Annotated in this window: 67 protein-coding genes and 1 pseudogene (1 of these 68 only partly in view); 52 read left to right on the plus strand and 16 right to left on the minus strand. The window is 42.5% G+C overall.

What is annotated here, in order from left to right:
* Positions 1–497 carry the 3' end of a hypothetical protein gene (locus MST18_RS01935; protein WP_180133460.1) on the plus strand. The gene continues 2014 nt to the left of window position 1, outside the view, so 497 of the gene's 2511 nt are visible here — the last part of the coding sequence; the start codon falls outside the window, past its left edge; the stop codon is at positions 495–497.
* An 86-nt stretch (positions 498–583) separates the two neighbouring features.
* Here MST18_RS01935 and aroE read toward each other — a convergent pair whose 3' ends face one another.
* The 3 genes from aroE to hemF all read right to left on the minus strand — a co-directional run bounded on the left by aroE (position 584) and on the right by hemF (position 2869).
* Complete coding sequence (aroE, locus tag MST18_RS01940; RefSeq protein ID WP_180133461.1) at positions 584–1372, minus strand: shikimate dehydrogenase; 789 nt, start codon at positions 1370–1372, stop codon at positions 584–586.
* A 102-nt stretch (positions 1373–1474) separates the two neighbouring features.
* The gene (locus tag MST18_RS01945; protein WP_078189308.1) at positions 1475–1696 is read right to left on the minus strand and encodes a hypothetical protein; all 222 of its coding nucleotides are present in this window, start codon (positions 1694–1696) and stop codon (positions 1475–1477) included.
* A 231-nt stretch (positions 1697–1927) separates the two neighbouring features.
* Positions 1928–2869: an oxygen-dependent coproporphyrinogen oxidase gene (gene hemF, locus MST18_RS01950; RefSeq protein WP_180035647.1), complete on the minus strand. Its 942-nt coding sequence runs from the start codon at positions 2867–2869 to the stop codon at positions 1928–1930.
* A 277-nt stretch (positions 2870–3146) separates the two neighbouring features.
* Here hemF and hemN point away from each other — a divergent pair, with 277 nt between their 5' ends.
* Positions 3147–4520, plus strand: coding sequence for an oxygen-independent coproporphyrinogen III oxidase (gene hemN / locus MST18_RS01955; protein ID WP_180133462.1), 1374 nt, complete (start codon positions 3147–3149; stop codon positions 4518–4520).
* 95 nt (positions 4521–4615) lie between these two features.
* Here the strand turns inward: hemN and ribA are convergent, their stop codons facing one another.
* The gene (gene ribA, locus MST18_RS01960) at positions 4616–5218 is read right to left on the minus strand and encodes a GTP cyclohydrolase II (RefSeq protein WP_168379100.1); all 603 of its coding nucleotides are present in this window, start codon (positions 5216–5218) and stop codon (positions 4616–4618) included.
* Positions 5219–5529: 311 nt separating this feature from the next.
* Here ribA and dxs point away from each other — a divergent pair, with 311 nt between their 5' ends.
* The 8 genes from dxs to MST18_RS02000 all read left to right on the plus strand — a co-directional run bounded on the left by dxs (position 5530) and on the right by MST18_RS02000 (position 14290).
* Positions 5530–7440: a 1-deoxy-D-xylulose-5-phosphate synthase gene (dxs, locus tag MST18_RS01965; protein ID WP_180024334.1), complete on the plus strand. Its 1911-nt coding sequence runs from the start codon at positions 5530–5532 to the stop codon at positions 7438–7440.
* A 112-nt stretch (positions 7441–7552) separates the two neighbouring features.
* Positions 7553–8383: an inositol monophosphatase family protein gene (locus MST18_RS01970; protein ID WP_180133463.1), complete on the plus strand. Its 831-nt coding sequence runs from the start codon at positions 7553–7555 to the stop codon at positions 8381–8383.
* 457 nt (positions 8384–8840) lie between these two features.
* Complete coding sequence (locus MST18_RS01975; protein ID WP_078189302.1) at positions 8841–10652, plus strand: DEAD/DEAH box helicase; 1812 nt, start codon at positions 8841–8843, stop codon at positions 10650–10652.
* A gap of 407 nt (positions 10653–11059) precedes the next feature.
* Positions 11060–11878 (plus strand): ABC transporter ATP-binding protein, encoded by an 819-nt coding sequence (locus tag MST18_RS01980; RefSeq protein ID WP_218955368.1) that lies wholly within the window; start codon positions 11060–11062, stop codon positions 11876–11878.
* The gene (mlaE, locus tag MST18_RS01985; RefSeq protein ID WP_078189301.1) at positions 11875–12654 is read left to right on the plus strand and encodes a lipid asymmetry maintenance ABC transporter permease subunit MlaE; all 780 of its coding nucleotides are present in this window, start codon (positions 11875–11877) and stop codon (positions 12652–12654) included. The genes MST18_RS01980 and mlaE overlap by 4 nt, the downstream gene beginning before the upstream one ends.
* Positions 12654–13334 (plus strand): outer membrane lipid asymmetry maintenance protein MlaD, encoded by a 681-nt coding sequence (locus MST18_RS01990; protein WP_180133465.1) that lies wholly within the window; start codon positions 12654–12656, stop codon positions 13332–13334. Before mlaE ends, MST18_RS01990 begins: the two co-directional genes overlap by 1 nt.
* 17 nt (positions 13335–13351) lie before the next feature.
* Positions 13352–13987 carry a phospholipid-binding protein MlaC gene (locus tag MST18_RS01995; RefSeq protein ID WP_078189299.1) on the plus strand — a complete coding sequence of 212 codons (636 nt, stop codon included), beginning with the start codon at positions 13352–13354 and terminating at the stop codon, positions 13985–13987.
* Between the two features lie 39 nt (positions 13988–14026).
* Positions 14027–14290, plus strand: a complete 264-nt coding sequence (locus tag MST18_RS02000) for a lipid asymmetry maintenance protein MlaB (RefSeq protein ID WP_218948628.1) — start codon at positions 14027–14029, stop codon at positions 14288–14290.
* Positions 14291–14365: 75 nt separating this feature from the next.
* Here the strand turns inward: MST18_RS02000 and MST18_RS02005 are convergent, their stop codons facing one another.
* A complete protein-coding gene (locus MST18_RS02005; protein WP_078189297.1) occupies positions 14366–15379 on the minus strand; it encodes a CorA family divalent cation transporter in 1014 nt (337 codons plus the stop codon).
* 155 nt (positions 15380–15534) lie between these two features.
* Between MST18_RS02005 and MST18_RS02010 the strand changes: the two genes are divergently transcribed.
* Together MST18_RS02010 and MST18_RS02015 are read left to right on the plus strand one after the other, a co-directional pair.
* On the plus strand, positions 15535–16143 hold the full coding sequence (locus MST18_RS02010; protein ID WP_180126855.1) for a TIGR00730 family Rossman fold protein: 609 nt from the start codon (positions 15535–15537) through the stop codon (positions 16141–16143).
* Entirely contained in the window at positions 16140–16547 is a 408-nt protein-coding gene (locus MST18_RS02015) for an NUDIX domain-containing protein (RefSeq protein ID WP_180106901.1), read from the plus strand. Before MST18_RS02010 ends, MST18_RS02015 begins: the two co-directional genes overlap by 4 nt.
* A gap of 43 nt (positions 16548–16590) precedes the next feature.
* On the opposite strand, the gene MST18_RS02020 is transcribed toward MST18_RS02015, so the two are convergent.
* Both MST18_RS02020 and recG read right to left on the minus strand, forming a co-directional pair.
* Positions 16591–17223 (minus strand): ComF family protein, encoded by a 633-nt coding sequence (locus tag MST18_RS02020; protein WP_180133466.1) that lies wholly within the window; start codon positions 17221–17223, stop codon positions 16591–16593.
* 139 nt (positions 17224–17362) lie between these two features.
* Positions 17363–19408, minus strand: coding sequence for an ATP-dependent DNA helicase RecG (gene recG / locus MST18_RS02025; protein WP_180133467.1), 2046 nt, complete (start codon positions 19406–19408; stop codon positions 17363–17365).
* Positions 19409–19467: 59 nt separating this feature from the next.
* Here recG and MST18_RS02030 point away from each other — a divergent pair, with 59 nt between their 5' ends.
* The 3 genes from MST18_RS02030 to MST18_RS16610 all read left to right on the plus strand — a co-directional run bounded on the left by MST18_RS02030 (position 19468) and on the right by MST18_RS16610 (position 20995).
* Positions 19468–20247: an NAD-dependent epimerase/dehydratase family protein gene (locus tag MST18_RS02030; RefSeq protein WP_180133468.1), complete on the plus strand. Its 780-nt coding sequence runs from the start codon at positions 19468–19470 to the stop codon at positions 20245–20247.
* A 151-nt stretch (positions 20248–20398) separates the two neighbouring features.
* Positions 20399–20638 carry a hypothetical protein gene (locus MST18_RS16605; RefSeq protein ID WP_373686671.1) on the plus strand — a complete coding sequence of 80 codons (240 nt, stop codon included), beginning with the start codon at positions 20399–20401 and terminating at the stop codon, positions 20636–20638.
* A gap of 102 nt (positions 20639–20740) precedes the next feature.
* Positions 20741–20995, plus strand: coding sequence for a hypothetical protein (locus MST18_RS16610; protein WP_373686672.1), 255 nt, complete (start codon positions 20741–20743; stop codon positions 20993–20995).
* Positions 20996–21081: 86 nt separating this feature from the next.
* On the opposite strand, the gene plsB is transcribed toward MST18_RS16610, so the two are convergent.
* On the minus strand, positions 21082–23655 hold the full coding sequence (plsB, locus tag MST18_RS02040; RefSeq protein WP_180092998.1) for a glycerol-3-phosphate 1-O-acyltransferase PlsB: 2574 nt from the start codon (positions 23653–23655) through the stop codon (positions 21082–21084).
* A gap of 287 nt (positions 23656–23942) precedes the next feature.
* On the opposite strand from plsB, the gene MST18_RS02045 reads away from it, so the two are divergent.
* Both MST18_RS02045 and MST18_RS02050 read left to right on the plus strand, forming a co-directional pair.
* A complete protein-coding gene (locus MST18_RS02045; protein WP_180035657.1) occupies positions 23943–24815 on the plus strand; it encodes an acyl-CoA thioesterase II in 873 nt (290 codons plus the stop codon).
* Between the two features lie 250 nt (positions 24816–25065).
* Positions 25066–26325, plus strand: coding sequence for a dicarboxylate/amino acid:cation symporter (locus tag MST18_RS02050; protein WP_171525930.1), 1260 nt, complete (start codon positions 25066–25068; stop codon positions 26323–26325).
* On the opposite strand, the gene MST18_RS02055 is transcribed toward MST18_RS02050, so the two are convergent.
* The 7 genes from MST18_RS02055 to MST18_RS02085 form a co-directional block, all read right to left on the minus strand.
* Positions 26322–26747, minus strand: a complete 426-nt coding sequence (locus MST18_RS02055) for a VOC family protein (protein WP_180133469.1) — start codon at positions 26745–26747, stop codon at positions 26322–26324. The genes MST18_RS02050 and MST18_RS02055 overlap by 4 nt on opposite strands.
* Before the next feature lie 221 nt (positions 26748–26968).
* Positions 26969–27913, minus strand: coding sequence for a metal-dependent hydrolase (locus MST18_RS02060; RefSeq protein WP_180021608.1), 945 nt, complete (start codon positions 27911–27913; stop codon positions 26969–26971).
* A gap of 157 nt (positions 27914–28070) precedes the next feature.
* On the minus strand, positions 28071–28931 hold the full coding sequence (gene yihA / locus MST18_RS02065; protein WP_180092992.1) for a ribosome biogenesis GTP-binding protein YihA/YsxC: 861 nt from the start codon (positions 28929–28931) through the stop codon (positions 28071–28073).
* Positions 28932–29016: 85 nt separating this feature from the next.
* The gene (locus MST18_RS02070) at positions 29017–29460 is read right to left on the minus strand and encodes an Rrf2 family transcriptional regulator (RefSeq protein WP_180092990.1); all 444 of its coding nucleotides are present in this window, start codon (positions 29458–29460) and stop codon (positions 29017–29019) included.
* Between the two features lie 86 nt (positions 29461–29546).
* Positions 29547–30755, minus strand: coding sequence for an NO-inducible flavohemoprotein (gene hmpA, locus MST18_RS02075; protein ID WP_078192460.1), 1209 nt, complete (start codon positions 30753–30755; stop codon positions 29547–29549).
* Positions 30756–30905: 150 nt separating this feature from the next.
* The gene (locus MST18_RS02080) at positions 30906–32489 is read right to left on the minus strand and encodes a helicase HerA-like domain-containing protein (RefSeq protein ID WP_180133470.1); all 1584 of its coding nucleotides are present in this window, start codon (positions 32487–32489) and stop codon (positions 30906–30908) included.
* A gap of 14 nt (positions 32490–32503) precedes the next feature.
* Entirely contained in the window at positions 32504–33706 is a 1203-nt protein-coding gene (locus MST18_RS02085) for a PLP-dependent transferase (protein WP_180133471.1), read from the minus strand.
* Between the two features lie 156 nt (positions 33707–33862).
* Here MST18_RS02085 and MST18_RS02090 point away from each other — a divergent pair, with 156 nt between their 5' ends.
* From MST18_RS02090 to MST18_RS02240, 31 genes and pseudogenes are all read left to right on the plus strand, one after another.
* Positions 33863–34600 carry a type 1 glutamine amidotransferase gene (locus tag MST18_RS02090; RefSeq protein WP_180133472.1) on the plus strand — a complete coding sequence of 246 codons (738 nt, stop codon included), beginning with the start codon at positions 33863–33865 and terminating at the stop codon, positions 34598–34600.
* A 268-nt stretch (positions 34601–34868) separates the two neighbouring features.
* Positions 34869–35180, plus strand: coding sequence for a 30S ribosomal protein S10 (gene rpsJ / locus MST18_RS02095; protein WP_000070912.1), 312 nt, complete (start codon positions 34869–34871; stop codon positions 35178–35180).
* A 59-nt stretch (positions 35181–35239) separates the two neighbouring features.
* Positions 35240–35878 (plus strand): 50S ribosomal protein L3, encoded by a 639-nt coding sequence (gene rplC / locus MST18_RS02100; RefSeq protein ID WP_078189280.1) that lies wholly within the window; start codon positions 35240–35242, stop codon positions 35876–35878.
* An 11-nt stretch (positions 35879–35889) separates the two neighbouring features.
* Positions 35890–36492 carry a 50S ribosomal protein L4 gene (gene rplD, locus MST18_RS02105; protein WP_078189279.1) on the plus strand — a complete coding sequence of 201 codons (603 nt, stop codon included), beginning with the start codon at positions 35890–35892 and terminating at the stop codon, positions 36490–36492.
* Positions 36489–36809: a 50S ribosomal protein L23 gene (gene rplW, locus MST18_RS02110; RefSeq protein ID WP_005012992.1), complete on the plus strand. Its 321-nt coding sequence runs from the start codon at positions 36489–36491 to the stop codon at positions 36807–36809. The genes rplD and rplW overlap by 4 nt, the downstream gene beginning before the upstream one ends.
* A gap of 11 nt (positions 36810–36820) precedes the next feature.
* Positions 36821–37645, plus strand: coding sequence for a 50S ribosomal protein L2 (gene rplB, locus MST18_RS02115; RefSeq protein ID WP_078189278.1), 825 nt, complete (start codon positions 36821–36823; stop codon positions 37643–37645).
* A 19-nt stretch (positions 37646–37664) separates the two neighbouring features.
* Entirely contained in the window at positions 37665–37940 is a 276-nt protein-coding gene (rpsS, locus tag MST18_RS02120; RefSeq protein WP_004281508.1) for a 30S ribosomal protein S19, read from the plus strand.
* A gap of 11 nt (positions 37941–37951) precedes the next feature.
* Positions 37952–38281 (plus strand): 50S ribosomal protein L22, encoded by a 330-nt coding sequence (gene rplV, locus MST18_RS02125; RefSeq protein WP_035265103.1) that lies wholly within the window; start codon positions 37952–37954, stop codon positions 38279–38281.
* Position 38282: 1 nt separating this feature from the next.
* Positions 38283–39099, plus strand: a pseudogene (rpsC, locus tag MST18_RS02130) (30S ribosomal protein S3).
* On the plus strand, positions 39039–39452 hold the full coding sequence (gene rplP, locus MST18_RS02135; protein ID WP_068909575.1) for a 50S ribosomal protein L16: 414 nt from the start codon (positions 39039–39041) through the stop codon (positions 39450–39452). Before rpsC ends, rplP begins: the two are co-directional and overlap by 61 nt.
* Positions 39452–39649, plus strand: a complete 198-nt coding sequence (rpmC, locus tag MST18_RS02140; RefSeq protein WP_005012982.1) for a 50S ribosomal protein L29 — start codon at positions 39452–39454, stop codon at positions 39647–39649. The genes rplP and rpmC overlap by 1 nt, the downstream gene beginning before the upstream one ends.
* On the plus strand, positions 39646–39903 hold the full coding sequence (gene rpsQ / locus MST18_RS02145; RefSeq protein WP_078192456.1) for a 30S ribosomal protein S17: 258 nt from the start codon (positions 39646–39648) through the stop codon (positions 39901–39903). Before rpmC ends, rpsQ begins: the two co-directional genes overlap by 4 nt.
* 89 nt (positions 39904–39992) lie before the next feature.
* A complete protein-coding gene (rplN, locus tag MST18_RS02150; protein WP_005012978.1) occupies positions 39993–40361 on the plus strand; it encodes a 50S ribosomal protein L14 in 369 nt (122 codons plus the stop codon).
* A gap of 9 nt (positions 40362–40370) precedes the next feature.
* Complete coding sequence (gene rplX / locus MST18_RS02155) at positions 40371–40688, plus strand: 50S ribosomal protein L24 (protein ID WP_078189274.1); 318 nt, start codon at positions 40371–40373, stop codon at positions 40686–40688.
* 15 nt (positions 40689–40703) lie between these two features.
* A complete protein-coding gene (gene rplE / locus MST18_RS02160) occupies positions 40704–41240 on the plus strand; it encodes a 50S ribosomal protein L5 (protein ID WP_067762907.1) in 537 nt (178 codons plus the stop codon).
* A gap of 9 nt (positions 41241–41249) precedes the next feature.
* Complete coding sequence (rpsN, locus tag MST18_RS02165) at positions 41250–41555, plus strand: 30S ribosomal protein S14 (RefSeq protein WP_067762906.1); 306 nt, start codon at positions 41250–41252, stop codon at positions 41553–41555.
* A gap of 12 nt (positions 41556–41567) precedes the next feature.
* Complete coding sequence (rpsH, locus tag MST18_RS02170) at positions 41568–41963, plus strand: 30S ribosomal protein S8 (protein ID WP_078189273.1); 396 nt, start codon at positions 41568–41570, stop codon at positions 41961–41963.
* 13 nt (positions 41964–41976) lie between these two features.
* Complete coding sequence (gene rplF / locus MST18_RS02175; RefSeq protein ID WP_078189272.1) at positions 41977–42510, plus strand: 50S ribosomal protein L6; 534 nt, start codon at positions 41977–41979, stop codon at positions 42508–42510.
* Between the two features lie 14 nt (positions 42511–42524).
* Positions 42525–42875, plus strand: a complete 351-nt coding sequence (gene rplR, locus MST18_RS02180; RefSeq protein ID WP_067762903.1) for a 50S ribosomal protein L18 — start codon at positions 42525–42527, stop codon at positions 42873–42875.
* Positions 42876–42877: 2 nt separating this feature from the next.
* On the plus strand, positions 42878–43375 hold the full coding sequence (rpsE, locus tag MST18_RS02185; protein ID WP_067762902.1) for a 30S ribosomal protein S5: 498 nt from the start codon (positions 42878–42880) through the stop codon (positions 43373–43375).
* A gap of 6 nt (positions 43376–43381) precedes the next feature.
* Positions 43382–43558 carry a 50S ribosomal protein L30 gene (gene rpmD / locus MST18_RS02190; RefSeq protein WP_005012961.1) on the plus strand — a complete coding sequence of 59 codons (177 nt, stop codon included), beginning with the start codon at positions 43382–43384 and terminating at the stop codon, positions 43556–43558.
* Between the two features lie 3 nt (positions 43559–43561).
* Positions 43562–44002, plus strand: a complete 441-nt coding sequence (gene rplO, locus MST18_RS02195; RefSeq protein WP_078189271.1) for a 50S ribosomal protein L15 — start codon at positions 43562–43564, stop codon at positions 44000–44002.
* 45 nt (positions 44003–44047) lie between these two features.
* Positions 44048–45367: a preprotein translocase subunit SecY gene (gene secY / locus MST18_RS02200; RefSeq protein WP_171263746.1), complete on the plus strand. Its 1320-nt coding sequence runs from the start codon at positions 44048–44050 to the stop codon at positions 45365–45367.
* Positions 45368–45387: 20 nt separating this feature from the next.
* Positions 45388–45504 (plus strand): 50S ribosomal protein L36, encoded by a 117-nt coding sequence (gene rpmJ, locus MST18_RS02205; protein WP_000867907.1) that lies wholly within the window; start codon positions 45388–45390, stop codon positions 45502–45504.
* 107 nt (positions 45505–45611) lie between these two features.
* On the plus strand, positions 45612–45968 hold the full coding sequence (gene rpsM / locus MST18_RS02210) for a 30S ribosomal protein S13 (protein ID WP_078189269.1): 357 nt from the start codon (positions 45612–45614) through the stop codon (positions 45966–45968).
* A gap of 19 nt (positions 45969–45987) precedes the next feature.
* Complete coding sequence (rpsK, locus tag MST18_RS02215; RefSeq protein WP_001040166.1) at positions 45988–46374, plus strand: 30S ribosomal protein S11; 387 nt, start codon at positions 45988–45990, stop codon at positions 46372–46374.
* A 12-nt stretch (positions 46375–46386) separates the two neighbouring features.
* A complete protein-coding gene (gene rpsD, locus MST18_RS02220) occupies positions 46387–47013 on the plus strand; it encodes a 30S ribosomal protein S4 (RefSeq protein WP_078192454.1) in 627 nt (208 codons plus the stop codon).
* Positions 47014–47030: 17 nt separating this feature from the next.
* Positions 47031–48038 carry a DNA-directed RNA polymerase subunit alpha gene (locus tag MST18_RS02225; protein WP_004650465.1) on the plus strand — a complete coding sequence of 336 codons (1008 nt, stop codon included), beginning with the start codon at positions 47031–47033 and terminating at the stop codon, positions 48036–48038.
* An 18-nt stretch (positions 48039–48056) separates the two neighbouring features.
* On the plus strand, positions 48057–48422 hold the full coding sequence (rplQ, locus tag MST18_RS02230) for a 50S ribosomal protein L17 (protein WP_005012953.1): 366 nt from the start codon (positions 48057–48059) through the stop codon (positions 48420–48422).
* 216 nt (positions 48423–48638) lie between these two features.
* The gene (locus MST18_RS02235) at positions 48639–50129 is read left to right on the plus strand and encodes an NAD(P)/FAD-dependent oxidoreductase (RefSeq protein ID WP_180133473.1); all 1491 of its coding nucleotides are present in this window, start codon (positions 48639–48641) and stop codon (positions 50127–50129) included.
* 134 nt (positions 50130–50263) lie between these two features.
* Positions 50264–51061: an alpha/beta fold hydrolase gene (locus MST18_RS02240; RefSeq protein WP_257250193.1), complete on the plus strand. Its 798-nt coding sequence runs from the start codon at positions 50264–50266 to the stop codon at positions 51059–51061.
* Between the two features lie 44 nt (positions 51062–51105).
* On the opposite strand, the gene MST18_RS02245 is transcribed toward MST18_RS02240, so the two are convergent.
* Positions 51106–52278 carry an acyl-CoA dehydrogenase family protein gene (locus tag MST18_RS02245; protein ID WP_180133474.1) on the minus strand — a complete coding sequence of 391 codons (1173 nt, stop codon included), beginning with the start codon at positions 52276–52278 and terminating at the stop codon, positions 51106–51108.
* 181 nt (positions 52279–52459) lie between these two features.
* Between MST18_RS02245 and MST18_RS02250 the strand changes: the two genes are divergently transcribed.
* From MST18_RS02250 to rrtA, 4 genes are all read left to right on the plus strand, one after another.
* A complete protein-coding gene (locus MST18_RS02250; RefSeq protein ID WP_078189264.1) occupies positions 52460–52717 on the plus strand; it encodes a succinate dehydrogenase assembly factor 2 in 258 nt (85 codons plus the stop codon).
* On the plus strand, positions 52710–53096 hold the full coding sequence (locus tag MST18_RS02255) for a hypothetical protein (protein ID WP_111885419.1): 387 nt from the start codon (positions 52710–52712) through the stop codon (positions 53094–53096). The genes MST18_RS02250 and MST18_RS02255 overlap by 8 nt, the downstream gene beginning before the upstream one ends.
* A gap of 519 nt (positions 53097–53615) precedes the next feature.
* Positions 53616–54680 (plus strand): hypothetical protein, encoded by a 1065-nt coding sequence (locus MST18_RS02260; RefSeq protein ID WP_180133475.1) that lies wholly within the window; start codon positions 53616–53618, stop codon positions 54678–54680.
* A 41-nt stretch (positions 54681–54721) separates the two neighbouring features.
* Positions 54722–55294, plus strand: coding sequence for a rhombosortase (gene rrtA, locus MST18_RS02265; protein WP_180133476.1), 573 nt, complete (start codon positions 54722–54724; stop codon positions 55292–55294).
* Positions 55295–55429: the final 135 nt, after the last annotated feature.

The raw sequence follows: 55429 nt of genomic DNA on the forward strand, positions 1-55429 counted from the left end.
CTCAGTATGTGCGTTATTACTCAGCCAATGATTTGAATGAAATTGCTGAAGTTTATGCATATCGATTTGTTGATGGCTTAAAAGAGCCAACAGGCAATGCGCTGAAACGTTTAAATCAATTACGTGATAAGCATGCTTTGCATCGCTATCAAGACTTTGATGACTTAGGTTCTTCAGTCAATCATTATGTGCAGTCGGGGATTGGTGAGTACAAAGCTCAGGTTGAATGGAAGCAGTTGCAAAAAACCTATAAGACTGATCAGGCGATTTTTGCACATTTATATCAACAAAACTTTTTAGCTAGCTATGAACTGGAAGGAACTGAAAAAGCGCATTTGGTGAAAGCATCAAAAATCTATGCGCAAGCCTTTGCTGATGATATCAAAGGAAAATTATCAGAAGCGTCATTGCAAGGCCTAGCAGCAGAACACGAAGAGTTGTTCAGCCAATCGGCTTATTATGAGACTTATAAGGCGATACAAAAACATAAGAAGTAAGTTGGATCAAAAAAAGAACCTCAATTGAGGTTCTTTTTTTAGGTGTTTAGCCTGCTCAGAAAGTGAATTGAGCAAATCATTTTGAATTATAGAAAGTCTTTTAGATCAGGTTTAATGCCATTCCAAATGGAAAAAGATTCGATTGCTTGACCAACCAACATGCCAAAACCTTCTGAGGTTGGAACATGGCGTGCTTTGGCTTGATCCAAAAATGTCGATGGTTTGCCATAGGCCATTTCATAGGCGTGGGTGAATTGTAAAGCTTCAGGCAAAATTAGCGGATCACCCGTTAAGCTGGCCGATGTGGCATTAATCACCAGATCAAATTGACCAGCTAAGTCGGTGAGGGCAATGGCTGCAAGTTCGGCATTCGGTACGGCAGTTTTTAAGTCAGCGACCAATTGTTCAGCACGTGCAAGGGTACGATTTGCAATCACAATTTTTTTCGCACCTGCCTGAACCAATGGATAAATGACACCACGAGTTGCGCCACCTGCACCAATGATTAAAATATCCGTATTTTTGAGCGACCAGTCTAAGGCATGAATGGCATTCACCAAGCCTTGACCATCAGTATTATCACCGTGTAATTGACCATCTTGCATCCATAATGTATTGACCGCACCTGCAATTTTGGCACGTTCAGTAAGGACGGCACATTGTGCATAGGCTTGTTCTTTAAATGGAACAGTGACATTCATACCGATGCCACCTTCGGCAAAGAAGGATTCGATACTGTGCTGAAAACCATCGAGTGGCGCAAGTCGTTTGCTGTACTGAATGTCGAGGCCTGTTTTTTCAGCGAAGGCATGATGAAGTTCAGGTGAGCGTGATTGTTCAATCGGGTTGCCAATCACTGCAAATTGTTTGCTCATTGCACAGCGTCCATGTAGATGTGAAAGAGCAGACAATATACGCCAAAACCGAAGATGGCTAAAGTTCGGGCAGTCTTAAAATCGTGAAATAAAGGAGGAAAATTAAGGATTACAAATATCTAAGACGCTTTGAATCAAGATGCTGGCAGCACTGATGACTAAACCAATCAAGGCAACCACCATGAAGCCAATAGCCAAATTGTCATTCAAAGACGTTTCGGAAAAAATATTAGTACTGATAGCGCTGATCAGCACAACAGCAAAGCTCCAAAACACCAAGGCAGTAAGACTGACTGCTTTTTTATTGAGTGTTTGATGTGTCATGTGCGTTGTACTCCGTACAAGAAAGTTACAGCCATGAGTTTATTGACACATTGTGCAATGACATAGCGTAAAGCTGTTTAAAAGATGTGTCATTGTTGAGCAATATGATTACAAAGTAAATGCTTAAAAAATTTATTTATGCATCAAGATATTACCTAGAAATATAAATACTTTAATTAAAAGGCAATGAAAAGCCCCTGATGGACAGAGGCAAATACATGTCTATCTATTTTATTTCAATATATTAAGCCAATCATGCGGTTTTAAATAAAAGTCGGTGAGCTTTTTCTCTGGAGAATTTTCTTCCCATTCAGGACGATATGACCAGCCCGCCAAAGGTGGCATACTTACTAAAATGGATTCAATACGCCCACCAGTTTGTAAACCAAATAAGGTGCCACGGTCATACACTAGGTTATATTCAACGTAACGACCACGACGGTAAAGTTGGAAGTCTCGTTGTGCTTCGGTATAGGCTTTGTCTTGGTTTCTTTGGAAGATTGGTAAAATCGCCTCTAAATAACCATTACCCACGGCCTGCATATATTTGAAACAGGTTTCAAAGTCCCATTGGTTGAGATCATCAAAGAATAAACCGCCCACACCACGTTGTTCATCACGGTGTTTGAGATAAAAATAGTCATCACACCATTTTTTATGTTCATCATAGAGTGTATCGCTAAATGGGGCACAAAGATCATGGGCAGTTTGATGCCAAGACAAGACATCTTCATCATTTGGATAAAATGGAGTGAGGTCAAAACCACCGCCAAACCACCAAATCGGATCTTGTCCTTCTTTTTCCGCGACAAATAAACGCACATTGGCATGTGAGGTTGGGACGTTGGGGTTTTTCGGGTGAATTACCAACGACACGCCCATGGCTTGCGCTTTTGCACCTGCAATAGCGGGATGGCGTTCAGTCGCAGAGGCGGGTAATTTTGAAATATTGATGTGCGAGAACATCACACCGCCTTTTTCAATCACCGTTCCATTTTGAAGAACACGTGAGCGACCACCACCACCTTCAGGGCGTTCCCAGTCATCGATCGCAAATTCGGCACTTCCGCCACCAGCACGTTCTTGCTGTTCCAATGCGGCACAAATCCGTGCCTGTAAATCGCGAAGGAATTCATCTACACGTTGAATATCGGCTGAAGTTGGATTCTGCATGGTGACCTTTATTAAAATAATTTAAAGATAAGTGTCATCAAAGCATAAATTACGTGAAAACTTAAGGCATTTTTCCCGATACTCAGCATCGGATCTTTGCTTTAAATCTAGATATCTAGTGATTAAACCAAAAGATCATGCAAAGTTAGCAGCAATTGCTCCGGCTGAAATTGGGCCTATTCCGACAAATTTGCTAGGTTGAATTCACATCTGAAGCTCAGCACAATAATCATAAGGTAGATTTAAATTGAATCTCATTGATTGAAATGGTGCATCGATGTCTCAGCAGGCGAGTTCTTTAATTCAAAAATACAATGTACCAGGTCCACGCTATACCAGTTATCCAACCGTACCTTATTGGGAGGAAGCTGAGTTTTCATTGCAACAGTGGAAACAGGGATTGAAGCGTTCATTTGATGAGACTAATCACAGCGAAGGCATCAGTCTGTACATCCATCTACCATTTTGTGAAAGCTTATGTACGTTTTGTGGTTGCCATAAAAAAGTCACGAAAAAACATGAGATGGAGCTGCCTTATATTCAGGCGGTGCTGAAAGAATGGGATTTATATTGTCAGCTCTTGGTCGACCGGCCAATAATTAAAGAAATTCATTTGGGCGGGGGAACGCCTACTTTCTTTTCTCCTGAGCATCTCACCCAGTTGATTCAAGGGATTTTGGCTCACGCAACAGTTGCAGATCAGCATGAATTTAGTTTTGAAGGCCACCCCAACAATACCACACGCGAACATTTACAATCCTTGTTTGATTTGGGCTTTCGACGCGTAAGTTATGGAGTGCAGGATTATAATGAGAAGGTGCAAAAAGCCATCCACCGTATTCAGCCCTTTGCACATGTTGAACAAGTGACACAGTGGGCACGTGATATTGGCTATACCTCTATTTCGCATGACTTGGTTTTTGGTTTGCCATTTCAGGATTTAAACGACGTGTTGCATACCATTGAACAGACCAATCGTTTGATGCCAGATCGTCTAGCCTTTTATAGCTATGCACATGTGCCGTGGATTAAAGGTAATGGTCAGCGTGGTTTTAAAGATGCCGATGTCCCGAAAGATGATTTAAAGCGTCAATGCTATGAAGAAGGTAAAAAACAGCTACTGGCGCAAGGCTATCATGAAATTGGGATGGATCATTTTGCATTAACCCAAGATCCGATGTATCAGGCTTTTCAGCAGGGCAGTTTGCACCGTAATTTTATGGGCTATACCGCATCGAAAACCCAACTGATGATTGGTCTCGGCTTATCTTCGATCAGTGATAGTTGGTACAGCTTTGCACAAAATGAAAAGAAAATTGAAGACTATTATTCACGTTTAGAGCAAAACCAAATTCCTGTTTATCGAGGTCATGTGCTGACTGAAGAAGACTTGATTATCCGTAAACATATTCTGAATTTGATGTGTACATTCCATACTTCGTGGGCAAATACAGACATGCAATTTCCAGAAATTGATGAAGTGGTTGCACAATTAACAGAAATGCAGGCGGATGGATTATTAGAGTTGGGTGATCAGAGCATCCAAATTACCGAAAAAGGCAAACCTTTTGTACGTAATATCTGCATGGCTTTTGACTTAAGGTTAAAACGCCGTGTGCCGGAAAATCGTATTTTTTCGATGACGATTTGAATTTCCCCTAACCCCTCTTTAAATAAAGAGGGGAAAGCCTCCCTTTTGTAAAGGGAGGTTTGGAGGGATTTATAGATGGAGAATTTAAAGGACTTTTAAAAATCGTCCTTTTGATACATATGCGACATACGATCATGTTTGGTTTTTAAATATTGTTCGTTGAATGGATTTAAACCCACAGTCAGCGGAACACGATCAACGACATTCACGCCTTGCTCTTGGAGCGCTTCAATTTTTAATGGGTTATTGGTAATGAGACGCACAGCCGTAATGTTGAGATGATTCAACATGATAGGGCACATATCATAACGACGTGCATCGGCAGGAAGATCCAATAATAAATTGGCATCCACTGTGTCATGGCCTTGGTCTTGTAGGGCATAAGCACGGATTTTATTGGTTAAACCAATACCACGACCTTCTTGGCGCAAATATAAAATCACCCCTTGACCTGCTTCATTAATTAATTTTTGGGTCGCTTGAAGCTGTGGGCCGCAGTCACATTTGAGTGAAGCGAAGGCATCACCGGTGAGGCATTCGGAGTGGATACGAACTAAAACAGGTTCAGTGGGAGCTTGTTCTAGTCCTTTAGAGAGTGCGACGTGTTCTTCACCGGTTTCAGGATCCTGAAAAACCGTAATATTGAATTCACCAAAAGCGGTCGGTAATCTTGACGTTGCGACAAATTCTATAGGCACTGCTTAACCCGTTTATTCGATTATAAATTGGCTAAAGTATAGCGTAATGCTTGGACATTGGTAGAATTGCAACGACGAATTTATGCAGAACATTTTCTTTTTTGTATAAAGCGAACGATAATAGTTGATAAATAGGAAGATTATTCAGGATAATCTGACTCATTCAAAATCTCCCCAACGAGATCATTGCTAAAAATTACATCGCTACAAGTTTGGCTGATTGTAAGGTGATACAATTCGACGATATGATCGAGTTACCCATTTAGACCGAGCTTAGGAATTTGCCAGGCTTTAGAAGGCTTTGCCACATTATGCTGTATAAAGAAATACCATTTCAACGCCCTGTAACACCGTTGCTGGATACGATTAACCATCCTCAACAACTTCGTTTACTCGAGCGCAGCCAATTAGAGCAAGTGGCGGATGAGTTACGTCAATTTATTTTGTATGCGGCCGGACAAAGTGGTGGGCATTTTGGTGCCAATCTTGGGGTGATCGAATTAACCGTGGCATTGCATTACTGTTTTGATACGCCACGTGATCGTCTGATTTGGGATGTGGGTCATCAAGCCTATCCGCATAAAGCCTTAACTGGTCGTCGTGAACAATTAGTGACGATTCGTGCCAAAGATGGTTTGGCTGCGTTTCCTGCCCGTGAAGAATCTGAATTTGACACCTTCGGTGTAGGCCATTCATCAACCGCGATTTCTGCTGGTCTTGGGATGTCATTGGCACGTCGCTTCAAGCAAGATCCCTGTCATGTGGTTGCAATCGTGGGTGATGGCGCGATGACAGCGGGCATGGCTTTTGAAGCCATGAACGATGCGGTGGCACACAATGCTGACCTCATGGTGGTATTGAACGACAACGATATGTCGATCTCATGCAGTACAGGTGGTTTTGCTAAGCATTTGGCTGCGATTTGGGAAAGTGGTCAATCGGTGAATATTTCTGAAAATGGCGAAGCTTATATTCAACCTCATCCTGAATGGGCGTATAACTCACGCCTACATTGTGCTGCGACCGATGCTGCAGACAACCTATTTAAAGCCATTGGCTTTGACTACTTTGGTCCTTTTGATGGGCACGATGTTGAACAATTAACACACGTGTTTGAAGCCTTAAAAAAACGCAAAGGCCCACGTTTAATGCATGTCTATACCAAAAAAGGTAAAGGCTTTGCACCTGCCGAAGCAGATCAAATTAAATACCATGCCATCAGTAAACTGAATGCACCTGCTGCTGTGGCAACTGCACCGAAATATTCAGATGTTTTTGGTCAGTGGTTATGTGATGAAGCTGTACAGGATGATCGTTTATTAGCGATTACTCCTGCGATGTGTGAAGGCTCAGGCATGGTGCAATTTGCAAAGCAGTTCCCTGAGCGTTTTTTTGATGTTGCCATTGCAGAACAACATGCGGTGACTTTGGCTGCGGGTATGGCCTGTGAAGGGGTAAAACCGGTTGTTGCAATCTATTCAACCTTTTTACAACGTGGTTATGACCAACTGATTCATGACGTCGCTTTGCAAAATCTTGATGTGACATTTGGTATCGACCGTGCAGGTTTGGTTGGTGAAGATGGCCCAACGCATGCCGGTGCATATGATTATGCCTTTATGCGTACCGTGCCGAACATGGTGATCATGGCGCCGAAAGACGAAAATGAATGTCGTCAAATGTTGCATACGGCTTATTTGTATAAAGGCCCAGCGGCAGTACGTTACCCACGAGGTAATGGACTAGGTGTTGAGATTCAGCAAGAGATGACCGAGCTTGAAATTGGCCGTGGTGAAGTTCTTGCAAACTTCAATGATCAGCAAGATGCAACAATTTCGATTTTAGCATTTGGTAGCCGTGTTCAGGCAGCGGTTGAGGCGGCTGAAGTATTGGCTGAAAAACTGGATGTTGCAGTTCGTGTGCTAAATATGCGTTTTGTAAAACCATTAGATACACAGTTGATCGATCAAATCGCGGCAAGCACGCAACTATTTGTGACAGTTGAAGAGCATGCAGTGATGGCGGGTGCGGGTAGTGCGGTAAATGAATATTTAGCGCAGGCTAGTATTGTTAAACCGATGCTGAATTTAGGTTTGTCAGATGAATTTATGCATCAGGCGACACATGCTCAAATGCTACAACAAGCTGGACTAGATGCTGAAGGCATTATCACTTCTGTGACACAAAGCTGGATAAAACATAAGTCAACTGTAGTTTGCTGAATTTCTAATTTTTAGAAACATTTTTTCCCTAAAAGCCCTTATATTTGATAAGATATAAGGGCTTTTATGCATTATTCTTTATCAGTATCTTCAAATTTGTAGTGGGTGTTCAATGGAACCTATGGTGGTTATGGCTGCGCGTGCGGCTCAATTAGTTGGTCAAGAGCTTTTAAAAGCGCATCAAAATCGTCATAAACTCGATCTACAAGTCGAAGAAAAAGGAATTGATGGTCCAGTAACGCGTGTAGACCGTTATTTGGAACAATTGACCATCGATACCCTACGTAAAAGCTATAAAAATCACAGTTTCCTAGGCGAAGAGTTTGGTCTTCAAGAAGGTAAAGGTCATGACGCTGATTGGTGTTGGATCATCGACCCACTTGATGGCACATTAAACTTCGTTAATGGTGTTCCACATTTCTGTATCTCTATCGCAGTTCAACATAAAGGTGTAACTCAACACGGCGTTATTTATGACCCTGTGAAAGATGAGTTGTTCTCTGCAAGCCGTGGTCGCGGTGCGATGATGAACCAACGCCGTATTCGTGTAAATGTAAAAGACAGCTTAGAAAACACTTTCCTTTCAGTGGGTCATGCGTATCGTAAAATTCGTAATGGCGAAGTGGTTTCTTATGCGAAAAACCATTTCAACTCATTGTTAAATGTGACTGAAGCCGGTGCTCAATACCGTCGTTCAGGTTCTGCTGCTCTTGATCTAGCATATGTTGCTGCAGGTCGTTTCGATGGTTATTTCGAACTTGGTTTGAAACCATGGGACATCGCTGCGGGCGAACTTATTGTGAAAGAAGCGGGTGGTACTGTGGTTGATGCTCGTGGTGGTAACGATTCAATGGACAATGGTCAAGTACTTGCATGTTCTATGAAAATGCTTAAACCACTTATGCAAGCTGTTGTTCCAGCTTGGGGTGAAGCTGTTAAATAATAGAACACTTAGTTCGAGTTTATTGACAGAATAATGAAATAAAGCCCTCTTTATGAGGGCTTTATTTTTGTCTAGTCGGTCAAAAATAATGGCTTAAATACCTATAATTTAAAGCTTCTTACAAAAAACATTCTGAAGTTGACTAAAACAGGTGACATTTAAAAACTTTCTGCTATAATCCCCGCACGCACTAAATTTCGTTCATTACCTGAACATTCTCTTCTATCATTGTGTATGCGCGTTCCGGTCCAAAGAGAGGACGATATTTCGCGCCCCACCCAATCGCTAAGCGATTCCTTCAGGTTGCGGCTGTAATCATGTGTGCGTTATACACATCGTCGTTCTCGGATCGCCGCTGATTCTATATTTTCAGCGTCTTTTGCTGTGCCGCTTTTTGCCGATGTCCATCTGAATTTATATTTTTAATGGAGCACCCATTTTTGGGGTGAAATACTCTATGAGCAAAACTTTTGCTGATTTTCCTTTACATGAGTCGTTACAACTAGCATTACAAGGTCTAGGCTTTACTACTCCGACTCCAGTGCAAGAACAATCAATTCCAGCTGCATTAGAAGGTAAAGACCTTCTTGTATCAAGCCAAACTGGTTCTGGTAAAACTGCTGCATTCTTACTCCCAACTGTGAATGCTTTGGCTGGTCAAGACACTTTGATGTCTTTCAAAGAGCGCATGAAAGCGGTAACTGCACCGTCTATTCTTGTACTTTGCCCTACACGTGAATTGGCTCAACAGGTTAGCCAAGACGCAATTGCTTTAGTACGTCATATGAAAGGTGTTCGTATTGCTGCAATTATGGGTGGTATGCCTTTCGGTAAACAAATTCAACAGCTTAAAGGTGCACAAGTTGTCGTAGCGACTCCAGGTCGTTTACTTGACTTGGTTAACCGTCGTCAAATTAAACTAGACAACGTTGATGCGTTAATCGTTGACGAAGCTGACCGTATGCTTGACTTAGGTTTCTCTGAAGACCTAGAAGCGATCAGCGACTTGGCTGCTAACCGTAAACAAACATTAATGTTCTCTGCAACATTTGCGCCGCGTATCATTACACTTGCAGAACGCATGATGAATGATCCACAGCGTATTGCGATTGAAACTGGTCACTCTACAAATACTGACATTACTCAGACTCTTCATTGGACTGACGGTTTCGAACACAAGAAAAAACTTTTGACTCACTGGTTATCTGATGAGTCTGTAGATCAAGCAGTTGTATTCGCATCTACCCAAGAAGATACAGATATGTTGGCTGAAGAACTTGCAGAAGCAGGTCACTCAGTTGTCGCTCTTCATGGTGCAATGCCGCAAACTGTACGTAACCGTCGTTTACGTAGCATTCGTGAAGGTCGTGCAAAAATCTTAGTTGCGACTGACGTTGCTGCACGTGGTCTAGACGTACCAACTATTTCTCACGTAATTAACTTCGGTCTTCCAATGAAGAACGAAGACTATGTACACCGTATCGGTCGTACAGGTCGTGCGGGCCGTACTGGTAACGCGATTACTTTAGCGACTTACCGTGAACGCGGTAAAATCCGTGCTTTAGAAGACTTCTTAGACGCACGTTTAAATGTATCTGAAATTGAAGGTCTTGAGCCATCTCCACCTCCTGCACGCGGTAGCCGTGATGGCGGTCGTGGTCGTCGTGATGGCGGTCGCGGTGGTCGTGGTGGTTTCGGTGGCGGTCGTCGTTTTGAAGGTGAATCAAACTTCAAACGTCGTGAAGGCAACCGTGATGGCGAACGTCGTTCATTCGGTGGCGAAGATCGTCCACGTCGCGAATATAACAACGATCGTCCACGTCGTGAAGGTGGTTTTGAAGATCGTCCACGTCGCGAATTTAACAACGATCGTCCACGTCGTGAAGGCGGTTTCGAAGATCGTCCACGTCGTGAATTTAACAACGATCGTCCACGTCGTGAAGGCGGTTTTGAAGATCGTCCACGTCGCGAATTTAACAGCGATCGTCCACGTCGTGAAGGTGGTTTTGACCGTCGTTCTAACGATGACAACCGTGGTAACCGTGTAGATTACAAACCAGCTCGTGAAGGTTATGGCGATCGTCCAAAACGTTCATTTGGTGAAGATCGTCCACGTCGTGAATTCAACGGTGACCGTCCTCAACGTTCATTTGGTGAAGATCGTCCAAAACGTTTCGGCGATGACCGTCCAAAACGTTTCGGTGATGATAAACCACGTGGCGAACGCACTTTCGGTGAAGACCGTCCACGTCGTAAATTCAATGACTAATTGAATTTCGAAAGAAATATCGAAAAAACCGGTGGAAACACCGGTTTTTTTTATGGATTTAAATTAGCTTTTTAATCAGAAAAATGTATACTTGATCAAACTTTATGTGTTTAATGATAATTAATATGAACGGAAACGCGTTGGCAAATATGCGTACAGTGATGATCGAGGTACTTATGCCTTATATCGGTTTGACACTCTTATTGTGTAATATCGTTTACTATATATACAATTATTTTAACTAAATTCTTCTATTGGGTTGAAAGCAGCCTCTATAAAATCGCATTAATAATAAAAAACAATTTACCTGATGGAATGCAGGGATATGCGCCCATGCAATGGTAACATTTTAAACTTCAATCCTTTATAGTATGCATGCTGAAAAAAATGCAGGAAAATCCTCAGCTATGAATAATCAAACGTCTTCTCAGACTCAGGCACTGATCGAAGTGAAAAACCTGAGTTTTAAGCGAGGAGAGCGCGTCATTTATGACAATGTCAGTTTAAAAATTCGTCGTGGTCAGATCACTGCAATTATGGGTCCATCTGGTACAGGTAAAACGACTTTACTCCGTTTAATTGGTGGTCAATTGACTCCCGATAATGGAGAAGTGTTGCTTGATGGGCAGGACATTGCACAGATGTCACGTCAGGAGCTCTTCACTGCGCGTGCGCGTATGGGGATGTTGTTTCAGAGCGGCGCATTATTTACCGATATGTCGGTATACGAAAACGTAGCCTTTCCGATTCGTGCGCATACCAAGTTGCCAGAGCATTTGATCGCTGAAATTGTTGCGTTGAAATTAGAGTCTGTTGGTTTACGTGGCGCAGAACAAATGATGCCCTCTGAACTATCGGGTGGTATGAATCGTCGTGTGGCTTTGGCCCGTGCTATTGCACTGGATCCTGAGTTAATCATGTATGACGAACCTTTTGCTGGACAAGACCCGATTGTGATGGGGGTTTTAACTCGCTTGATTCGTTCGCTACGTGAAGCTTTAGATTTAACTACGATTATTGTCTCGCATGATGTGGCTGAAACATTATCAATTGCAGATTACATCTATGTGGTGGCTGAAGGGAAAGTGCAGGGCGAGGGAACACCTGAGCAGTTAAAAGCACATGCCTCGCCTTTTGTGAAGCAGTTCTTGACGGGTTCGGTAGAAGGTCCGGTCGATTATCAATTCAGTCATCAGCCCTATTTAAATCATGAGGTTCGTTCATGAATGCTATTGCCGCATTAGGTAGACGCGTCATTGAACGTGTTCGAGGAATCGGCGTAGCAACCATTATGTTGCTGCAGATTCTTTTTTCCATGCCGACTTTACTTGGCGTGAAATTGTTTATTTATCAGATGTACCGTGTTGGTGTGCTTTCATTACTGATTATTGTGGTATCTGGCTTATTTATTGGCTCGGTACTGGGTTTGCAAATGTATAGCATTCTGTCGACCTTTGGTAGTGAAGCAATGCTCGGTACCGCCGTTGCACTGACTTTACTGCGTGAACTTGCACCTGTGGTGGCGGCTTTACTCTTTGCAGGTCGTGCAGGCTCTGCTTTGACGGCTGAAATTGGTTTGATGAAAGCCACTGAGCAGTTGTCGAGTATGGAAATGATCGGGGTCGATCCCTTAAAACGGGTGATCTCGCCTCGACTTTGGGCCGGTATTTTTAGCTTGCCAATGTTGTCGGTGATTTTCGCTGCGGTCGGCATCATGGGCGGTAAATTGGTGGGTGTTGATTTTCTGGGTGCAGATGAAGGCTCTTATTGGAGTGGCATCGAGAACAGTGTGCAATTCTTTAAAGACGTCTTTAATGGCACCATCATCAAAAGTTTTGTTTTTGCATTAATTTGTACTTGGATTGCGGTCTATCAGGGTTATGCCTGTGTCCCAACTTCAGAAGGTATTGCAACGTCGACCACGCGTACTGTCGTGTATTCTTCGTTGTGTGTTTTAGGTTCAGATTTCGTGTTGACTGCGGTCATGTTCGGAGGTATTTAATGAAATCACGTACGAGTGAACTGGCCGTCGGTTTTTTTGTCATTCTGTTTGCTATCGCTATTTTCTTCTTGGCGATGCGTGTGAGTGGTTTGATCGGCAATAACATCGAAGACAGTTATGAATTGACCGCGACATTTGAAAATGTAAACGGGATTAAACCCCGTGCCAAAGTCACCTTAAGTGGTGTCAAAGTTGGTCAAGTGGAATCATTGAAACTCGATCCTGTGACGCGCTTAGTGACAGCACATCTGATTATGGATGGCTCATTAACCTCTTATAACGCAGAACAGTTAAAAGAAGTGCAAAAGAATGCACTCGAAGAACTGCGTTACACATCAGACTATGAAGCAGCAACACCTGCGAAACAAAAAGAAATGGAACAGCAACTGATTGCTAACATGAAATCCATCACCAATATCGATGAAGATGCTTACATTATGGTGGCAACCAATGGTTTATTGGGCGAGAAATATTTGAAAATTGTACCGGGTGGTGGTGTCAACTTCTTAAAACGTGGTGACCAAATTGGTAATACCCAAGGTACGATGGAAATCGAAGATTTGGTGTCTAAATTTGTGACCGGTGGTGCAGGGAACAAATCTGACAACACAGCAGATGCTGAACAAAAAACAGAAGCTGCTGACACAACAACGGCAGAAGAACCTGCATTTGTTGAATAATTTTTAGGAGAAATTAAGTGAACACATTGTTAAAACATACGCTTACAGCAAGTATCTTATCAACTATGATGGCAGGTACAGCTTTTGCTGCTCCAAGCGAAGCACCACCTGCATTTGTAAAAAAAGTGGCTGATGGCCTCATTACACGTTTAAAAGCAGACCACGCAAAACTACAAAATAACCCTGCGGCTGTGAAAACGATTGTTCGTCAAAACTTAGACCCGTATATCGATTCACAAGCGTTCACACGTATTGTGATGGGTACGTATGCAACGAATCAATACAGCTCAGCGGCTCAACGTGCGCAGTTTGAACGTAACTTCCGTGCAACACTGATCGAAAACTATGGTTCAGCTTTTGCTAAGTTTAGTAACCAAACATATAGCATGCGTCCTTATAAAGCATCGAACAGTAAGAACCCTGTTGTAACGATTGATTTCCATAACAACGGTGAAAAAATTCCAGTCTCTTTCCAGTTGGCGGATAAAGGTTCACAATGGAAAATCCGTAATATCAACGTTTCGGGTATCGATCTAGGCTTACAATTCCGTAATCAGTTTGCGGCGACTGTAAAACGTAATGGCGGTAACATTGATAAAGCAATTGCGAACTTCAAACCTGATGCTGATGCAGCATTAGACAAGAAAAAATAAGATAGGTGATGTGTGATTAAACTTCATCAACAAGAATTGATGGTTTCAGGCAAAATCGATTACAACAATGCCGAATTGTATTATCAAGACGGCTTGAAATTGATTCAACAGCAGCAGCAAGCTTTTCCCTTAGTGGTCAATCTTGCTGAGCTTGAGCATGGCAGTACTTTGGCTTTAGCTGTTTTGGTCCGTTGGTTACGTCAAACGCCAAAAGCGCAAGGTTTACAGTTTAAAGCAGTCCCTGAAAAAATGATGAAGATTATTCAAGCCTGTCATCTTGAGCATGACTTGCAATTGATCTAAAAAAAAGCACCGTAAGGTGCTTTTTTTATTTTAGCGGGACAAGAAACTCTCGCAAGTCTAAGCAATAGGAACGGATTAAATCCATTTCTTCCAGCGGAAGTACATCAATGGGCCAATAAAGAATGCCACGATGATTAAGCTGACCACGATAAAACTGGTTGTACCATGCGCGAATGGCAGTACATCGGTGTTCATCCCATAGACGCTAGCTACTAACATCGGTGGCGCAAGCATACTTGGTAAAATCGAGAATCGACGAATCGTATCATTCTGTTCGGTATTAATGAACCCAGAAGTGGTATCCAGTAAGAATCGAACCTTTTGGAACAAGAAGGCATCATGCTCAACAAGAGAGCGTACGTCTTCGCTGAGTTCTCGGATGTCGGCATCATAAATATGACTGCCCAAGGCGCGAGGACGTGACAGGAAGGTGAGAACACGACGTAAATCGATCAGACACAGCTGTGCTTTCCCGAGCATATCTTCTAAATGTGCAAGTCGGGTAATCATGTCATCTAAGTCTAAAATCATCTCACGATGACGGTTATTCAGCACTTCTGTGGAATATTTTTCTAAGTCCTTGTGGATATCTTCCAAGATATCCGCAAGCTCATCGAGTTTGGCTTCTAAAAGACCCAATAAAATCCAAGTTGGATCTTTATAGTCAATTTCATAGTCATTACGACGCGCACGGGCACGAAAGGCACGGAAAGCCACCAGCTTTTCACCCCGTAAAGTGAATAAGCGCTCTTTATGCAAAATAAAGGCAACTGTCTGCACGGTAGCTAAGGTGCTGGCATTTTCTTCGGGTTCGCCATCGACCTGAAAATTTTTATTTTTCGTTAAAAAATAGGTGCTGATGTGCAAAATACCATCGTCATCACGGTAGAATCGTGCACTCGACGAAATATCTTCTAATGATTTTAATGTAGGTAAATTCTGATCATAGGCATCCATAATCCATTGCTGCTCTTCCTGAGACGGGGCAATGAGATCGAGCCAGACTAAATCCTGATGTAAATCGAAGTCACCATTGATGGTGACATCTTCCAGGCTACCGCGCTCTGTGGCGTAAAAGGCTTCAAGCATGTTGTCTTTTCCCCTTACGCAGTAAGTTAAAAATGAATGGGTGTATTTTAGACAAGGATTTGCTGAAAAACACTGTTCTAATGCTTAATTTATGAAAAAATCTGTTTAAAGTTGATTTTTCCAGCATAGCGTTCCTGATCTGATGGTGATTATAAATGAAATCTATCGCAATTTTCTGTGGTTCCGCCCTTGGTAACAATCCTGCCTATTTACAGGTGGCTGAAAATGTCGGTCGTCATTTGGCGGCACAAGGCATCACACTGGTCTATGGTGGTGGTCGTTCAGGTTTGATGGGAGTTGTGGCAGATAGTGCTTTGCGTGCAGGCGGGCAAGTCATTGGGGTGATTCCAAAAGTCCTGGTCGATAAAGAATTGGCACATCCAGATTTAACCGAATTGCATGTGGTAGAAAATATGCAACAACGGAAAACTAAAATGTCTGAACTCTCGGATGGTTTTGTGGCGATTCCAGGTGGAGCAGGGACTTTAGAGGAAATTTTTGAGCAGTGGACGTGGGCTCAATTGGGCATTCATTTAAAGCCATGTGCCTTTCTCAATGTAGATGGTTTTTATGACGATTTATTGAATTTTCTAAAAACAACTGCAGAAAAAGGCTTTACCCATCCGCGTTTTATCGAAGGCTTAATTGCAGAAGATAATATTGAAACGATTGTTGAGCAGTTTCAACATTTCACTGCGCCAGAGCCGAAATGGGGCATGGTTGAACGTACAGCCTTTATCGCCGATTTGGAACAAGATAGATGAAAATTATCACTGTTGCTGCAGCCATTATTTTAAATGAACAGCATGAACTTTTAGTGGTTCGTAAAAAACACACGGCATTCTTTATGCAAGTAGGTGGAAAATTAGAACCCAATGAAGCTCCTGAAATCACCATGCTACGTGAAATTCAGGAAGAAATTGGCTGCGCTGCGCAGATTGAACAATTCATTGGCCGTTTTGAAACGGCCGCTGCGAACGAAGCAGATCATCTACTGGTGAGTTATGTCTATCTGGTCCAGTTGCAAGGTGAACCGAAAATTGATGCGGAAATTGCAGCGATGCAATGGGTCAGCTTGGATGATACACAAACAAAACTCGCCCCTTTAACACGTGAGGTGGTGATTCCTTGGGTGAAGCAGCAGACTCGATCTCTTGCTGAAAGCTAAACCGCTTCGCTTGTTCATTTTCTTTAGAGGTTGATGTTTGAAACTAAGGCTGTGCCGCAGCAATGCATGCGGCATATACCTGCGTGCAATGTAGCTGATGTAACAGCTTACTTAATGCATGGATTGAACTCCCCGTGGTCACCACATCATCAATGATGAGGACTTTACGGAAACGGCGTTTTTCAGTTGGGTCGATAATAAATTGCTGTTCGATATTTTCTAGGCGTTCTAGCCGACTTAAACCTTTTTGAGCGTGCTGTGCTTGACGAATCACGGGTTGCCAAACAGGGATGCGCAATTGCTTTGCCATCATGTGTGCAACGAGCAGCATTTGGTTGTATCCACGGTCCTTGAGGCGTTCAACTGAAATAGGCATGGGAACAATGGCCTGAACTCGAGCTAAGCGCATGCTTAAAAGGCTCTGTGCCAGTAAATTTTGATAGTGCAATTGTTGCTCATACTTATAGCTTTGGATGATGCGATCTATTGGAAAATCATAGTGAAAGGCACAAGAGATGCTGTGTTCATGGCGATTAACCATTTGTTTAAACCAAGGCAGTTGTGCCCAGCAGTCGGTACAAAGCGAATGATGTTGTTGTCGATCGATACCACAGAGCAAGCAAGGGGAAACGCTCTGCATCCCTTTTTGGATGTAGCGTTGGATAGATTGGAGCATGTTTTTATTCTAATCATTCTTTTTTGTGTATTTTGCACAGTTTGTGGTGAAGTGCAATCACGACACCACAGAAACCTGTTCGACAAGCTTATTCGTTAAAGCCAATCTGTATTTTAGGATGATCGAACCATCATCCTAATTATACATAGGCATAACGGGGTGCTTCAGGCAGCCATCGTTTTAAAAGCGCTTGAGCCTGTGCAGGATAATCATTTAGGACTTGTTGAGCCACATAGTGTGCCTGATTGAGTAAATGATCATCTCGCTCCAATTTGGCTACACGAAAGCCCATATCGCCTGTTTGTTTAGTGCCGAGGAGCTCGCCGGGACCACGAATTTCCAAATCTTTTTCAGCAATGATAAAGCCATCATTGGTCTCGCGCATAATGCGTAGACGCTCTTGCCCATTTTGCGATAAAGGATTTTTATACAGCAAGGCACAGAAACTGGCTTTTGCACCACGTCCTACACGACCACGTAGCTGATGTAATTGTGAAAGCCCTAAACGCTCTGCATTTTCAATCACCATGATCGAGGCATTTGGGACGTCAACACCAACTTCAATCACTGTGGTTGCTATCAGTAATTGCAATTCATTATTTTTAAATTGCTGCATCACTGCTTGTTTTTCATCGGCCTTCATTTTGCCGTGAACAAGACCAATATTGAGGTCTGGAAAGCGTTCTTTAATTTCATTAAAAGTCGCTTCAGCGGCCTGAGCATCTAAAGTTTCTGATTGTTCAACTAAGGTACAGACCCAATAGGCTTGTTTACCTTCAGCACAATTGCTGGCAATCCGCTGTAGTACTTCTTCACGACGGTCAAGTGGAATAGTGACTGTTTGAATCGGTGTACGACCGGGTGGCAGTTCATCAATGACGGAGGTATCTAAATCGCCATAAGCCGACATGGCCAAGGTACGAGGAATAGGGGTTGCTGTCATCACCAGTTGATGCGGTGTCATGCCATTGAGACCTTTGTTTCGTAGCGCCAAACGCTGATCGACACCAAAACGGTGTTGTTCATCAATAATCACTAAACCCAATTTGGCAAATTGAACATTGTCCTGAAATAAAGCATGCGTGCCGACCACTAAATTGGCTGAACCATCTTGAATACTTTGTTCTGCCGCAGCTCGAGCCTTACCTTTTTGTTTACCGGAAAGCCAAGACACAGTTAGACCCATCGGCTCAAACCATTTTTTGAAATTTAGATAATGCTGTTCGGCCAAAATTTCTGTCGGCGCCATCATGGCCACTTGCCAACCTTCCTCAAGAGCATGACAGGCTGCAACGCCTGCAACCAAAGTTTTACCTGCACCTACATCGCCTTGTACGAGTCGAAGCATAGGTTTGTTCTTTTTCAGATCGACCGCAATTTCTTTGGACACACGTTTTTGTGCGCCGGTCATTTCAAATGGCAGCGTACTTAAAAGTTGTTTGGTGAAGTTCTTACTTGCAGAGAAAGACGGTGCTTCGATTTGTTGAATATAAGCACGGCGGCTGAGCAAACTGACCTGATGGGCAACCAATTCTTCGAAAATTAAACGTTGCTGTGCAGGATGAGAACCTTGGCTCAGTTGCAACATATTGGCATCGACAGGGGGATGATGAATATAGTCCAAAGCCTGTTTTAGTGCATAGCCATTGGTGAATTTTTCTGGCAGTAATTCAGGTAAGTCATCACTATATAACTGTAGTGCTTGTTTGACGTATTCACGTAGTTTGGGCTGTGTTAAGCCTTCGGTTGCAGGGTAAATCGCAGTGAGTTGGGTTTGTGGTAAAGGCGTGTGTTCAGTAATCACCTGTAGTTCAGGATGATACATTTCTAAGCCACGAGCACCAACACGGACTTCACCAAAAATCCGTAAACGATTCCCCAGTTTTACCCGATCAGTAATGCCTTTGTAGATATGGTAAAAACGTAAAGTAACTTTGCCACAGTCGTCATCCAGTAGGGCGGCCATCGATTTACGCTTTCCGGGTGGAAAGTCGATACTTTTGACTGTACCTTCCAGTAAATAACTTCGACCCACGGTCAATTGGTTCATGGGGATGATCGTGCTACGATCTTCATAGTCGCGTGGCAGATGAAACAAAAGATCATCTGTCGTGAAAATATTTAGTTTTTCAAGTAAAGCAGCGGCGGCATTGCCAACCCCTTGCAATTGATGGACGGAAGCCATGTCCCCTCAACTTCGGTTTATATGATCTAAATGGATCAGTTCTGAGAATAGGTCGTTTGATGCATATTCTATTTATCGGTTATGGTAAAACATCGCAACGTGTTGCTAAACAATTATTTCAGCAAGGTCACCAAATTACCACAGTGAGTCGTAGTGAGAAAGAGGATGATTTTGCAGAACATTTAATCCAAGATATTCACCAACTGGATTTGTCGCAGGTTGAACCGATTGATGCTGTCTATGTTCTTTTGGCTCCTGCACGCCATGCTCAATTCAATGCTGTGGATGCTTACCGACATACTTATGTCGATTCTGTACAGCCAATTGTTCAAGCATTAGCACATCATCCAATACAACGTTTAATCGTGGTGTCGTCCACTCGTGTCTATGGTGAGCATGCGGGGGAGCGCATTGATGATGACACTGTGCCACAACCGATCGATGAGCAGGGGATGCTGTTACTCGAAATGGAGCATCGCTACTCACAAACATTTCCTACTGAATGCGTGATCGTACGTCCATCTGGGATTTATGGCACATCGACAGCGCGAATGCATAAACTAGCAGAAGCGACTCATCGCTATCCCAATATTCATTGGTCCAATCGAATACATATCGATGATTTGGCAAATTTTCTGTGTCATCTACTCCACGTGGAACATCCTGAAAAATCATATATTTGTACTAATAACCAACCTCAACCTTTGCATGAGCGAATCTTGGATTTGCAAAGAGCTATGCATTTACCCGAATTGGTTTTAGAGAGTGAAGTAGAAACAGGTAAAAAAATTTATGCAATGCGGATGATGGAGAGTGGTTTTAAGTTAGCGCACGATTGATTGTGATGTGTATTGTAAAATTGGGGGGATGTATAAAATTCAGTGTAGCTTGGTGAGTATTAAAAGAAATTCTATAAATGAATAAAATAGGTCTTTTACAACATGTATTGTTCAAATTTTCGAATGGATCTCAAAGGATAAAATTTAAATAATGACAAAATCATTTGCTGAACTTACTCAGAATTTACCCCATAGACCGATTTTGGAAAAAGCTTTGAGTTATTTTGAGAATTTACCAAAGATCGCGATTGATTGTGGTTGTGGTGCAGGAAATGAATCATCATTTCTACTCCGTCATCATTTTAAAGTATATGCATTTGATCCATCTGTTGACGTTAAAAATATCTGTCTAAGTAAATTTAAAGACAATAAGAATTTTTTTATTTTCTAATCAGGCCTTTGAAGACTATAGCTTTCCTGAAGCTAGTTTAATTATTGCTTTATTCAGTTTATTTTTTGTTCAACGGATTCGCTTGGAAGTGTTTTAAAGAAAATGCAGGAATCCTTAAGTGAGCAAGGCATCTTACTCATACAACTGTTAGGAAAAGATGATGATTGGGTAAATAATTTTTCTGAAAAATTTATAGGTTTTGAACAGGAAGAACTTAAACAATTGTTTGATGCGGACTTTGATATTATTTATATCAATGAATTTAAAGGCAATAAACCGCTAGCCAATGGAACTCCAAAATTTTGGAATGTACATACCTTAATTTTAAAAAAGAAAATATTAAATACTTTTGTATAGTCCAAAAAAAAGAGACAAGCTTTTTACAACTTGTCCCTGATTTTGCTCATCTTCTTCCGCTTTTATGGCGAAAAAATCAGAACGGTTTATTTTTTCTTACGTTTCAAACGTTTTTTAGCTTGTTCCGCAGCAACTTTATCCAGTGCTTCTTTTAACTCTTCATCACTAAAGGTTGTAATGTGCTGCAACATTTGCAGGGTCACATCATCCAAAACGAGGTTGGCATACTGCGCAACATTTTGGAAATTTTCATCAAACACAATGGCGTTGTTTTCATTGGTGCTGATATAACCTTGTTGGGTTAAGACTTTAATAAAGCTTTGGAATAAGGCCTTATCAAAGAACTCAGGCGAGTTAAATTCATACAACACAGATAGACGTTGACCAACCAAGTGACTGAGTTCTTCAACCTGACGCGTCGAGATATTGCCTGAACCACGTTGTGTGATTAAAGCCAAAGTCATGTAGTAACGCTCTAGACTTTGCATCACGGGTGCAGCCAAGACCACTAACTGATTGTGCTGCTCTGAGTTAGGCGCAGGGGAGATTAGGTTGCCTTCTGCATCTTCAGAAATCAGTTTAGCTTTGATCAGTACTTCTGCATACGCACAGATCTGATCTTTAAGCTCTTCATTATTCCATTTGAGGAATAACTCAGCTTTTAAGAATGGATACAGTGTACGAATGACATTAATCAAATCACCACGGCGAATAGAACCATTATGTTCAACCAAAGCGGCAATGAGTGATGGCAAAATAAATGCGTGCAGGATGTTGTTACGGAAGTAGGTTAACAGCACCGCTTGATTATCAGCAATGGCAATAATATCGCCAAGGACATGATTAACACGTTTGATCAGCTTGAGTTTTAAACCATAAGCAATGATTTCTTTACCTGACAGCGGTGTTACTTGCATGCGCTCATCGTAAGGTAAGGCATTTAAAAGATCGCGATAGGTATCTAACTGCTTAATGCAAATCTCTTCATCTAAAGTGTGTTTAGATGTTGCCAATAAAATCAGTGAAAGCAATGAAACTGGGTTCACCACTGCTGCACGGTTAATATTTTCTAAAATCACGTGTGCAGAACTGTTAATGGCATCCGAAACTTCTGGCGGAATTGGGTCGTCATTTTTCTCGATTTTGATGTTGCTTGCATTATGCTGTTTCAACATATCATCAAGGAAAACCGGCTCACCAAAGTTCAAATGAACTTTACCGAAAATACGTTCGATCTTACGCAGTGTTTTCATAATCCCGATGATTGATTCGCCTTCTTTTGGCTTACCATTCATTTCACCAACGTAGGTCGCACCTTCCATTAAACGCTCATAACCAATATAGGTCGGTAAGAACACGATCGGTTTGGCTGGATTACGTAAATGACCATGGACAGTCATGGCGAGCATGCCGGTCTTCGGTGGTAATAAACGACCAGTACGTGAACGCCCACCTTCGATGAAGTATTCCAGCGGCGTATTACGCGCCAAAATACTGTAGAGGTATTCTTTAAATACGGTGGTGTAGAGACCATTGCCACGGAATGAACGACGAATAAAGAACGCGCCGCCGCCACGTAAAATTTGCCCGACAAATGGCATGTTCAAGTTATCACCCGCAGCAATGTACGGCACCATCAAGCCACGTTTATAGATCACATATGACAATAATAAATAGTCGATATGACTACGATGGCATGGGGTGTAAATGATCTCGTAGTCTTTGGCCAGCTCACGAACGGTACTGAAGTTATGCACTTCGACGCCATCATAAAGCTGTGTCCACAGACGAGTCAGTGCTAAGTCAGCAAAACGTACTGTTGATGCAGAATAGTCAGAAACGATTTCATTTAAATAACCAATCGCACGACGTTCAGCTTCAACCATACTGATTTTACTGCGAATGCTTTCACGACGAATCGCATCTTGCACATCCGTAGATTTGATCAGGCCGTGCATCACATTACGACGGTCAGATAAATCCGGCCCCAAAACCACTTCACGCTGTGCATCTAAATAATCATTCAGTGTGCTGACAATATAAGTCGCAGGTGACAGGTTCGGATGTGTAGTTTTGGCATATTCAACCAAACGACGCAAAGACTGTGGTTCATGGAATTCAAGGTACGATTGACGACCGTGCAAACCAATATTGACCAGCTGCTTCACTTTGCTTGGTGTAGACCATGTATCGGTAAATAATAATTTAAACCAAGAATCTTCTTTATCGGGTTCACGACCCCACAGCACGGTTACAGGAACGAGCTCAACATCCGCATCAGGATTTTTTTCCAAAACCTCAATTAAACGCAATAAACGAGGTGGAAAGGCATGTGGCGGTGGATTGAGTAAGTTGTCTTCATCATGATGTTGTAAAAACACCACAGATGCTTTTTCTGTTTGCGTACCCACTGTCATTGGGTCGAGTGCAGGGTGTAGCTTTAAACGACGGGTTTCACCATCGACAATTAAAGCATTACTCCGTGAATGATTTTGCAGAACGTAGCAGGTAATTTTCGTTGTCTGTACGCCGGTATCTGTATCGGTTTCAGTCACTACAGGTTCTACAGGGACTTCACCTAAAACATGCGGTGTTACCACAAGGTCAAGCAGTTTACTCGAAAGCTTTCGATACATCTGACCAAAGCCGCTCTTGGACATACAAACTCCTACTTTTCATGACCAAACCACAGAGATTCTGAGGGGAATCTATTCTGCGTAATTGTACTTAAAAACTGTATGTCATTTTCTGACAAATTGCATAGATATTGTAAGATTTTATCGTTAAAAAACGTATTTTTAGCAGTTATATTGCATCAGCAAGGTGACAGATCAGTCAGCGAATCTTTAGGGTTTTAGTCTGGATTTATGGCAAAATGGAAAATATATTTAAACATCTGTTGATGTTGCCTGCATTAGCTTAATCCCGAATGATAGATAGGTTTGTTATGAATGCCTTAACACAAGAGTTGGTTGATTTACTCAGCCTTGAAAAATTAGAAGAAAATATTTTTCGTGGGCAAAGCCGAAATTTGGTCGGGAAACGTGTCTTTGGTGGACAGGTTTTAGGTCAGGCGCTACGTGCGGCATCTTATACGACAGATCGACCTGCTCATTCTTTACATGCCTATTTCTTATTTGGCGGTGATATCAGTGCACCAATCATTTATGAAGTAGATCGTATTCGCGATGGACGCAGTTTTGTGAGTCGTCAGGTTCGTGCGATTCAACATGGTAAAACCATTTTTATGTGTATGGTGTCATTTGCAGAGCAAGAAGACGGGTTGAACTACCAAGTTGCAGAGCCAGAATATCCAGCCGTCGAAGATTTAAAATCTGAAGCAGAGCTGAAACGAATGATGGTGGAGTTTGTCCCTGAAAACGTCCGTGCGTCTTTTATGCGCGACCGTCACGTAGAAATTCGCCCGATTGATCCACAAAACCCGTACCAACCGCAGCCTGCTGCGCCATCGTATGCACACTATATTCGTACCCATGATACGATTGCTGCCGATGTTGATGACATCTCTTTACATCAGGCTATTGCGGCATTCTATTCAGACTTTACGCTGATGACGACTGCACTACGTCCACATGGTTTAAGTTATTTATCACCAAGTTTGCAGTGTGCGAGTATTGACCATGCCATGTATTTCCATAAGCCATTCCGTGTGGATGAGTGGATGCTTTATGACATGGATGCCACCGTCAGTGCTAGTTCACGTGGTCTAAATTTCGGTCGCATGTGGCAAAACGGTGAGTTGGTCTGTAGTACGACACAAGAAGGCTTGATCCGTTTACGCGAAATTGAAACCCAATAAGTTTTGAGCACTATGTGTTAAGTCGTAAAAGCTGAATACTGAAAAAACCGAATCAGAAGATTCGGTTTTTTATTACCTTTATTTATCTGTATGAGCCTACTCGTAGATTTGATCTATCTCGTTAGTGTCTTTTGGCATAGGTTAAATTAAGCTGAATTCGGGCTTTGCAGAAATGCAGCAGTACATGTGACAAAAAATTCCTCGATTCCCAGTGGGGCGCATGGCATAGTGCCTGAATAAAGGATGATAAATGCAAGGCACAATGAGCTTAAATACGCAGATTTTAATTGCCGCAATATTGGGTGTGGCATTTGGCTTTTTATTAATTCAGTTTCCAGAGACGCAGTTTTTATCCGCCAGCCTGTATGGCTTGGGGATTGCCAGTAGTATTTTTATTGGTTTGCTGAAAATGATCTTGGTTCCGTTGATCTTTAGTTCGATTGTGGTAGGGGTATCGAATTTACAAGCGGGTGGTCAGCTGAGTCGAACGTGGAAAATTACCTTAGCGTGCTGCGTCACCACCACAACTTTAGCACTGATCTTGGGTCTAGCATGCGCGCATATTTTTAAAGTCGGGCAGGGCGTGGACATCGTCATGTTCCAAGATGCAATGCAACAGCATCAGAGCCCTGACACCCTCACAGCAGGTTCATTCTTTACCAATTTTATTCAAAATACACTGATTAATCCGTTTAAAGCCTTTAGTGATGGCAACGTACTCGCAGTTGTGGTGTTTTCACTATTTCTAGGTGTGGCCTTGGTCAAAGGCGGTGAAAAATTTCGAAGTGTGAGAAAGCTCAGTCAGCAATTTTTTGACATCATGATGATGATCATCGGCTGGGTGATGAAGCTTGCACCGATTGGCATTTTTGCATTATTGGCTAAATTGATTGCTACAGAAGATATTTCGGTGTTGAGTCGCCTCGCGGAGTTTGCTGCCGTAGTCACAGGGACGACGATTTTCCATGGGGCAGTGGTGTTACCTCTGCTGCTATGGATTTTTGGGAAAATGAGCCCACTGACATTTTTTAGAGGAACACGAGCTGCCTTAATCACTGCTTTTGCAACCAGTTCAAGTTCAGCAACGATGCCACTCTCGATGAAATGTGCGCAGGAAAATTTAGGTGTCCGTCCTCAAACAGCAGGTTTTGTGATTCCATTGGGTACGCAATTGAATATGGATGGTACGGCGCTGTATGAAGCTGCTGCGGCATTATTTATTGCCAACTTGATGGGCTTAGATTTAACCTTGGGGCAGCAGTTAATTGTCTGTGCAACCGCCATGATTGCTTCACTCGGTGCGCCGGGTATTCCAAGTGCTGGAATGGTGACGATGATTATGGTTTTACAATCGGTCGGGCTCCCTGCGGAAGCCATTGCGATTTTACTGCCGATTGACCGCTTATTAGATACGGTACGGACTGTGGTGAACGTACAGGGCGATATGATGATTAGTGTGGTGGTGGATCGTCATACGCGAGATGTAGATGAACCAGCGTTGTCGAATTAAGCAGATAAAGAGCTAAAATGTGGGGTGTAGACGATCTCCCATAGATGCCCGTCTAAGTCTTGAAAATAGCCTGCATAACCACCGTAAAACGTGGGCTGTGCGGGGTTAATTGTTTTTGCACCTGCGCGTTGGGCTTGGTGCATGATTTGATCGACGGCTGCGGGACTGTTGACGTTATGACCAAGAGACATTTGAGTTGGACAAAATACTGATGTATTGATGTCTGTGTCATGACTAAGGCTATCTTGCGGCCAGAGTGCGAGCTTTAAACCGTGTTGTAAAACAAAAAATGCCACAGCGCCATGTTCAAATTCAGTCCCAATAATCCCTGCGCTATTTAGACCTAAACCCTCCTGATAAAACGCAAATGCAGCATGTAAATCATTCACGGCCAGTGTAATGACGGAGATGTGAGCGTGCATGGAGATGCTCCTGAACGATGTATTTTTATTTTAGGATGAGGCTGAATATAAATGCATTTTAAAGAGAATAGGGAGTTCGGAAGAACTGTACTTTAAACCTCGAACTTATGACGACCCTATTCATCTTAAGTTTGTTGATTGCTCAATAAAAAATAGAGCGAAATGGATGTGAGCACTAAAAAGCAGGGCGAACCCTGCTTAATACAGATTTTAAATGGTGTTTATGCAACTTTCAGTGCGGCACGTTTTGCAGCAGGAGAGTTGTCGAGGTATGCAATCGCATCTTCAGTTTTTGCTTCATGTACAGGATCGTACCAAGGCATTAAATACCCCAATTGCTGTGACACTAACCAAAGTGGATGTGGCAATAAGCGATTGTCTTTTTGCGCGATACGCGCCCATTCACGCCAAATCCACGGTTTATATACGGCAGGTTTAATCGATGCATAGCGCGAGTCTTGCTGCATGATATGTGCTGCACCATCGACCCATAGACCAAGTACGGCTGCAATCACGATCACACTTTGATAATAGCGAGAAATATAGCCCCCACCGAGATGACGATACAAATCAAAAGCCACGGTACGATGTTCTATTTCCTCTGCACCATGCCATTTTACTAGATCGAGCATATTCGGATCAGCGCCTAGTCGTTCCCACTCTTTGTTGTATAAAGCATATTTGCCTAGTACACAGGTCATGTGTTCAACAGTTGCAATCACCCCTAAACGAAAGAGATCCCATTGATGATCCAAGGCTTTGGGTACGTTGAGCCCTAGAGGTTGGTCCGCAAGCAGTTTGCCAAAGAGAAAGTCCATGATCTCAAGGTTGCGTTGAATACTGATATTGCGCTGAGATAAGTATTCTTTATTAGCAGAGTTATGTGCTTGAGCATGCATGGCTTCTTGGCGGATGAATGCTTTAACGTCCTCTGCTAATTTTTCATCTCTAATTTGCGGCAATACTTTGTTATACAAACGGCAAAACCAAAACTCACCTGCAGGTAAGATCATATTAATTTCATTAATAAAATAGCTAACAAAAGGTTGGTTGGGCACCCAGTCAACTTGAGTATCTTGCCACTCAAATTTCACTTTACGTGGTTTAATTTTATATTCGATTGATGATCCAAGTTTTGTGTTTTTCAAGCGGGAGAGTAATTTCATGACCTATCCTTGTTTTTATGTGATCGAGTGCACATCTGATGTATTCAGTATCCAAAAAAAATCCTGCATTGTGATTAGCAATACAGGACATTTCATTATCTTCAGAAGATACTTTTTGTCAGACAATCATTCTTGCGCTGACTTTAAAATTACTCGATTAGTGGTCTGAATTTTTACTTTCAGTTTGGGGTAAGTCTTCAGATGTAGTGTGGAAGTCATCGAATGCTTCCGCGTCTGCATCGATTTCAATATCATCTTCCGATGCTTCAGGTATGCTGTCGAGATCAAACTCTGTGGATTGCTCTAGAGTGAAGTTGAGACGACCCGCCATGACACTCGCTAACTCTTCTAAACCTTGTTTATTCAATGATGAGAACAGTTGAATAGAGAAGTTTAGCTTCATTTTTTTCAATGCTGCTTTCACTTCTTGTAGTGCTTTAGAGGCTGGGCCACGGTTTAATTTATCTGATTTGGTCAGGAGTACATGTACGAACAATTTACGTGAATGTGCCCATTCCAACATCATGACGTCAAAGTGTTGTAGTGGATGACGGATATCCATCAACAGCACAAGACCTTGTAAACTTTCACGGTGTATCAGATAGTTTTCTAACTCTTTTTGCCACACGATTTTCATCGCTTCAGGTACAGCGGCATAGCCATAACCAGGCAAGTCGACCAAACGCTGATCAGGATTTCCTAGACTGAAAAAGTTGATCATTTGGGTACGACCCGGTTTTTTCGACGCACGAGCCAATTGTTTTTGATTAGTGAGCGCATTAATGGCACTCGACTTACCTGCATTAGAACGACCTGCAAAGGCAATTTCATAGCCGGTATCTTCAACGCAGAGGTTCAGTTTAGGCGCACTCATTAAGAACTCAGCTTTGCGTAGCCAGTTGAGCGAGCGCACAGCATATTCAGTAATCGCAGAGTCTACTTTTTTCTCATAAGTAATCTTTTGCTTCGGCGCATTGGCCGCTTTACTGTTTCGTGATTTTCCTCTGTGCTGATGCATAACCCAACTTCAATAACTGATTTAACGACATGCATTATAAAGGAAGTCGGGCAGGCAAGCGAATTTTGTCGCAGGCCAAGTGAAATTAGAGATTGATCATTTGAATTGGAGATTGTGTTGTAAATTTAGATGCGCTGCTTGGTTGCAAGACGTCAGCAAGTTTGTACTGATCGAGACTTTGATAAAACTGTTCTAAAGCTTGGTCTAAGATGCTTTTTAGACCACACTGACTGCGTAGTACGCAGGGTGGGTCATTGCATTCTACTATCTGGTGATGGCCTTGCAGAATTCGTACGATTTGACCGAGCTGAGCGTCAAGTGCTTCAGGGTTTAAGCGAATGCCGCCACCTTTGCCGCGGCTGGTGATTAACCAGTTTTGTTTTGCCATAAAATGCACAATTTTCACCAAGTGATTACGCGAAACATGCAGGTCTTCTGCAATTTCAGCAATGTTATAAGGCACATCACGAGGACGTGCGATATAGAGCAAAATGCGTAATGCATAATCGGTGAATTTATTGAGTTGCATGATAATACTGTGAGTCTGAGAGAAATAAATAAGGGCTAGTCTAGCATAACTAAACTAACCCTTTGTATTTCAGGTGAATAGCTTAGTTAGTGTTTTACACCACCAGTGCCGAAAGCTTCGCTGTGAATATTGCTAGCAGGAATACCACGAGCAATTAAAGCTTTCTGTTGTTCAGCCATAAATGGCATTGGACCGCAAAGGTAATAATCCGCATTGATCGGTAACAGTGCAGTATCCATGCTGCCTAAGTCTAGACGACCAGCAGCATCATAATCTTCACCTAATTTATCATTAGCATGAGGGAACTCATACGCTGTAAAGGTGCTAAGACGTGGGTATTTTGCTTCCAAATCCTGAATGTGTTTATGCATTGCATGCACTTGTTTGCTACGGCAGGCATGGATAAAGGTTACAGGTTGTGGCATGTCTAAAGTCACCAATTGATTCAGCATCGCAATCATTGGTGTTAGACCTACACCACCACTGATAAAGACATTGCGTTTTTGTGAATCAATCAGGAAGAAATTACCTGTTGGTGCAGACACTTCGATTTCTGAACCGATCTCCAAGCCATGCAGTGTATTCGATACCCAACCTGGAACCAAGTCACCTTTCTGATCTTCACGTTTTACAGAGATACGTAAGTAGTTGTCTTGCGGGCTGGTCGACAGTGTATATTGACGTGGCTGTTTTAGACCCAGCTCATCGACCAATACACGTACAGAAATGTACTGACCTGCTTCATATTTTGGTAAATCACCACCATCAGAAGGCTCAAGGTAGAATGAGGTGATTTCATCACTTTCAGCCACTTTTTTCGCGATTTTGAAATTACGCCAACCTAACCAACTGCCTTTAGTTTGCTGATGTTGCTCATAAATCGCTTTTTCAGTGCTGATAAACAAGTCTGCCAATTGTCCATATGCTGCTGCCCAAGCGGCAATCAGTGGATCTTCCATTGAAATGCTTAATACTTCACTGATCGAGTGCAGCAAATTTTCGCCGACAATATTATAGTCTGGAGCTTGAATGTTAAGACTCACATGTTTATGCGCAATTAATTCTACAACTGGTAAAAGTACAGATGGGTCCTCAATATTTTCAGCATAAGCCAATACAGCACCCGCCAAAGCTTGTGCCTGAGCACCGCTGCGCTGATGTCCCATGTTAAAGGTTTCTTTGAGGTCAGGGTTATTGCCCAACATACGATTATAGAAGTAACCAGTCAGCGCGACACCATTTTCACGTAGAACAGGAACAGTAGCTTTTACTAGGTCAATTTGCTGCGGAGTCATAGCTGATCTCTCATGGCTGTTATTTATAAGATGTATTTAAAATACATTTTTAAATACATCCGCGCAATACATGTTTTAGTAAAAACCATAAAAAAAATATGGGATATTAAAATATCCCATAAATTCAGCATAGATAATCGTAATGGCGAATTATTTTTTACCAAACAGTGAACCTAGCAAACCGCGTACGATTTTCTGACCTGTCGACCCACCCAAGCTGCGTGCAGCACTTTTTGCAAAAGTTCCTACCGTGTCTTGAATCAGTTTTTCACGTTGTTTGGCTGAACGCTCAGCTTCTTTTTGTTGTTCGCGTGCAAGTCGTTCTTGTTCACGCGCTTGCTGTTTGGCGAGTGCATCTGCTTCTTTGGCTTGTTGTTTGGCTAACGCTTCTTGTTCTTTGGCTTGTATTTTATCTTGTTCCGCTTGGACGGCTTGTTGTTGGCGCTCCGCCACTTTATTTTGTAAAAGTTCATAGGCACTTTCACGGTCTGCTTCGGTGTCATAGACGCCTGCAACAACGCTATTTGTCATGAGTGCTTTGCGTTCTTCTACAGCAATTGGGCTAAATGATGAGTAGGGTGGCATCACCCAAGCACGCTCAACAATTTGAGGTGTCCCTTGTTCATCTAGACAGCTAATTAATGCTTCACCTACAGCCAGCTCCGTAATCACTTGATCGACTTTAAACGCAGGATTGGCTCGGAAAGTATCTGCTGCCGTCTTAACAGCTTTCTGATCTTTCGGGGTAAATGCACGTAGCGCATGCTGAACGCGGTTACCCAGTTGGCCTAAAACACTTTCAGGTAAGTCAAGTGGATTTTGCGTTACAAAGTAAATGCCGACCCCTTTAGAGCGAATCAGACGAACCACTTGTTCAATCTTTTCTTGTAAAGCAGGGCTGGCATTATCAAACAATAAATGCGCTTCATCAAAGAAAAACACCAGTTTGGGTTTATCCATATCTCCAACTTCGGGCAATTGTTCAAACAGTTCTGACAGCATCCAAAGTAAGAAAGTCGCATAGAGCTTAGGGGTATTCATTAACTTGTCGGCTGCGAGCAGGTTGATGTTGCCACGACCTTGCTCATCCGTTTGAATGAAATCCATGATATTGAGCGCAGGCTCACCAAAAAACTTGTCACCACCTTGATCTGCCAATGCGAGCAAATTACGTTGAATTGCACCTAAGCTTGCAGGTGATAAATTGCCATATTCATTTTTAAATTCTGCTGCATGTTCACTGACGTAGCTGATCATGGCTTTTAAGTCTTTAAAGTCGATGAGCAATAAGCCCTGATCATCGGCAATACGAAAGACCGCAGATAACACACCTTCTTGCGTGTCATTTAAGTTGAGAATTCGGGCAAGGAGCAGTGGGCCAATTTCAGAAATGGTGGTGCGAATGGGATGTCCTTGTTCACCGAACAAATCCCAAAACACCACAGGGGAGGCAGCAAAAGGAATGCTCTCGATATTTAAACTTTTAATTCGTTCGTCAAACTTAGGATTACTTTCACCTGCTTTGGCAAGGCTAGAAACATCCCCTTTGGCATCAGCTAAAAATACAGGTACACCCAGCCGAGAAAAACTTTCTGCCAACACCTTCAACGTCACCGTCTTACCAGTACCTGTGGCCCCAGCAATCAAACCATGGCGGTTTGCAAATTGTGAATGAAGCACCACATCCTGTGTGGTGTCTTGTGTTTTTTTGCCAATAATTATTGGTGTACCCATAGATGTTCCTGTATTTATTCGAGTTGCTGTTTATTTAAATGTTGTAGTGCGTTTTCTATATCTTGTATTAAATCTGCAGGATGTTCTAGTCCTATACAAAAGCGAACAAGTAAGCCAGCTTGAATGTGTGAATGTTCGAGTATACGCATATCTTTTAAGTTATATAGCATGGCTAAACTGACTGGACCACCCCAGCTAAAACCGAGCTTAAATAGTTTCAGCGCATCGCAAAAGCGGCGTACATCCTGCAAACTATATTTTTCATTAAATATCACGCTGACCAAGCCGGCACTGTTTTGTTCTGTACAAATTTCTTTCCAATACTGATGTCCTGCGGAAGCTTCATCAGCAGGATGTAAAACCTGTACAAAGGCTGGCTGCTGTTTTAGCCAATTTAATAAAGTTAAAGCACTTTGTGACTGGTGTTCATAGCGCAGGCGCATAGAAGCCAGACTGCGTTGTATTTGCGCGGCATCATCACCAGAGATGCTAATGCCTTGAATGGCGTGCGCACGAAACAGTTTGTGATGAAGCTTTTTATCTCGTGTAATTACCGAGCCCATTAAAATATCGCCACCGCCACTTGGGTATTTGGTCAAGGCATGCACACTGATATCGACACCCAGGTGCTCAGCACTAAAATCAAAAGCATTAAAGGCAAGTCCTGCGCCCCACGTATTGTCCAGTGCAGTGAGAATGTTCTGCGCTTGAGCTTTTTTGACCAAGCCGACTAAATCTGGAAACTCTAAAGTGACAGAACCCGCCGCTTCTAACCAGATAAGCTTGGCTTGCGCTGAAGGGCTAAATGAATCGACATCAATCGGGTTATAAACCTTGACCACGATGCCATAGCGGGTTTCTAAATTGCGTAAATGTTCCATATTTGGGCCATAGATATTATCTGCGACCCAAACTTCATCCCCTTGACTTAAAAAACATGAATTGACCAAATTAATTGCAGATAAACCGCTTGGTGCCAGTAAGTGATACAAGCCACCTTCAATCTGAGCAAGCTGATCACCTAGGGTGAATGTCGTGGGGGTACCATGTGTGCCATAGCTATAGTCATAATCATCAGTCCAATGGCGATTAAAAAGCGCATCTGTATTTTCGAAAATTATAGTGGATGCACGAAACAGGGGAGGTTGAACACTATTGATGTACTGCGGTGCCTTTCTTGGTGCATGAATGAGTTCAGTTTGAGGATTCTTTTTCACGTGGCGCTCTGAAATGATCAAAATAATAATGAATGTTCAAAAGAATACGACTAAAACGCATGGATTTACGATGCTTTTGTAGAAAATTAAGTGAAAAGCAAAGTTGGCTTCATTCTTGCAAAACCGATATCAGAGCAACAACAATAGGTTTAGCGCATGAATTCGCATTTAAAAGTACATTATTTTCAGCATATTGCTGGCGAAGGGTTCGGCAGTTGTTATGAATTTTTAAAACAGCATCAGGCCAAAATTACGGCCACAGAATTCTTTGCATTACCTGTCGATCAAGCCTTAGATCTCGAGGCTTTGCCGCATGTTGAAGATGTCGATTTACTTATCATTATGGGTGGAACCATGAGCGTAAATGATGAGGCAAATTTCCCATGGTTAAAAATAGAAAAGCGTTGGCTGCGACGCTATTTAGCCCTCGGTAAACCCGCAATCGGCCTTTGTTTAGGTGGGCAATTGATTGCTAATGCTTTGGGTGGTGCGGTGAGTCGAAATGCACAACAAGAATTGGGTTGGACGACCATTCGTAAGGTCGCTAACGTACCGCATGGCTGTTTCAAACTACCGGAAGAGTTTAAAGTCATGCAGTGGCACAGTGAAACATTTGAAATTCCCAAAGGAGCGGTATTACTGGCGGAAAATGATGCATGTCGTAATCAAATGTATCAAATTGGACAAAATGTTTTGGGCTTTCAATTTCATCCTGAAATTACCCCTGAAGTACTCGATTTATTTTTGGAAAATGATGAAGAGGTGGCATTTTTTTCAGGAACACATGTACAGCCAGTACATGATCTGCGGAAAAGCGCAAAAAACAAATTTATTGAGGGAAATCAAATACTAAACCAAGCAATAGAGTATGTATTAAGAAAAAATGCCTGTTGATTAAAAGTTAAGCAATTGATCTTGCATAAAAAATGAAAAATATAAGAAAAACAGCAAAAGGGATTTGCTTATGCATTAAACAATAGCTATAATGGGCGACCCTTTGATGAAGGGGGTTAGCTACGAATAAAGTAGTTAACATCGTGACAGTCACGGCATCGATCGTGACCTTAGTGATATTTCACTGCTCTTGACACTTGCCTCTTTTAAAGTGGGGTGAGATGCGTCAAGGGTGATTCTTTATATATTTGGCTTGGAGTTAACTGGTATGTCTAACCAGAGAATTCGTATCCGTCTTAAGTCTTTTGATCATCGTTTAATTGATCAATCAGCTCAAGAAATCGTAGAAACAGCAAAACGTACTGGTGCACAAGTTTGTGGTCCAATCCCGATGCCTACACGTATCGAACGTTTTAACGTTTTAACATCACCACACGTTAACAAAGATGCGCGTGACCAATACGAGATCCGCACTTACAAACGTTTGATCGACATCGTTCAACCTACAGATAAAACTGTTGATGCATTGATGAAGTTAGATCTTGCAGCTGGTGTTGATGTTCAGATCGCTTTGGGTTAAGGCTTTCGGTTAATTAACGCTCTAAGTTAATTAGGCCGCTTTTTTAGAGGTTTATGCACATGGCTATTGGTTTAGTCGGTCGCAAGTGCGGTATGACACGTATCTTTACAGATGCTGGTGTTTCTGTACCTGTAACAGTGATTGAGGTTGATCCTAACCGCATCACACAAATCAAAACGCTTGAAACTGATGGTTATCAAGCGATTCAAATCACTACTGGTGAACGTCGCGAATCTCGCGTAACTAATGCTCAGAAAGGTCACTTTGCGAAAGCTGGTGTTGCTGCTGGTCGTCTAGTTCAAGAATTTCGCGCTACAGAAGCTGATCTTGAAGGTCGTGAAGTTGGCGGAACTATCGGTGTAGATGTGTTTACAGTGGGTCAAATTGTTGACGTTACTGGTACATCTAAAGGTAAAGGTTTCCAAGGTGGTGTTAAGCGTTGGAACTTCCGTACTCAAGACGCTACACATGGTAACTCTGTATCTCACCGTGTTATCGGTTCTACAGGTCAAAACCAGACTCCTGGTCGCGTGTTCAAAGGCAAAAAAATGCCTGGTCACTTAGGTGCTGAACGTGTAACTACACAGGGTCTTGAAATCGTTGCTATCGACGCAGAACGTTCAGTTCTAGTTGTTAAAGGTGCGGTTCCTGGTGCTACTGGTGGCGACGTTACTGTTCGTCCTACTATCAAGGCCTGAGGGGAAATAACGTGAATTTAAATACTGTTTCCGGCTCTGCTGTTGAGTTATCTGAAGTTGCGTTTGGTCGTGATTTTAACGAAGCTCTTGTACACCAAGTTGTTACAGCTTACTTAGCTGGTGGTCGTCAAGGTTCTAAAGCGCAAAAATCACGTGCTGACGTTTCTGGCGGTGGTAAAAAACCTTTCCGTCAAAAAGGTACTGGCCGCGCTCGTGCTGGTTCTATTCGTAGCCCAATCTGGGTTGGCGGTGGTAAAACTTTTGCTGCTCGTCCACAAGATTGGTCTCAAAAAGTAAACCGTAAAATGTATCGCGGTGCTATGCAATGCATCCTGGCTGAGCTTGTTCGTCAAGATCGCCTTGTTTTAGTTGAAGAGATTGCTGTTGCAGCTCCAAAAACTAAAGAATTGCTTGCAAAACTTAACGACTTGAATGCACCTCGTGCATTAATCGTTACAGATGCTGTTGATGAGAACTTGTATCTTGCTGCTCGCAACATTCCACACGTTGATGTGGTTGATGCTGCTGCAATCGATCCTGTTAGCTTGATCGCGTTCGATAAAGTTGTTATGTCTGTTGCTGCTGCTAAGAAAATTGAGGTAGAACTCGGATGAACAACGAACGTATCTATCAAGTCCTACAAGGACCTGTATTCTCAGAAAAAGCACAAGTTTTAGGTGAAACTGCTGGTGTTCAAGTGTTCAAAGTTGCACTAGATGCAAACAAACTTGAAATCAAAAAAGCCGTTGAGCAACTATTTGGTGTTCAAGTTGTTAAAGTTAACACAACGATCACTAAAGGTAAGACTAAACGCTTTGGTAAAACATTAGGACGTCGTTCTGATGTTAAAAAAGCATACGTCACCCTGAAAGCTGGCCAAGATGTTGAAATGGCTGACTTGGGCGATACCGCTGAAAACGCAGCGGAATAAGGACGAAAATTATGCCGATTCAAAAATGTAAGCCAACGTCTCCAGGACGTCGCTTTGTAGAGAAAGTGGTACATAACCACCTTCACAAAGGCGCGCCATATGCTCCGTTGGTTGAAGCTAAAAAACGTACTGGCGGTCGTAATAACAACGGTCACATTACAACTCGTCACGTTGGTGGTGGTCATAAACAGCACTACCGTATCGTAGACTTCAAACGTAACAAAGACAGCATCCCAGCTGTAGTTGAGCGTATTGAATACGATCCAAACCGTACAGCTCATATTGCTTTATTGAAATATGCTGACGGTGAACGTCGCTATATTATTGCACCTAAAGGCCTTCGCGCTGGTGATCAAGTTCAGTCTGGTAACGATGCTCCAATCCGTCCAGGTAACTGCTTGCCACTTCGCAACATGCCTATCGGTTCTACTCTTCACAACATCGAGCTTAAAATCGGTAAAGGCGCACAATTAGTACGTTCTGCTGGTACATCTGCTCAATTGTTGGGTCGTGACGGTTCTTACGCTATCATTCGTCTTCGTTCAGGCGAAATGCGTAAAGTACACGTTGAATGCCGTGCTGTGTTAGGTGAAGTTTCTAACTCAGAAAGCAACCTTCGTTCACTTGGTAAAGCAGGTGCATCACGCTGGCGTGGCGTTCGTCCTACCGTACGTGGTATGGCGATGAACCCAGTAGACCATCCACATGGTGGTGGTGAAGGACGTAACAAAGGTATTCAACCTGTAAGTCCATGGGGTCAAAAAGCTAAAGGGTACAAAACACGTACCAACAAGCGTACGACTAAGATGATCATTCGCGACCGTCGCGTTAAGTAACAAGTAAAGGAATCTGACAATGCCTCGTTCTCTGAAAAAAGGCCCATTCGTCGATGCGCACTTGTTCGCTAAGGTTGAAGCGGCTATCGCGGCTAATAACCGTAAGCCGATCAAAACTTGGTCGCGTCGTTCGATGATCTTACCGGATTTTGTTGGTCTAACAATTTCTGTACACAATGGCCGTAACCATGTTCCAGTGATTGTATCTGAGCATATGGTTGGTCATAAATTAGGTGAATTCGCGCCAACTCGTACCTATCGTGGTCACGGTGTTGACAAGAAGTCTAAACGTTAATAGGTGCTATGATGGAAGTAACTGCTAAATTACGCGGTGCCGCTATCTCGGCACAAAAAGCACGTTTGGTTGCAGACCTAATTCGCGGCAAATCTGTTGCGCATGCTTTGAATATCTTAAACTTCAGCAACAAAAAAGCTGCAGTTTTAGTTAAAAAAGCATTGGAATCTGCGATTGCAAACGCTGAACACAATAACAGTTTAGATGTAGACGACCTTAAAGTTTCTACGATCTACGTTGATGAAGGCATGAGCCTGAAACGTATTTTGCCACGTGCTAAAGGCCGTGCAGATCGTATTACTAAGCGTACTTGTCACATTACCGTTAAGGTAGGGGTTTGATATGGGTCAGAAGGTTCATCCAATCGGTATCCGCCTAGGTGTTGTGAAACGTCATAACGCTAACTGGTATGCGAATCCGAAACAATATGCTGAATATTTGCTAAAAGATCTTCAAGTTCGTGAGTTTTTAACTAAAAAACTTAAGAATGCGATGGTGAGCAATATTCTTATCGAACGCCCTACAGGCGCAGCTAAAGTAACTATTAGCACTGCACGTCCTGGTATCGTGATCGGTAAAAAAGGCGAAGACATTGAGAAATTACAACGCGAATTAACAGCCATTATGGGTGTTCCTGCGCAAGTAAGTATCAACGAAATCGATCGCCCAGATTTAGACGCTCGTTTAGTTGCTGAGGCAATCGCTTCTCAATTAGAAAAACGTGTAATGTTCCGTCGTGCTATGAAACGTGCGGTTCAAAACTCTATGCGTGCTGGTGCTAAAGGTATCAAAGTAGAAGTTTCAGGCCGTCTAGGTGGTGCTGAGATTGCTCGTACTGAATGGTATCGTGAAGGTCGTGTACCTCTTCATACTCTTCGTGCTGACATCGACTATGCTACTATGCGTGCTGAGACTACTTACGGTACGATCGGCGTTAAAGTATGGATCTTCCGTGGTGAGATCTTGGGCGGCATGAAACAAGTCATGAACCCAGCTCCAGCTGAAGAACGTCCAGCTAAACGTGGCCGTGGTCGTGGTGAAGGTCAAGAGCGTCGTGGTCGTCGCAATGATCGTTCTGCTGAAAAAGGAGAATAATCCATGTTACAACCTAAACGTACTAAATTCCGTAAAGTGCAAAAAGGCCGTAACACTGGTCTAGCACATCGCGGTAGCTCAGTATCTTTTGGTACTATTGCACTTAAATCAGTTGAACGTGGTCAAATGACAGCACGTCAAATTGAAGCAGCGCGTCGTACAATCAGCCGTCGTATTAAACGTGGTGGTAAGATCTTTATCCGTGTTTTCCCAGACAAACCAATTACTGAAAAACCATTAGAAGTTCGTATGGGTAAAGGTAAAGGTTCTGTGGAATACTGGGTTTGCCAAATCAAACCAGGTAAAGTCTTGTACGAAATTGATGGTGTTAACGAAGAACTTGCTCGCGAAGCGTTTACGCTTGCTGCTGCAAAACTTCCGTTTAAAACCACTATCGTGACTCGGACGGTAATGTAATGAAAACTAATGATCTACGTGAAAAGTCGGTAGAAGAGTTGACAGCTTTGCTTGATGAGCAACAGCTTAACCAATTCCGTCTTCGTATGGCGAAAGCAACTGGTCAATTGGGTAAATCGCACGAAGTTGCGCTTACTCGTAAGACAATTGCTCGTATTAAGACCCTCCTTACCGAAAAACAGGGGAACGGACAATGAGTGAACAAACAGTTCGCACGTTAACCGGTAAAGTAGTTAGCGACAAGATGGACAAGTCTATCGTTGTTCTTATCGAACGCCGCGTTCAACACCCGTTGTATGGCAAATTAATCCGCCGTTCAACTAAATTACACGCTCATGATGAAAACAATGTTGCTAAAGTTGGCGACGTAGTAAGCATCAAAGAAAGCCGCCCAATGTCTAAAACTAAGTCTTGGACTTTAGTTGAAGTTGTTGAAGCTGCTGCTGAGTAATTAAACGTTCTTGCATCATCGGTCAATTTCGAGTACTCTTTGAGCCTTTCGAAATTGCGACCGGTGATGCTCGGTTTTGGAGTAGGGCAATGATTCAAACCGAAAGTATGCTCGACGTAGCAGACAACAGTGGTGCTCGCCGCGTACAATGTATTAAAGTACTTGGTGGTTCACATCGTCGTTATGCTTCTGTTGGCGACATTATTAAAGTTACTGTAAAAGAAGCTATTCCACGCGCACGTGTTAAAAAAGGTGACGTGATGAATGCTGTAGTTGTACGTACAAAATTCGGCATCCGTCGTGCAGATGGTTCAGTTATTCGTTTCGACGATAACGCAGCTGTTATTTTGAACAACAACAAAGCGCCGATTGCAACTCGTATTTTCGGACCAGTGACTCGTGAACTTCGTACTGAACAGTTCATGAAAATTATTTCATTGGCTCCTGAAGTTCTATAAGAGGCACTCATGGCTAAGATTAAAAAGGGCGATCAAGTAATTGTGATCGCAGGTAAAGAAAAAGGCAAACAAGGTACTGTTTTGTCTGTTTCAAATGACCGTGTTAAGGTTGAAGGCCTTAACTTGGTAACGAAGCATCAAAAGCCTAACCGAGCTACTGGCGCTGAAGGCGGCATCGTAACTCAAGAAGCTGAGCTTCATATCTCTAACGTGGCAATTTTTAATGCTACAACCCAAAAGGCTGACCGTGTTGGTTACCAAGTGATTGAAGGCGTGAAAACTCGCGTATTCAAATCTAATGGTGAATCAGTGGCGGTAGCGAAGTAATAGGTTGACTAGGCAATGGCCAGACTTAAAACGCGTTACAACGACGAACTTAAGGCTCAATTAAAAGAAACATTGGGCGTTAAGAATGTGATGGATATCCCTCGCATTACAAAAATTACCATCAACATGGGTGTTGGTGCTGCATCAGCTGACAAGAAATTGTTAGATGGCGCTCTTTCTGATATGCAAGCAATTGCTGGTCAAAAACCAGTACTTACTTTAGCTCGTAAATCTATCGCTGGTTTCAAAATCCGTGATGGTTGGCCGATCGGCTGTAAAGTTACTTTACGTGGCGAACGTATGTACGAATTCTTAGACCGTTTGATCTCTATCGCGATCCCTCGTATCCGTGACTTCCGTGGTTTCTCTGCGAAATCATTTGATGGTCGTGGTAACTACTCAATGGGTCTTAAGGAACAAATCATGTTCCCTGAAATCGATTTTGATAAGATTGATCGTATTCGTGGTATGGACATTACCATCACTACGACTGCTCGCACCGATGACGAAGGCCGTGCGCTTATGCGTGCATTCGGCTTCCCGTTCAAATAAGAGGTCGATATGGCTAAGAAAGGTATGATTAATCGCGAATTGAAACGCGAAGCTACTGTTGCTAAATACGCTGCGAAACGTGCTGAATTAAAAGCAATTATCGCAAACGTAAATGCATCAGACGAAGAACGTTTCGAAGCGATGATGAAATTTCAAGCATTACCACGTAATGCGTCTCCAGTACGTCTACGTAACCGTTGTGGTTTAACTGGTCGTCCTCATGGTTACTTCCGTAAGTTCGGTTTAAGCCGTAACAAATTACGTGAAACAGTAATGCAAGGTGATGTACCGGGCGTTGTTAAGGCAAGCTGGTAAGGAGCACTATAAATGAGTATGCAAGATACCGTTGCCGACATGCTAACACGTGTTCGTAACGCACAAATGGCAAAGAAACAAACTGTTTCTATGCCAAACTCAAAGTTGAAAGTTGCGATTGCTAACGTACTTCAACAAGAAGGTTATATCGCTGATGTAGCTGTTGCTGATAATGAAGGCAAAGCGACTTTAACGATTACTTTAAAATATTTCGAAGGCAAACCAGTTATCGATACTGTGAAACGCGTAAGCCGTCCTGGTCTACGTCAATATCGCGGTAAAGATGCACTTCCTAGCGTTAAGCAAGGTTTAGGTATTGCAATTGTTTCTACAAGCAAAGGCATCATGACTGATCGCGCTGCACGTGCTGCAGGTATCGGTGGTGAAGTTATTGCTTTTGTTTCTTAATAGGTGATTCCTCATGTCTCGTGTGGCTAAAGCCCCAGTAACTGTACCTAACGGTGTTACAGTTACTCAGAACGGCCGGCAGGTCGAAGTGAAAGGCAGCAAAGGTACATTGTCTTTCAACCTGCATGCGCTGGTCGAGCTAAAACAGGAAGACGGTACTCTAGTTATTGCTCCTAAAGCTGAATCTAAAGATGCTTGGATGCAGGCTGGTACTGCTCGCGCTGTGCTTAACAACCTTGTAAAAGGTGTTAACGAAGGTTTCGAACGTAAGTTACAACTGATTGGTGTTGGTTATAAAGCTGCGGTTAAAGGTAATATTGTTAACCTTAACCTTGGTTTCTCTCACCCGATCGACTACAACCTTCCTGAAGGTGTAACTGCAGAAACTCCTACTGCAACTGAAATTGTACTTAAATCAGCTGATAAAGCTAAATTAGGTCAAGTTGCTGCAGAAATCCGTGGTTACCGTCCGCCAGAGCCTTATAAAGGTAAAGGTGTTCGTTATTCTGACGAAGTTGTACTTCGTAAAGAAGCTAAGAAGAAATAAGGCGCGAGGTTCTTATGAACGAAAAGAAACAATCCCGTTTGCGTCGTGCGAAAAGCACACGCTTGCACATCCGTGCATTGGGTGCGACTCGTTTGTGTGTAAACCGCACTCCGCGTCACATCTATGCTCAAGTTATCTCTGCAGATGGTGGCAAAGTATTAGCGCAAGCTTCTACTTTAGACGCTACTCTACGTGCTGGTACTACTGGTAACGTTGAATCGGCTCAGAAAGTTGGTGCTTTAATTGCAGAACGTGCTAAAGCGGCTGGTGTAACTAAAGTTGCATTTGACCGTTCTGGTTTCAAATATCATGGTCGTATCAAAGCCTTGGCTGATGCTGCTCGTGAAAACGGCTTGGAGTTCTAATCATGGCTAAAGTTGAACAAAACGAAGGTCTTGTTGAAAAGCTGGTTGCCGTTGATCGTGTAGCCAAAGTTGTTAAGGGTGGTCGTATCTTCTCTTTCACAGCATTAACTGTTGTGGGTGATGGTAATGGTCGCGTAGGTTTTGGTCGTGGTAAAGCACGTGAAGTTCCAGCTGCTATTTCTAAAGCACTTGAAGCTGCTCGTCGCAACATGATTACTGTTGACCTTGTTGACGGTACTGTTCAGCACCCTATCAATGCTCGTCACGGTGCAAGCCGCGTTTACATGCAACCTGCTTCTGAAGGTACTGGTGTAATTGCTGGTGGCGCTATGCGTGCAGTTTTAGAAGCTGTAGGTGTACGTAACGTATTAACTAAGTGTTATGGTTCTACTAACGCTGCTAACGTAGTAAACGCAACTTTTAACGGTTTGCGTGATATGACTTCTCCTGAGAAAGTTGCTGCGAAACGTGGTTTATCAGTAGCACAAATTCAAGGGTAATCAATCATGAAAACGATTAAAGTTACCCAGACTAAATCTTCATCGCATCGCTTGAAAAATCACAAGCTTAGCCTTAAAGGTTTAGGTCTGCGTCGTATTGGTCATACTGTTGAAGTGCAAGATACGCCTTCTAACCGTGGTATGATCAACCAAGTTTACTATATGGTTAGTGTAGAGGAATAAGCCATGACTCTGCGTTTAAATACAATTGCACCTGCAGAAGGTGCTAAGCGTGACAACCTACGTTTAGGCCGTGGTATTGGTTCTGGCGTTGGTAAGACTGGTGGCCGTGGTGTCAAAGGTCAAAACTCACGTAAGAGCGGTGGTACACGTCCTGGTTTCGAAGGTGGTCAAACTGCGTTATATCGTCGTTTACCTAAATTCGGTTTCACTAGCCAAATGGCTTTGAAAACTGCTGAAGTACGTTTATCAGAACTCGCTAAAGTTGAAGGCGACATCGTGTCTCTTGAAACTTTAAAAGCTGCTAACGTTGTGCGTAAAGATATGTTACGTGCACGTATCGTACTTTCTGGTGAAATTACTCGTGCGTTCACTGTTCAAGGTGTTGCATTGACTAAAGGCGCTAAAGCTGCTGTTGAAGCTGCTGGCGGTAAAGTCGAGGAGTAATCCCCAGTGTCTATGACTCCTAGTTCGACAGGTCATGTTAACATGATGAAAGGCCAGCCTTTTCATGTGAAATATCGTGAAATTATCCGCCGTATGATGTTCCTCATCGGGGCGTTGTTGGTTTTTCGACTGGGAGCACATATTCCAGTACCGGGCATTAACAATGCCGCACTAGAGAATCTGTTTAATGCAAACCAAGGTACGATCCTTGGTTTGTTTAACATGTTTTCAGGTGGTGCATTAGAGCGTATGTCAATTCTTGCTCTTGGGATTATGCCGTATATCTCTGCATCGATTATCGTGCAGTTAATGTCTACGGTTGTTCCTTCGCTGGAAGCTTTAAAGAAAGAAGGCGAACAAGGTAAGCGTAAGATCAATCAATATACGCGACAAGGCACATTGTTTCTTGCACTTGTGCAAGCTGTTGGGATGTGTGCAGGTCTGATTAGTCAAAATATTACTTTGACTAGTGGACTTGCTTTTTACGTTCCTGCTGTAACTTCTCTGGTTGCAGGTACAATGTTCCTGATGTGGTTAGGTGAGCAAATTACAGAGCGTGGAGTGGGGAATGGTATTTCCATGATCATCTTCGCTGGTATTGTTGCTGGTTTGCCGAACTTGGTTCTGCAATCTTTAACCTCAGTAGATAATGGCCAATCAAGCTTAATTGGTCTTGCAATTTTTGCATTGCTATCTGTTGCAGTGTTAGCAGCAATTGTGTTTATTGAGAAGGCGCAGCGTCGTATTCCGGTAAACTATGCTCAAAAACAACAAGGTCGTCGTGTATTTACCGCTCAGCAAACACATTTGCCATTAAAAATTAATATGGCGGGTGTGATTCCTGCAATTTTTGCAAGTTCATTGCTATTGTTCCCAGCGAGCTTAGGGCAATGGGTAGGCAGCGCAGATCCAAATGCTGGCGTGATTAAACGTGGCCTACAAGATTTGGCACTCGTATTGTCGCCGGGTCAACCGATGTATTTGGTGCTATTTGGCGCATTAATTATCTTCTTCTGTTACTTCTATACTGCGCTAGTATTTAGCCCGAAAGAAGTGTCAGAGAATTTAAAACGTAGTGGTGCTTATGTACCGGGTATTCGTCCTGGTGAGCAAACTGCACGCTATTTAGATCATATTTTGAATCGTTTGACTTTTATTGGCGCGGTTTATATCACAATCATCTGTTTAATGCCGATGATTCTACAAAGTTCATTTGGTATTCCATTTAGCTTAGGTGGTACGTCTTTACTGATCGTAGTGGTGGTGGTGATGGACTTTATGGCTCAGCTTCAAGCTCATCTCACATCGCATCAATATGACAATCAATCGTTAATGCGTAAAACGACTGCTCATCCGAAAGGATAAGCGCACTTAGAGGTTTCATTATGAAAGTTCAAGCTTCTGTAAAGAAAATTTGTGGTAGCTGTAAAGTTATCCGTCGTAATGGGGTTATTCGCGTAATTTGCAGCGCAGAACCTCGTCATAAGCAGCGTCAAGGTTAATCTGATCAAGACCTGTTGATTTCAGTAGGCTAATTAGGTTATTATCCGCCCCTCAAAGATTTTGTCGGGCGGTTGATTATCTTAACTGCCTTTTTGGAGAAAATTGAATGGCTCGTATTGCCGGTGTAAACATTCCGGATAACAAGCATGCTGTTATCTCTCTAACGTACATTTTTGGTATTGGTCGCCACACTGCAAAAGCTATCTTAGCTGCTGCTGGTATTGCACCAACAACTAAAATTCGTGAATTAGATGACGCTCAGCTTGATGCGATTCGTGCAGAAGTTACTAAGGTTCCTACCGAAGGTGATTTACGTCGCGAAATTTCCATGAACATTAAACGTTTAATGGATTTAGGCTGCTACCGCGGTCTTCGTCATCGTCGCAGCTTGCCTGTCCGTGGTCAACGCACCAAAACTAACGCACGTACCCGTAAAGGTCCGCGCAAACCTATTAAGAAATAAGATTTCTGGAAGCTAAAAGATGGCTAAAGATACTCGCACACGCAAGAAGGTCACTCGTACCGTCTCTGAAGGTGTTGCACACATTCACGCTTCTTTTAATAACACCATTGTGACTATTACCGATCGTCAAGGTAATGCACTGGCTTGGGCTACCTCTGGTGGACAAGGCTTCCGTGGATCACGTAAATCAACTCCGTTTGCTGCTCAGGTAGCTGCTGAGGTTGCTGGTAAAGCTGCTTTAGATTACGGTTTGAAAAACTTGGACGTCCTTGTAAAAGGTCCTGGTCCAGGTCGTGAATCTGCGGTTCGTGCTTTAGGTGCAGTGGGTTATAAAATTAACAGCATTACCGATGTGACGCCAATCCCGCACAACGGTTGCCGTCCACCTAAAAAACGTCGCGTGTAAGGAGAAACATTCATGGCTCGTTATATTGGTCCAAAATGCAAACTCTCTCGCCGCGAAGGGACAGACCTGCAATTAAAATCTGGCGTTAAACCATTTGACGTCAAAACAAAAAAAGCTGCTAAAGCACCTGGCCAACATGGTGGCGCTCGTGGCGGCAAACAATCTGAGTACTCACTACAATTACGTGAAAAACAAAAAGTACGTCGTATGTACGGTGTTTTAGAGCGTCAATTTAGTAACTACTACAAAGAAGCTGCTCGTGTTAAAGGCGCAACAGGTGAAAACTTGTTGAAACTTCTTGAAAGCCGTCTAGATAACGTTGTTTATCGCATGGGTTTTGGTTCTACACGTGCAGAAGCTCGTCAGCTTGTATCTCACCGTTCAATCACTTTAAATGGTCGTCGTGTTAATATCGCGTCTATCCAAGTTAAAGCTGGTGACGTTGTTGCAGTTCACGAAGGCGCTAAACAACAATTGCGTATCAAAAACGCAGTTGAGTTAGCGACTCAACGTGGCATTCCATCTTGGATTGAAATTGATCATTCTAAATTGGAAGGTACATTCAAAGCTGCACCAGATCGCTCTGATTTACCTGCTGAAATCAACGAAAGCTTGATTGTAGAATTGTATTCTAAATAATCCTTGAGGTAGCAATAATGACGCGTACTGCAAATGAGTTTCTAACTCCGCAAGCGATTAAGGTCGAAGCGGCAAGCGGGACCTCGGCAAAAGTTATTCTAGAACCATTAGAGCGTGGCTTTGGTCATACTCTTGGTAATGCTTTACGTCGTATCCTTTTGTCTTCTTTACCTGGCGCAGCCGTGGTTGAAGTAGAGATTGAAGGTGTCGAGCACGAGTACAGTACTTTGGAAGGCTTGCAGCAGGACATCGTCGAGCTCTTGCTGAACCTAAAAGGATTGTCTATTAAGCTGTTCGATCAAAATGAAGCTTATCTGACATTGGAAAAACAAGGTCCTGGCGACGTTACAGCCGCTGACCTTCGTTTACCACATAATGTTGAAGTGGTTAACCCTGAACATTTGATCGGTACTTTAAGTGCTTCTGGCTCATTAAAAATGCGCCTGAAAGTTTCTCAAGGTCGTGGTTATGAGACTTCTGATTCACGCTTCCCTGAGGGCGAAACTCGCCCAGTGGGTCGTTTGCAATTAGATGCTTCTTACAGCCCAATCAAACGTGTGTCTTACACAGTGGAAAACGCTCGTGTAGAACAACGTACTGACCTTGATAAATTGATCATTGATCTTGAAACCAACGGTACTGTTGATCCTGAAGAAGCTATCCGCAAAGCGGCAACAATCTTGCAACAACAAATTGCAATTTTTGTTGATCTTCAGAAAGATCAAGCACCAGTTGCTCAAGAGCCTCGTGAAGAAGTTGATCCGATTTTGCTTCGTCCAGTAGATGATCTAGAGCTTACTGTTCGTTCTGCTAACTGTTTGAAAGCAGAAAATATTTACTACATTGGCGATCTTGTTCAACGTACTGAAGTTGAGTTGCTTAAAACTCCTAACCTAGGTAAAAAATCGTTGACTGAGATTAAAGATGTTCTGGCATCGAAAGGCTTGCAATTGGGCATGCGTTTAGAGAACTGGCCACCGGCTAGCCTCCGCATGGACGATCGCTTTGCTTATCGTAGCCGTTAATTAAGTAGGACTATCACCATGCGTCATCGTAATAGTGGTGTGAAATTAGGCCGTACAAGCAGTCATCGTAAAGCGATGTTCCAAAACATGGCTAATTCTTTGTTCGAACACGAGTTAATTAAAACTACTGTTCCTAAAGCAAAAGAATTACGTCGTGTTGCTGAGCCTTTAATCACTTTAGCTAAAGTCGATTCTGTAGCAAACCGTCGTTTAGCGTTTGCTCGTACTCGTTCAGCTGCAACTGTTGGTAAATTATTTACCGTTCTTGGCCCTCGTTACAAAGAGCGTAACGGCGGTTATCTACGTGTTCTTAAAGCGGGCTTCCGTGCAGGTGATGCTGCACCGATGGCTTACGTTGAGCTAGTAGATCGCGAAGTTAACTAATTTCGTGAAGAGCAGCGTACGTTGTTCTAAAAAAGGTCGGTTTTTAACCGACCTTTTTTAATGCCTGCAGTTTTGTGTTGGCTGTATATTGTTAGACAATAATTCAATTTGTCCTTAAAAGATAAAAATAAATCGCCTTTTGCTTAAACTTGACATTGTGCATTGTCAAAAATGTGATTTAATAAATATAAATCTAAGATAGGTTAAAAGAACAACATGGAAAAACAAGTTGATATTCTCATTGTAGGTGCAGGGATCTCCGGTATAGGTTTGGCTGCGCATCTTTCAAAAAAATGTCCAAATCGTTCATTTGAAATTATTGAACGTCGTGAAAGTTTCGGTGGTACATGGGATCTTTTTAAATATCCGGGTATTCGTTCTGATTCGGACATGTCAACTTTTGGCTTTAATTTTAAGCCGTGGAAAAAATCTAGTGTGCTTGCTGATGGGTCTTCGATTAAAGGCTACCTTTCTGAAGTGATTGACGAATATAAGATCAAAGAAAAAATTCATTTTCAACATCGTGTTGTGAGTGCGAACTACGACTCACAAACTCGTAAATGGTCTGTTGTTATTGAAGATGCGAAGAAGAAACAACAAACCTGGGTTGCAAATTTCGTCTTTGGCTGTACGGGTTATTATAATTATGACCAAGGGTTCCAACCTGAGTTCGCAGGGCAGGAAAATTTCAAAGGTACTTTTATTCATCCACAGCATTGGCCTGAAAATTTTAATTATGCAGGCAAAAAAGTGGTGATTATTGGCAGTGGAGCAACAGCGATTACCTTGGTCCCTGCCATGGCAAAAGGAGGTGCAGCTCATGTAACAATGTTACAGCGCTCTCCAACTTATATTGCCTCAGTACCTTCTATTGACATCATTTATGACAAGATGCGTAAAGTATTACCTGAAGATGTTGCTTATAAACTTACCCGTGCACGGAATATCGGTGTACAGCGGGCTGTTTATGCTGTTGCACAAAAGCAACCTAAATTACTCCGTAAGTTTTTATTAAAATCAATTGAGTTGCAATTGAAAGGTAAAGTGGATATGAAGCACTTTACCCCAGATTATAATCCTTGGGATCAGCGGCTTTGTGTGGTGCCAGATGGTGATTTGTTTAAAATTTTACGTGAAGGCCGTGCATCTGTTGAAACTGATCAAATTGAAAGTTTTACTGAAAATGGCATTCAATTGAAATCAGGTAAACATCTTGATGCAGATGTAGTAATTTCTGCTACAGGTCTCAACATTCAAATTTTAGGCGGCATTAGTGCCACAATCGATGGACAGCCACTGAATACCTCAAAACATATGTTATATCGTGGTGTTATGGTCAGTGATGTACCCAATATGGCGATGATTATTGGCTATATTAATGCTTCATGGACATTAAAAGTCGATATTGCTTCTGAATACATCTGTAAATTGATTAACTATATGGATCAAAATGGTTATAACCAAGTGATTCCACAAGGTGATGCGACCGAGTTGTTAGAAGATACGGTGATGGGCAGTTTGACCTCAGGCTATATTGCACGTGCAGCAGATGTGATGCCAAAACAGGGTAAACATGCACCGTGGAAAGTCAGCAATAACTATTTGGCAGATCGTAAAGAATTAAAGCATGCTTCATTTGAAGATGGAGTGCTGAAATTTGAAAAAAAGTCAGATCAAGTGGCGGCTAAACCCAGATTAGTTTCTTAAGTCAGTTATAGAAAAAGGAGCATCATGCTCCTTTTTTTTTGCTTTAGATGAGTGACTTTAGGGTTTTATTTGATGCGCTTTATTTGTTGAAAAATATATCATGTTGAAAATAAGGAAAAGCACACAGGGTTAATGTGAATATTCAAGAACATTCAGAATTTATAAAATTAAATGATTATGAGCTATATAGCAAAGCTTGGCAGCCTGAAACAGCAGATAAAACTACAAATCTGGCTCCGATTATATTGATGCATGATTCACTGGGGAGTGTGGATTTGTGGCGTGATTTTCCTGCGCAATTGGCTTCTGCGTCTGGCAGAAAGGTCATTGCTTATGATCGGTTGGGTTTTGGTCGTTCGTCAGCAAATCCTGATGTATTAAGTACTGATTTTGTCTATGCCGAAGCACAGCAGGGCTTTAAGGCGCTACTTCAACATTATTCCATTCAACAGTTTATCGTGATGGGACATAGTGTCGGTGGGGGAATGTCTGTGGTTATTGCCAGTGAATATACTGAACAATGTCGAGGTCTGATCTCCATAGCAGCACAGTATGAAGTGGAAGAACTGACATTATCGGGTATACGTGAAGCCAAAATAGGGTTTGCGCAGCTGGGACAGCTTGAACGCTTGGCTAAATATCATGGGGATAAAGCCCAATGGGTTTTGGATGCTTGGACTGAAACTTGGCTCTCACCGAGTTTTCGTCAATGGAACCTCGAGCAATATGTTGGAAAAGTACAGTGTCCAAGCTTGATCATCCATGGAGAACTGGATGAATACGGGACGACAGCACAAGCTCAGAAACTTTTTTCGGGTATACAAGGTGATGCTGAACTAGAGATTTTGGAAGGGCTTCATCACATGCCGCATAAAGAGCAACCCGCATTGGTCACTGCACTGATCTGTGATTTTGTGAATGATTTAAGTTGATATCGAAAGAATGAAAAAAGCCCATCAGATGATGGGCTTTGTTGTTATAAAGAGCGGGAAATCAGCTCTTTCATAATTTCATTGGTACCTGCATAAATACGATTGGCTCGATTGTCGATATAAGCCCGTGCAATTGGATATTCAAGCATATAGCCATAGCCACCATGCAACTGCAGACATTCATCCACAACTTTGGAAAACATTTCTGAAATTTTGTATTTAGCAGCGGCTGCAGCGTCAATACCGAGCTGTTCCTCAAGTTGTAGTTCCATACAGCGATCTAGATAAGCTCGACAAAAATCGATCTCAGTACGTAGTTCTGCCAATTTAAAACGGGTGTTTTGGAAACTTGATACGGTCTTGCCAAATGCCTTACGTTCTTTGGTGTATTGAACTGTGTGCGCAAAGGCTGCTTCTGCACCGGCTTGGCAAATAATCGCAACCAACATGCGCTCCCAAGCCAATTCCTTCATCAGCATCATAAAGCCCATACCTTGCATGCCGAGTAAGTTGCTTTTAGGGACGCGGACATTATTAAAGAACAGTTCACAGGTATCCTGACCTTTCATGCCAATTTTGTTTAAAGGTTTGCCTTTACTAAAACCGACGCGATCTGCCTCGACGATAATTAGCGATAAATTGGCTGAACCTTTTTCACTATTGCCTGTCTTACAGACCACAATCGCCATGTCACATAAATAGCCATTGGTGATAAAAATTTTTGACCCATTAATAATATAGTCATCACCATCTTCTGTAGCAGTTGTGCGTACGGCTTGTAGGTCTGAACCTGTGCCCGGTTCGGTCATTGCAATGGCAGTCACGGTTTCGCCAGAAGCCATTTTCGGCAGCCAATGCAGCTTTTGTTCTTCATTGCCAAAGTTATGAATATAATTGGCCACGATGTCGGAATGCAGTGAAAAGCCAGTAGAGGAGTCCATGGCATACGCCTGCTCTTCAATCAGAATCATGCTATAGAGTCGGTCTACACCATAGCCGCCATAAGCTTCGGGCATGGTCGGGCAAAGCAAGCCCATGGCACCGGCTTTATTCCATAAGTCACGGTCAACATGTTGTTGTTTTTCATATTTTTCGATATTGGGCACAACTTCTTTTTCATAAAATTTTCGTACTGTTTCACGAAATGCATCATGTTCTGCATTAAATAATTGACGTGGCAGCATGTTGTTGAGTGGGCGAATCGCTCCAGATTGCATTTTGAATATCCTATTCATTTTTATGGCTTTGTCTCAACTTATAAGATGCAGCGAGTGACTGCAATGTGCAGAACATTCAAAAGCAGGGAATGCGATGAAGCATTCGGTCAATCTGTGAAAACACTCCACTTCAATGGGGTGGATGAGTTACACTAGACGGGTTCAACGATTGGGGAAGACAATGACTGATGAAATCAGCTTAGAAGAGCGTAAAGTGATCTACCGTGCACGTCGTGGTTTAAAAGAGATTGATGTTTATTTTGATCCCTACGTCAAAAATTACTATTTACAAGCCGATGCAGCTGAAAAAGACATGTTTGCAGAACTCGTTGCTGCAGAAGATCCAGATTTGTTGGATTGGTTTATGGAAGTTAGTGAACCGCCACGTCCTGAATTAAAAACGTTTATTCAAAAATTAAAACATTACGTTCATGGATAATCGGCAATTCAAACTGAAACGCAGTTTTTTATCGCATGCGTTTCAGTTTTTTATTTTTGCGGTATTGATGACGCTGCTTTATCAGTTACTAACGCCCATGCTTTGGGGGATATTTTTCCTAATCGGGCTAGTGGTTTATGTTCTGTTTTTCCGTAAGCATTTACACGTCACCAGTCTAGAATATTTGGATGGAACTGATTGGTCTTTGCAACGACTGAACCGCCCGGTGCAACGCGTTCAAATTAGCCATATTTTGGATCATCAAATGTATATCGTGGTGTATTTTATGCATGCGCGTGCAAAACCGGTGATTATTTGGCGCGATCAATTGTCATTGAAACAGTGGAAATCACTCAAAGTATTGGCCAAAATGATCTAATTGTTAGACAACCTGTATTTTTAAAATTCTATAAAATGTAAATATTTCATTACCTTGTGTTGTGGTTAAAATAATCTTGTCTGACAGGATTGGATTTTATTGGCAAAATATTTAAATTGTCAGACAATTTTAAGCTGTGCGGTGATTCTCTGCCTATATATTATCCTTACCAACAGCCCTTAAAGGAAATCATCATGATGATGCCAACTTGGATGTTTCTGGTAATAGCGATTGTGTTAGCAATTGTTATAGGACGACTAGGAACAGTGCTGAAGGAACAGTTAACTCAAAAATAAGCAGTTAAACGCTTTCACAGTTAATAAGTAGCATGTGCCGAACCGTCGCTATGCTACTTTTTTTTGCCTAAAATTTAATCTTTCTAAAAAAACAGTCAATTGCATTCAGCGTGATTCATGGCACAGTGTGTCGTTCAAATTAGAGCAAATACTCTTTTATTCATTTTTTGCTTCTGATATGTTTGTCGTGATGGACATAAACACAATTATAGAGGACAGGAAAATGTCGAGCGTCCAAAAAATATGCCAGGGTGTGGCAGTTGTAGCAATAACAAGTACATTATTCGCGGGTTGTTCGCAGGTTGTAAAAACCGGTGCTAATGTTGCACTCGGATTTACCGAAAAACATATTGTGCCACCAATTTTAGCCATGGAAGATGCTGAAATGGTGTGTAATTCAGGTAATTCATTAACCCCAGCCATTATGGCCACTAAAGATATGGGCGCAGACCCAACACGTGTGGCAGTGTTGATGTATTCAGCAGCAGGGATCTGTGCAGAACAAAAAGCCTTGGATGCAGAGTTACGCTATTTACGTGCATCTAAAGCTAACCAAGTGACTGAAGCACAAGATGCCCGTGTTGAGCAAAAGCGTTGGGCGGCACTTGCGGCACAGCGTCAATATACCGGCTATCAATTATTTCAAGATCGTTTTGAAAAGAAGTATAAGAAAAGTCTAGGTGAAGGCTGTCCAAAAATGAACAGCGACATTGACCAAACAGTGTATATGTTGGGAATGTTAAGTGGCTTACAGGCCATGACCAATGATATTAACTCGGGTGGGGCGGTAAACGTTCCAAAAGACATTGCTGCGATTGTTGAACGCGGTATGGTTTGTCTGAATAATGAAAAATTCTGGGGCGCACCAAATGCAACCCGCGCTGTGATCTGGACGCTATTGCCGGGTGCTGGAGATGGAAAACCTGATCCATACCAAACCTTAAAACAATCCGCGCAAATTGGTGAGCAAAAAGGCGTAAGACTGTCACATGCGTTATATGCAGTTGCTGCACAAGCCAGTGGCGATGATGCGAAAATCCGTGATGCCTTACGTACCTTTGCACAAGCGCGTAGTGATGAAAAACCTGTTAACCCACAATTTAAGCTCATCGATAGTATGGCTGAAAGCATGGTGAAAGGGATTTCAGATCGTTATTGGACTGAACATACAGGCGTTCGTACCGGCGATGATGGTATGGAACATTTCTGGGATGAAAGTGCCAATAGTTCAGAACTCGATGATTTGTTTAGTGGCGATGCTGAAACCAGTGGTGCTGCAACAAATTAATAAAGCATGTAGTCCAAATGTGAGGTACAGGAGGAGCGAAAATGAAAACACAATTTTTAATTCCGAAAATTGTCTTTCTTGCCGTATTCGTTTCGATCTGTGCCTCGCTACAGGTATTTAAAGACTATTTTATCTACTGGCAAAATGATTTATTTCATGACTTTTGGCGCTTATGGACGGCCCATTGGGTTCATGTTGGTTGGATTCATTTTGCTTTAAATATGTTGGCCTTTATCTGCTTACCGTTTATTTTTCCAAGAGTTTCAATATGGCACTTTGTTGCCATCTTATTGATTTTATCCCCTTTAATCAGTCTAAGTTTCTTTTTTTTCCTTCCCGATATTGAAGCCTATGCAGGATTATCTGGTGTCTTGCATGGCGCCTATGTTGCGGTCGCTTGCGTACATTTAATGTATAAACGGGAGCGAAATTTTGCAGCCTTTGTCCTCTTGCTGATTTTGGCAAAATTGGTGTGGGAAAATACCGTAGGGAATACCGGAACGGCAGAATTAATAGGAAGCCCCGTTTTAGTCGAAGCCCATTTATTGGGGGTGATTTGGGGCATTGTCATCGCCGTGTTTTATCTTATTGGTAATTATTTCTGGGATCGCTAACGCACTTTAGGTGAATGGGTTGACAAAAAAAACCGAAAAGAAAATACATATTGTCATTTTAATGTTTTGAATATTGATGCAAATTTAAACGTAATAATAAAACAGTTAGGTCAGGGAAAGGAACTTCTCGAGCCG

This window comes from Acinetobacter sp. YH12068_T (genome assembly GCF_024606005.1).
GTDB lineage: Bacteria > Pseudomonadota > Gammaproteobacteria > Pseudomonadales > Moraxellaceae > Acinetobacter > Acinetobacter amyesii.

Coding starts and splice junctions, on each gene's coding strand:
- aroE (WP_180133461.1), bottom strand. CDS start 1,372: ATGAGCAAACAATTTGCAGTGATTGGCAACCCGATTGAACAATCACGC.
- MST18_RS01945 (WP_078189308.1), bottom strand. CDS start 1,696: ATGACACATCAAACACTCAATAAAAAAGCAGTCAGTCTTACTGCCTTG.
- hemF (WP_180035647.1), bottom strand. CDS start 2,869: ATGCAGAATCCAACTTCAGCCGATATTCAACGTGTAGATGAATTCCTT.
- hemN (WP_180133462.1), top strand. CDS start 3,147: ATGTCTCAGCAGGCGAGTTCTTTAATTCAAAAATACAATGTACCAGGT.
- dxs (WP_180024334.1), top strand. CDS start 5,530: ATGCTGTATAAAGAAATACCATTTCAACGCCCTGTAACACCGTTGCTG.
- MST18_RS01970 (WP_180133463.1), top strand. CDS start 7,553: ATGGAACCTATGGTGGTTATGGCTGCGCGTGCGGCTCAATTAGTTGGT.
- MST18_RS01975 (WP_078189302.1), top strand. CDS start 8,841: ATGAGCAAAACTTTTGCTGATTTTCCTTTACATGAGTCGTTACAACTA.
- MST18_RS01980 (WP_218955368.1), top strand. CDS start 11,060: ATGAATAATCAAACGTCTTCTCAGACTCAGGCACTGATCGAAGTGAAA.
- mlaE (WP_078189301.1), top strand. CDS start 11,875: ATGAATGCTATTGCCGCATTAGGTAGACGCGTCATTGAACGTGTTCGA.
- MST18_RS01990 (WP_180133465.1), top strand. CDS start 12,654: ATGAAATCACGTACGAGTGAACTGGCCGTCGGTTTTTTTGTCATTCTG.
- MST18_RS02000 (WP_218948628.1), top strand. CDS start 14,027: ATGGTTTCAGGCAAAATCGATTACAACAATGCCGAATTGTATTATCAA.
- MST18_RS02005 (WP_078189297.1), bottom strand. CDS start 15,379: ATGCTTGAAGCCTTTTACGCCACAGAGCGCGGTAGCCTGGAAGATGTC.
- MST18_RS02010 (WP_180126855.1), top strand. CDS start 15,535: ATGAAATCTATCGCAATTTTCTGTGGTTCCGCCCTTGGTAACAATCCT.
- MST18_RS02015 (WP_180106901.1), top strand. CDS start 16,140: ATGAAAATTATCACTGTTGCTGCAGCCATTATTTTAAATGAACAGCAT.
- MST18_RS02020 (WP_180133466.1), bottom strand. CDS start 17,223: ATGCTCCAATCTATCCAACGCTACATCCAAAAAGGGATGCAGAGCGTT.
- recG (WP_180133467.1), bottom strand. CDS start 19,408: ATGGCTTCCGTCCATCAATTGCAAGGGGTTGGCAATGCCGCCGCTGCT.
- MST18_RS02030 (WP_180133468.1), top strand. CDS start 19,468: ATGCATATTCTATTTATCGGTTATGGTAAAACATCGCAACGTGTTGCT.
- MST18_RS16605 (WP_373686671.1), top strand. CDS start 20,399: ATGACAAAATCATTTGCTGAACTTACTCAGAATTTACCCCATAGACCG.
- MST18_RS16610 (WP_373686672.1), top strand. CDS start 20,741: ATGCAGGAATCCTTAAGTGAGCAAGGCATCTTACTCATACAACTGTTA.
- plsB (WP_180092998.1), bottom strand. CDS start 23,655: ATGTCCAAGAGCGGCTTTGGTCAGATGTATCGAAAGCTTTCGAGTAAA.
- MST18_RS02045 (WP_180035657.1), top strand. CDS start 23,943: ATGAATGCCTTAACACAAGAGTTGGTTGATTTACTCAGCCTTGAAAAA.
- MST18_RS02050 (WP_171525930.1), top strand. CDS start 25,066: ATGCAAGGCACAATGAGCTTAAATACGCAGATTTTAATTGCCGCAATA.
- MST18_RS02055 (WP_180133469.1), bottom strand. CDS start 26,747: ATGCACGCTCACATCTCCGTCATTACACTGGCCGTGAATGATTTACAT.
- MST18_RS02060 (WP_180021608.1), bottom strand. CDS start 27,913: ATGAAATTACTCTCCCGCTTGAAAAACACAAAACTTGGATCATCAATC.
- yihA (WP_180092992.1), bottom strand. CDS start 28,931: ATGCATCAGCACAGAGGAAAATCACGAAACAGTAAAGCGGCCAATGCG.
- MST18_RS02070 (WP_180092990.1), bottom strand. CDS start 29,460: ATGCAACTCAATAAATTCACCGATTATGCATTACGCATTTTGCTCTAT.
- hmpA (WP_078192460.1), bottom strand. CDS start 30,755: ATGACTCCGCAGCAAATTGACCTAGTAAAAGCTACTGTTCCTGTTCTA.
- MST18_RS02080 (WP_180133470.1), bottom strand. CDS start 32,489: ATGGGTACACCAATAATTATTGGCAAAAAAACACAAGACACCACACAG.
- MST18_RS02090 (WP_180133472.1), top strand. CDS start 33,863: ATGAATTCGCATTTAAAAGTACATTATTTTCAGCATATTGCTGGCGAA.
- rpsJ (WP_000070912.1), top strand. CDS start 34,869: ATGTCTAACCAGAGAATTCGTATCCGTCTTAAGTCTTTTGATCATCGT.
- rplC (WP_078189280.1), top strand. CDS start 35,240: ATGGCTATTGGTTTAGTCGGTCGCAAGTGCGGTATGACACGTATCTTT.
- rplW (WP_005012992.1), top strand. CDS start 36,489: ATGAACAACGAACGTATCTATCAAGTCCTACAAGGACCTGTATTCTCA.
- rplB (WP_078189278.1), top strand. CDS start 36,821: ATGCCGATTCAAAAATGTAAGCCAACGTCTCCAGGACGTCGCTTTGTA.
- rpsS (WP_004281508.1), top strand. CDS start 37,665: ATGCCTCGTTCTCTGAAAAAAGGCCCATTCGTCGATGCGCACTTGTTC.
- rplV (WP_035265103.1), top strand. CDS start 37,952: ATGGAAGTAACTGCTAAATTACGCGGTGCCGCTATCTCGGCACAAAAA.
- rplP (WP_068909575.1), top strand. CDS start 39,039: ATGTTACAACCTAAACGTACTAAATTCCGTAAAGTGCAAAAAGGCCGT.
- rpmC (WP_005012982.1), top strand. CDS start 39,452: ATGAAAACTAATGATCTACGTGAAAAGTCGGTAGAAGAGTTGACAGCT.
- rpsQ (WP_078192456.1), top strand. CDS start 39,646: ATGAGTGAACAAACAGTTCGCACGTTAACCGGTAAAGTAGTTAGCGAC.
- rplN (WP_005012978.1), top strand. CDS start 39,993: ATGATTCAAACCGAAAGTATGCTCGACGTAGCAGACAACAGTGGTGCT.
- rplX (WP_078189274.1), top strand. CDS start 40,371: ATGGCTAAGATTAAAAAGGGCGATCAAGTAATTGTGATCGCAGGTAAA.
- rplE (WP_067762907.1), top strand. CDS start 40,704: ATGGCCAGACTTAAAACGCGTTACAACGACGAACTTAAGGCTCAATTA.
- rpsN (WP_067762906.1), top strand. CDS start 41,250: ATGGCTAAGAAAGGTATGATTAATCGCGAATTGAAACGCGAAGCTACT.
- rpsH (WP_078189273.1), top strand. CDS start 41,568: ATGAGTATGCAAGATACCGTTGCCGACATGCTAACACGTGTTCGTAAC.
- rplF (WP_078189272.1), top strand. CDS start 41,977: ATGTCTCGTGTGGCTAAAGCCCCAGTAACTGTACCTAACGGTGTTACA.
- rplR (WP_067762903.1), top strand. CDS start 42,525: ATGAACGAAAAGAAACAATCCCGTTTGCGTCGTGCGAAAAGCACACGC.
- rpsE (WP_067762902.1), top strand. CDS start 42,878: ATGGCTAAAGTTGAACAAAACGAAGGTCTTGTTGAAAAGCTGGTTGCC.
- rpmD (WP_005012961.1), top strand. CDS start 43,382: ATGAAAACGATTAAAGTTACCCAGACTAAATCTTCATCGCATCGCTTG.
- rplO (WP_078189271.1), top strand. CDS start 43,562: ATGACTCTGCGTTTAAATACAATTGCACCTGCAGAAGGTGCTAAGCGT.
- secY (WP_171263746.1), top strand. CDS start 44,048: ATGAAAGGCCAGCCTTTTCATGTGAAATATCGTGAAATTATCCGCCGT.
- rpmJ (WP_000867907.1), top strand. CDS start 45,388: ATGAAAGTTCAAGCTTCTGTAAAGAAAATTTGTGGTAGCTGTAAAGTT.
- rpsM (WP_078189269.1), top strand. CDS start 45,612: ATGGCTCGTATTGCCGGTGTAAACATTCCGGATAACAAGCATGCTGTT.
- rpsK (WP_001040166.1), top strand. CDS start 45,988: ATGGCTAAAGATACTCGCACACGCAAGAAGGTCACTCGTACCGTCTCT.
- rpsD (WP_078192454.1), top strand. CDS start 46,387: ATGGCTCGTTATATTGGTCCAAAATGCAAACTCTCTCGCCGCGAAGGG.
- MST18_RS02225 (WP_004650465.1), top strand. CDS start 47,031: ATGACGCGTACTGCAAATGAGTTTCTAACTCCGCAAGCGATTAAGGTC.
- rplQ (WP_005012953.1), top strand. CDS start 48,057: ATGCGTCATCGTAATAGTGGTGTGAAATTAGGCCGTACAAGCAGTCAT.
- MST18_RS02235 (WP_180133473.1), top strand. CDS start 48,639: ATGGAAAAACAAGTTGATATTCTCATTGTAGGTGCAGGGATCTCCGGT.
- MST18_RS02245 (WP_180133474.1), bottom strand. CDS start 52,278: ATGCAATCTGGAGCGATTCGCCCACTCAACAACATGCTGCCACGTCAA.
- MST18_RS02250 (WP_078189264.1), top strand. CDS start 52,460: ATGACTGATGAAATCAGCTTAGAAGAGCGTAAAGTGATCTACCGTGCA.
- MST18_RS02255 (WP_111885419.1), top strand. CDS start 52,710: ATGGATAATCGGCAATTCAAACTGAAACGCAGTTTTTTATCGCATGCG.
- MST18_RS02260 (WP_180133475.1), top strand. CDS start 53,616: ATGTCGAGCGTCCAAAAAATATGCCAGGGTGTGGCAGTTGTAGCAATA.
- rrtA (WP_180133476.1), top strand. CDS start 54,722: ATGAAAACACAATTTTTAATTCCGAAAATTGTCTTTCTTGCCGTATTC.